The organism is Reinekea sp., from assembly GCF_982785585.1.
Map to the genome: position 1 here is coordinate 109,887 of NZ_CEYAVF010000004.1, position 42,181 is coordinate 152,067.

General features: G+C 51.6%; 36 protein-coding genes and 6 tRNA genes (1 of these 42 running past the window's edge). 27 read left to right on the forward strand and 15 right to left on the reverse strand.

Translation table 11 applies throughout. The annotated features are described in order from the left end of the window. A protein-coding gene (locus tag AC4FIC_RS03115; RefSeq protein ID WP_273285810.1) for a phosphoadenylyl-sulfate reductase crosses the window boundary here: on the reverse strand, positions 1-113 show its start. 601 nt of this gene lie to the left of the window's left edge; 113 of the gene's 714 nt are visible here — the first part of the coding sequence; it begins with the start codon at positions 111-113; the stop codon falls past the left edge of the window. 269 nt (positions 114-382) lie between these two features. Here AC4FIC_RS03115 and thrH point away from each other — a divergent pair, with 269 nt between their 5' ends. Beyond that, positions 383-1,000, forward strand: coding sequence for a bifunctional phosphoserine phosphatase/homoserine phosphotransferase ThrH (gene thrH / locus AC4FIC_RS03120; RefSeq protein WP_100257149.1), 618 nt, complete (start codon positions 383-385; stop codon positions 998-1,000). A 52-nt stretch (positions 1,001-1,052) separates the two neighbouring features. On the opposite strand, the gene AC4FIC_RS03125 is transcribed toward thrH, so the two are convergent. Beyond that, positions 1,053-2,444 carry an anthranilate synthase component I family protein gene (locus AC4FIC_RS03125; RefSeq protein ID WP_158524335.1) on the reverse strand — a complete coding sequence of 464 codons (1,392 nt, stop codon included), beginning with the start codon at positions 2,442-2,444 and terminating at the stop codon, positions 1,053-1,055. A 123-nt stretch (positions 2,445-2,567) separates the two neighbouring features. On the opposite strand from AC4FIC_RS03125, the gene AC4FIC_RS03130 reads away from it, so the two are divergent. From AC4FIC_RS03130 to AC4FIC_RS03170, 9 genes are all read left to right on the forward strand, one after another. Then, a complete protein-coding gene (locus AC4FIC_RS03130) occupies positions 2,568-3,509 on the forward strand; it encodes a DegV family protein (protein WP_100257147.1) in 942 nt (313 codons plus the stop codon). Between the two features lie 201 nt (positions 3,510-3,710). Then, positions 3,711-5,102 (forward strand): PhoH family protein, encoded by a 1,392-nt coding sequence (locus tag AC4FIC_RS03135; RefSeq protein WP_100257146.1) that lies wholly within the window; start codon positions 3,711-3,713, stop codon positions 5,100-5,102. Between the two features lie 76 nt (positions 5,103-5,178). After that, positions 5,179-5,823 carry a UvrY/SirA/GacA family response regulator transcription factor gene (uvrY, locus tag AC4FIC_RS03140; RefSeq protein ID WP_100257145.1) on the forward strand — a complete coding sequence of 215 codons (645 nt, stop codon included), beginning with the start codon at positions 5,179-5,181 and terminating at the stop codon, positions 5,821-5,823. Between the two features lie 36 nt (positions 5,824-5,859). Further along, on the forward strand, positions 5,860-7,695 hold the full coding sequence (gene uvrC / locus AC4FIC_RS03145) for an excinuclease ABC subunit UvrC (RefSeq protein WP_273285809.1): 1,836 nt from the start codon (positions 5,860-5,862) through the stop codon (positions 7,693-7,695). Between the two features lie 82 nt (positions 7,696-7,777). Then, positions 7,778-8,329 carry a CDP-diacylglycerol--glycerol-3-phosphate 3-phosphatidyltransferase gene (pgsA, locus tag AC4FIC_RS03150; protein WP_273285808.1) on the forward strand — a complete coding sequence of 184 codons (552 nt, stop codon included), beginning with the start codon at positions 7,778-7,780 and terminating at the stop codon, positions 8,327-8,329. A 103-nt stretch (positions 8,330-8,432) separates the two neighbouring features. After that, positions 8,433-8,507 (forward strand) — tRNA-Gly (locus AC4FIC_RS03155). 137 nt (positions 8,508-8,644) lie between these two features. Next, positions 8,645-8,718: transfer RNA gene (locus tag AC4FIC_RS03160), tRNA-Cys, on the forward strand. 139 nt (positions 8,719-8,857) lie between these two features. Further along, positions 8,858-8,944 (forward strand) — tRNA-Leu (locus AC4FIC_RS03165). A gap of 260 nt (positions 8,945-9,204) precedes the next feature. After that, entirely contained in the window at positions 9,205-10,440 is a 1,236-nt protein-coding gene (locus AC4FIC_RS03170; protein WP_273285807.1) for an NAD(P)/FAD-dependent oxidoreductase, read from the forward strand. A 31-nt stretch (positions 10,441-10,471) separates the two neighbouring features. Here AC4FIC_RS03170 and AC4FIC_RS03175 read toward each other — a convergent pair whose 3' ends face one another. The 4 genes from AC4FIC_RS03175 to AC4FIC_RS03190 form a co-directional block, all read right to left on the reverse strand. Beyond that, the gene (locus AC4FIC_RS03175) at positions 10,472-10,930 is read right to left on the reverse strand and encodes a hypothetical protein (RefSeq protein ID WP_100257141.1); all 459 of its coding nucleotides are present in this window, start codon (positions 10,928-10,930) and stop codon (positions 10,472-10,474) included. Positions 10,931-11,035: 105 nt separating this feature from the next. After that, entirely contained in the window at positions 11,036-11,524 is a 489-nt protein-coding gene (locus AC4FIC_RS03180; protein ID WP_100257140.1) for a DUF934 domain-containing protein, read from the reverse strand. After that, a complete protein-coding gene (locus AC4FIC_RS03185) occupies positions 11,508-13,169 on the reverse strand; it encodes a nitrite/sulfite reductase (RefSeq protein ID WP_100257139.1) in 1,662 nt (553 codons plus the stop codon). Before AC4FIC_RS03185 ends, AC4FIC_RS03180 begins: the two co-directional genes overlap by 17 nt. 429 nt (positions 13,170-13,598) lie before the next feature. Continuing rightward, complete coding sequence (locus tag AC4FIC_RS03190; protein WP_100257138.1) at positions 13,599-13,793, reverse strand: DUF2970 domain-containing protein; 195 nt, start codon at positions 13,791-13,793, stop codon at positions 13,599-13,601. Positions 13,794-13,997: 204 nt separating this feature from the next. On the opposite strand from AC4FIC_RS03190, the gene AC4FIC_RS03195 reads away from it, so the two are divergent. The 3 genes from AC4FIC_RS03195 (at position 13,998) to AC4FIC_RS03205 (ending at position 20,261) form a co-directional block, all read left to right on the forward strand. After that, positions 13,998-18,815, forward strand: coding sequence for an NAD-glutamate dehydrogenase (locus AC4FIC_RS03195; protein ID WP_100257137.1), 4,818 nt, complete (start codon positions 13,998-14,000; stop codon positions 18,813-18,815). Positions 18,816-18,941: 126 nt separating this feature from the next. Then, complete coding sequence (locus AC4FIC_RS03200) at positions 18,942-19,184, forward strand: DUF2835 domain-containing protein (RefSeq protein ID WP_100257136.1); 243 nt, start codon at positions 18,942-18,944, stop codon at positions 19,182-19,184. Between the two features lie 63 nt (positions 19,185-19,247). Further along, the gene (locus tag AC4FIC_RS03205) at positions 19,248-20,261 is read left to right on the forward strand and encodes a quinone-dependent dihydroorotate dehydrogenase (protein WP_273285803.1); all 1,014 of its coding nucleotides are present in this window, start codon (positions 19,248-19,250) and stop codon (positions 20,259-20,261) included. Between the two features lie 73 nt (positions 20,262-20,334). Here AC4FIC_RS03205 and rmf read toward each other — a convergent pair whose 3' ends face one another. After that, positions 20,335-20,550 (reverse strand): ribosome modulation factor, encoded by a 216-nt coding sequence (gene rmf, locus AC4FIC_RS03210; protein ID WP_100257134.1) that lies wholly within the window; start codon positions 20,548-20,550, stop codon positions 20,335-20,337. Between the two features lie 284 nt (positions 20,551-20,834). Between rmf and rlmKL the strand changes: the two genes are divergently transcribed. Beyond that, entirely contained in the window at positions 20,835-22,985 is a 2,151-nt protein-coding gene (gene rlmKL / locus AC4FIC_RS03215) for a bifunctional 23S rRNA (guanine(2069)-N(7))-methyltransferase RlmK/23S rRNA (guanine(2445)-N(2))-methyltransferase RlmL (protein ID WP_100257133.1), read from the forward strand. A gap of 59 nt (positions 22,986-23,044) precedes the next feature. On the opposite strand, the gene AC4FIC_RS03220 is transcribed toward rlmKL, so the two are convergent. From AC4FIC_RS03220 to trmA, 3 genes are all read right to left on the reverse strand, one after another. Then, on the reverse strand, positions 23,045-23,293 hold the full coding sequence (locus AC4FIC_RS03220) for a cysteine-rich CWC family protein (RefSeq protein WP_100257132.1): 249 nt from the start codon (positions 23,291-23,293) through the stop codon (positions 23,045-23,047). Between the two features lie 36 nt (positions 23,294-23,329). Further along, on the reverse strand, positions 23,330-24,409 hold the full coding sequence (locus AC4FIC_RS03225) for a class I SAM-dependent methyltransferase (RefSeq protein WP_100257131.1): 1,080 nt from the start codon (positions 24,407-24,409) through the stop codon (positions 23,330-23,332). A gap of 123 nt (positions 24,410-24,532) precedes the next feature. Then, positions 24,533-25,621, reverse strand: coding sequence for a tRNA (uridine(54)-C5)-methyltransferase TrmA (gene trmA / locus AC4FIC_RS03230; RefSeq protein WP_100257130.1), 1,089 nt, complete (start codon positions 25,619-25,621; stop codon positions 24,533-24,535). A gap of 196 nt (positions 25,622-25,817) precedes the next feature. Between trmA and AC4FIC_RS03235 the strand changes: the two genes are divergently transcribed. Further along, a complete protein-coding gene (locus tag AC4FIC_RS03235) occupies positions 25,818-26,444 on the forward strand; it encodes a MiaE family protein (RefSeq protein ID WP_193437328.1) in 627 nt (208 codons plus the stop codon). Here the strand turns inward: AC4FIC_RS03235 and AC4FIC_RS03240 are convergent. The 3 genes from AC4FIC_RS03240 to folD are packed head-to-tail and all read right to left on the reverse strand — an operon-like array spanning position 26,441 to position 28,571. After that, on the reverse strand, positions 26,441-27,193 hold the full coding sequence (locus tag AC4FIC_RS03240) for a UDP-2,3-diacylglucosamine diphosphatase (protein WP_273284161.1): 753 nt from the start codon (positions 27,191-27,193) through the stop codon (positions 26,441-26,443). The two genes, AC4FIC_RS03235 and AC4FIC_RS03240, sit on opposite strands and share 4 nt — an antisense overlap. Continuing rightward, complete coding sequence (locus tag AC4FIC_RS03245; protein ID WP_273284163.1) at positions 27,193-27,690, reverse strand: peptidylprolyl isomerase; 498 nt, start codon at positions 27,688-27,690, stop codon at positions 27,193-27,195. Before AC4FIC_RS03245 ends, AC4FIC_RS03240 begins: the two co-directional genes overlap by 1 nt. Before the next feature lie 14 nt (positions 27,691-27,704). Then, a complete protein-coding gene (gene folD / locus AC4FIC_RS03250; RefSeq protein WP_100257127.1) occupies positions 27,705-28,571 on the reverse strand; it encodes a bifunctional methylenetetrahydrofolate dehydrogenase/methenyltetrahydrofolate cyclohydrolase FolD in 867 nt (288 codons plus the stop codon). Positions 28,572-28,783: 212 nt separating this feature from the next. On the opposite strand from folD, the gene AC4FIC_RS03255 reads away from it, so the two are divergent. The 11 genes from AC4FIC_RS03255 (at position 28,784) to AC4FIC_RS03305 (ending at position 38,463) form a co-directional block, all read left to right on the forward strand. After that, positions 28,784-28,860: transfer RNA gene (locus AC4FIC_RS03255), tRNA-Pro, on the forward strand. A 34-nt stretch (positions 28,861-28,894) separates the two neighbouring features. Then, a tRNA-Arg gene (locus AC4FIC_RS03260) sits at positions 28,895-28,971 on the forward strand. Positions 28,972-28,991: 20 nt separating this feature from the next. Next, positions 28,992-29,067: transfer RNA gene (locus AC4FIC_RS03265), tRNA-His, on the forward strand. 152 nt (positions 29,068-29,219) lie between these two features. After that, entirely contained in the window at positions 29,220-30,533 is a 1,314-nt protein-coding gene (tig, locus tag AC4FIC_RS03270) for a trigger factor (RefSeq protein ID WP_100257126.1), read from the forward strand. A 113-nt stretch (positions 30,534-30,646) separates the two neighbouring features. Further along, a complete protein-coding gene (gene clpP / locus AC4FIC_RS03275; RefSeq protein ID WP_100257125.1) occupies positions 30,647-31,279 on the forward strand; it encodes an ATP-dependent Clp endopeptidase proteolytic subunit ClpP in 633 nt (210 codons plus the stop codon). Positions 31,280-31,402: 123 nt separating this feature from the next. Then, positions 31,403-32,686, forward strand: a complete 1,284-nt coding sequence (gene clpX, locus AC4FIC_RS03280) for an ATP-dependent Clp protease ATP-binding subunit ClpX (RefSeq protein WP_100257124.1) — start codon at positions 31,403-31,405, stop codon at positions 32,684-32,686. A 100-nt stretch (positions 32,687-32,786) separates the two neighbouring features. Beyond that, positions 32,787-35,210, forward strand: coding sequence for an endopeptidase La (lon, locus tag AC4FIC_RS03285; protein ID WP_273284051.1), 2,424 nt, complete (start codon positions 32,787-32,789; stop codon positions 35,208-35,210). A gap of 159 nt (positions 35,211-35,369) precedes the next feature. Further along, positions 35,370-35,642 (forward strand): HU family DNA-binding protein, encoded by a 273-nt coding sequence (locus tag AC4FIC_RS03290; protein ID WP_100257122.1) that lies wholly within the window; start codon positions 35,370-35,372, stop codon positions 35,640-35,642. 112 nt (positions 35,643-35,754) lie between these two features. Beyond that, on the forward strand, positions 35,755-37,587 hold the full coding sequence (locus tag AC4FIC_RS03295) for a SurA N-terminal domain-containing protein (protein WP_100257121.1): 1,833 nt from the start codon (positions 35,755-35,757) through the stop codon (positions 37,585-37,587). A 68-nt stretch (positions 37,588-37,655) separates the two neighbouring features. Continuing rightward, positions 37,656-37,889 carry a helix-turn-helix domain-containing protein gene (locus AC4FIC_RS03300; protein WP_100257120.1) on the forward strand — a complete coding sequence of 78 codons (234 nt, stop codon included), beginning with the start codon at positions 37,656-37,658 and terminating at the stop codon, positions 37,887-37,889. After that, the gene (locus tag AC4FIC_RS03305; protein WP_100257119.1) at positions 37,873-38,463 is read left to right on the forward strand and encodes a KdsC family phosphatase; all 591 of its coding nucleotides are present in this window, start codon (positions 37,873-37,875) and stop codon (positions 38,461-38,463) included. The genes AC4FIC_RS03300 and AC4FIC_RS03305 overlap by 17 nt, the downstream gene beginning before the upstream one ends. A 9-nt stretch (positions 38,464-38,472) precedes the next feature. Here AC4FIC_RS03305 and kdsA read toward each other — a convergent pair whose 3' ends face one another. Next, positions 38,473-39,318 carry a 3-deoxy-8-phosphooctulonate synthase gene (kdsA, locus tag AC4FIC_RS03310; RefSeq protein WP_100257118.1) on the reverse strand — a complete coding sequence of 282 codons (846 nt, stop codon included), beginning with the start codon at positions 39,316-39,318 and terminating at the stop codon, positions 38,473-38,475. A gap of 64 nt (positions 39,319-39,382) precedes the next feature. Between kdsA and dinG the strand changes: the two genes are divergently transcribed. Further along, complete coding sequence (gene dinG / locus AC4FIC_RS03315) at positions 39,383-41,494, forward strand: ATP-dependent DNA helicase DinG (protein WP_273284057.1); 2,112 nt, start codon at positions 39,383-39,385, stop codon at positions 41,492-41,494. Between the two features lie 21 nt (positions 41,495-41,515). On the opposite strand, the gene AC4FIC_RS03320 is transcribed toward dinG, so the two are convergent. Next, the coding region (locus tag AC4FIC_RS03320) for an agmatine deiminase family protein (RefSeq protein ID WP_490359376.1) at positions 41,516-42,181 on the reverse strand (666 nt) is incomplete at its 5' end.

Below are 42,181 nucleotides of genomic sequence, written 5' to 3' on the forward strand. Positions count from 1 at the left end.
TCGGCACCGCTGAATGAAACGGCGATATCGGCGTGATCGGCCACGGCCCGTTTGATAATGTCACGCGGGGATAGGGCGCTCAATTCCAGTTGATAGTTAAGCAAGTCGTTCATTAGAGGCGATCCGAAAACATAAAAGTGATCCAAAAGGTACCATGACGCGGCGTAAAAATTAAATACCCGTATAAGATAACCTTATTACATAACCTGATCGAATAACGTGAAACCTGAGATGTTCCACGTGGAATCATTTAATTGAAGCCTGTGTCAGGCTATCTGTAGGCCTGTCGGCAACACTACAATTCACTTTTTACTGTTGCTCTAAGATCTAAGTGGCTCTACATTAGGCCCATTATTAACCTAACCTTCTGGGAGTGTGTGCTGTGGAACTGGCTTGTCTGGATTTAGAAGGGGTCTTGATCCCCGAGATATGGATTGCGTTTGCCGAAAAAACCGGCATCGAAGAGCTCAAGGCGACGACACGGGATATCCCCGACTATGACGTATTGATGCGCCAGCGATTGGCCATCTTGCAGCAACACAAGCTCGGTTTGCCTGAGATTCAAGCCGTTGTAGCCACCCTAAGCCCGTTGCCCGGCGCGCCTGAATTTGTCGATTGGCTGCGTGAACGCTTTCAGGTGGTAATCTTATCGGATACTTTTTACGAGTTTGCCCAGCCATTGATGCGTCAGCTGGGCTTTCCAACCTTGCTGTGCCATAAGTTGGAGGTATCTGCGACCGGCGAAATCGTCGACTATCGAATTCGTCAGGCAGATCCCAAGCGCTGTTCGATTCAGGCGTTTCATAGCCTGAAATATCGCTGTATTGCCGCGGGTGACTCTTACAATGATACCAATATGTTAGCCGAAGCCGAGGCGGGCATTCTGTTCAATGCACCGGCTAATGTGATTGCGGAATTCCCGCAATTCCCAGCAGTGACCGGTTATGAAGCCCTCAAGCAAGAGTTCTTAAAGGCCAGTGTGCGCGACCTGACGCTGTAAAATAGCGCTAAACCCTATAGGCGACCGATACCGTCGGGCGCCTATGTGACTTCTAAGGTCTGAGCGCCGCCATGATGGCGTGGACCTTCACCTCGCTTTCCGCATATTCCGCTGCACATTCACTGTCGTAGACTATTCCGCCGCCGCCGCTGCAGGTCAGGGTGTCGTCTGCCAAGCTGACGCTGCGAATCAGAATATTGCTGTCCAAATAGCCGTCGCCCGCTAAAAAGAAACTGCAGCCGCAGTAGTGTCCGCGTCGGGTGGTTTCCACTTCGTCGATAACGGCCATTGCGCGTTTTTTCGGCGCGCCGGTAATAGACCCGCCTGGGAACGCGTCACGCAACACGTCGAGTGGGTGCGCGCTATCCTTTATTTCTGCAACGACTGTGCTGACCAGATGGTGGACGTTGTTAAAACTCTGAATCTCGAACAGGCCAGTGACCTGCACCGAACCGGGTTTGGCATGGCGGGCCAAATCATTGCGCAACAGATCGACGATCATCAGATTTTCGGCGCGATCCTTCTCACTATTGAGCAGCTCTTGCCGGAATAATTCATCCTGTTCCGCGTCCCGACCCCGTGGTCGCGTGCCCTTAATTGGCTGGGCCTGCATTCGGCCTTGGCGAATCTGAATAAACCGTTCCGGCGATACACTCAACAAGGAGCCGCGCCGGTGTCGATGAAACATGGAAAAGGGCGCGGGCATGGCACAGATCAGTTGCTGATAAATTTCCCAATCGGGCAAGCCGGCAGCGCTTGTCGACCATTGTCGTGTCAGGTTGGCCTGATAGACATCGCCGGAGACAATATAGTCCTGAATGTGTTGGAAGGCCTCGGTATAGCGCCGTTCAGACATGTCACAGCTCCATTTCGACGCGGTATCGGGCATCAGGCTCGGAGCCGTGTTAGCTGACCTTGAGGCAACGACTGCTGGCGTGGCTGGGCGCTGAGCGGTGAGTTGCTTGACCAAGGCCCGCGCCCGCGCAGCGATCGCCGGCGGACAATAATCTTGCACCACCAAAAAGGCCCGCTGCTGAGTATGGTCTATACTAATAGACCAGTCATACTGCCCGACGATGGCCAGTGGGGCCCCGTGAGATGGGAATTGAGAGGGCACCTTGTGCAATTCCAGACCGAAATCATAACTTAGGTGGCCGGCCAAACCACCGCCAAAGAGGATGTCCGTATGGCCCTCTATTTTTGGGCAATGGGTCTTCAAACAGTCAAAAAAATCGCCCGTTAACGCGCGACTGTGGCCGGTGTGATCGGTAACCCGGATCTGTTCTTGGCCAAGGTATTGGTACTCCACCGATGGCCAGGCTGAGAACCACTCGCTGTCGGTCGATTGGGAGCCACTGTGGAACCAGATCAATCCGGGTTGACTGGCAAGAAAATCGATACCGAACCGATCGTCTGGGGCATAGGGGATGGGTAAAAGGTGCAACAGAAAATCCTTGATTGGGCAAAATGGATCGTAAGCCAATTGGCAGGCTGATGATGCGGGCCGCATTAACGGGCAATTCCCATTAAGAGCAAATGATAACCATAAAAAGAGGCAATTACACCGATGAGTATCGTTTTAATAGTTGATGCGGCCTGCGACCTACCCAAAGACTTCCTCGATAAGCGAGGAATTCATTTGCTGCCCATTTCGATTAAGGTGGATGATAAAATCTATACCGATGATAAGGACAGTAATCGCCTGCAAGCCTTTTATCGACAAAATTTGCTCACCTTAAGCCATGAAGCTGAATCGGCCCCCTACAGTAGCGAACAGATCCACCAGATCTTTATGCGCGAGATTGTCCCGCACGTTGATTTTGGTCTGGTACAGACGGTGAGCAAAAAAAGAAGTGCGATCCATGCCCATTGTGTCGAGGCCCAGCGGCTCATTCAACGATCCTGTCGCGGGCCCAAGGCGCGCGGAGAAACCAACCGCATGTTCAGCATGAGGGTGATGAATTCCGGCACCCTCTTTACCGGTCAAGGCGTATTGGCGGCCTTTACGTCGGATCTAATTGCCGCCAATAAAAGCCGGCACGATATTTTGCGCTTGGCCGAAGCCTTTAAACGCAAAATATACGGCTTTGTTATTCCGCCCGATGTCGCCTATATCCGCGATCGCGCCCGCAAGCGAGGCGAGACCAGTTTGAGTGCCTTGGGCGCCTTTGTCGCCAAGTCGTTTTCTATAAAGCCGATCATACAGGCGAAAAACGACGAAACCATGCCGATCGCCAAGGTCCGAGGTTTCGACCAGGCGGTGAATCGGCTTTTTGCCTACGGCATCAACCGCATTAAAATCGGCCTCCTATCGCCCTATGTGGTGGTCAGCATTGCCGGTGACGAGGCCGATTTAAAAAGATTTGACGGTTTCCTGGAATTAAAGGCGGTGGCCAAACTCCATCAGGTTGAGTTGATTACCTGTGTAATGGGCCTCACCAGTGGTTTAAATGTTGGGCCGGGCGCGATCAGCTTGGCCTTGGCGGCCGAAGACCATACTTTTTCATAACCTGCTCGACCTGAATCGGGCTAGAGCGGGTGCTTAGCAGCGGCGGGCCCTGCGGGTAAGCCGGGTTCGACCTAGGCTATTGACGGGCTAAAGATGAATCATCGGGCCTGCTTCGGTAAGAATTTTTTGGCTTGGCGCGATGCTAAGCCGTCCCCAGGACACACCTATGGATGCTGCACTGGGCCTTTAGGGGTATGACATATGACCAAAATGCCGTTATCCGACCTGCGCTGCTACGCCGTTGACACCAATGTTCTGATTCACGATCCCAACGCCCTATTTAAATTTGAAGAGCATCGTGTGGTCATACCGATGGTGGTGCTGGAAGAACTCGATAAGCTCAAGGTGGGCAACACCGGCTTGGCCGCCGATGCGCGCCAAGCCGTGCGTACCCTCGATACGCTACTCGGCGCGGCAAGCCCGGCCGAGATCATGGCCGGGGTGCCGATTATCCGAGCCGGCGGGCAGGCCCTAGGAGCCATTTCGATTCTAATGCCCACGCACCAAGACGGCCTGGGGTTACGGCCGAACAGCAACGATAATCGAATTATCAACGATCTCTTGATGCTGCAGCAGCAGACCGATCTCGGCGAGGTGGTGCTGGTCACCAAAGATATCAATATGCGCCTCAAAGCCCGTGGTGCTGGGCTATCCTCGGAAGACTATCACAATGATCAATTAATCAGCGATCTCGACTCCTTAGCCACCGGATACCATCATGTGGTGGGCAGTTTTTGGGCGCAGATTGAGGCCTTGGAGCCTCAGCAAGTGGCTGGTAGTGGCTACCATCTGATGAACAAAACCACTCTTCAGGCCATTCTTGAGCGTACCGCCTACGTTAATCAATTTATTTACGACGACAAGGAGTTTGTCTGCCGAATCTGCCGAGAAGATGGCGATCAGGTCGCGATCGAATTGCTTAATACTAACCTATTAATGCGTCAAAAAGCCTGGGGGCTCGCTCCAAGAGATCTGTTTCAGGCGATGGCCTTGCAGCTTTTATTTGACCCGGAAATTGATCTGGTGGCCTTAAATGGACCGGCTGGCAGCGGCAAAACGATTTTAGCCCTAGCCTGTGCCTTAGAGCAAACCATGGAAAGCAAGGAATACCGGCGCATCATCGCCACGCGCAGCACCCGCGGTTTGGACGAAGAAATAGGCTTCTTGCCCGGTTCTGAGGCCGAGAAGATGCAGCCCTGGTTAGGCGCCTTTACCGACAACCTGGAAGCCTTACACGCCGAAGACTTCGACCCTGGCAGCAGCGCCGACTATGTCGGCGCTAAGGTACCCCTACAGTTCAAGAGTCTTAACTTCATCCGCGGACGCAGCTTTCAACAGAGCTTTCTAATTGTCGATGAAGCGCAAAATCTGACGCCACATCAGATCAAGACCATCGTTACCCGGGCCGGGCAGGGCACCAAGGTAGTTTGTTTGGGTAACTTGGCGCAGATCGACACCCCCTACCTGAACTCGACCAGTTCAGGCTTGACCTATATGAGCGAGCGTTTTAAGGGTTTTCAACATGGTGGTGCCATTAGCCTGCGCGGGGTCGCGCGCAGTCGCTTGGCCGCCTTTGCTGAGACTCACCTCTAATGTTAGCGACCGAAAAGAGCTTTCCTAACAAACTAGCCCGAAGTATGATGCTTTGGCTTACCAAGAGGGCACCGTCATGGTTGAAATCATAGTAATAGATGATCATGATTTGGTTCGTTTTGGTCTGGTACGCCTCTTAGCCGATGTCGCCGGCATTCGCGTTGTGGCCGACGGCAATAGCGGCCAACGCGCGGTTGACCTGGCCAAGGAGTATGAGCCGGATGTCATTCTGATGGATGTCCGCATGCCCGGCATGGATGGCATCGAGGCGACGAAAAAAATTCAACGCCTGTTTCCGGAAATTAAAATCATTGCCGTCACGGCTTGCGATGATGACCCATTTCCCGCCCGCCTGTTGCAGGCCGGCGCGTCCGGCTACCTAACTAAGGGTGCCTCGACAGACGAAATGATCCAGGCGATTAAAACGGTTATGGCGGGCAAGAAATATTTAACGCCGACCATCGCACAAAAATTGGCCTTACAGAGCCTCGGCGTCTCGGATAATCCCTTTAATGATCTGTCCGATCGTGAAATGCAGATTGCGACCATGATCTGTTCGTGTAAAAAGGTGCAGGCAATATCCGACACCCTCTGTTTGAGTCCCAAGACCGTGAACACTTATCGGTATCGAGTATTTGAAAAATTATCGGTAACCAGCGACGTGGAACTCACGCATCTAGCCATTCGCTATGGATTACTGGAGCCTCAAGAAATGGTCTAATCGGATCATTCTGTTTATCTGACTTAAAGCGATTGCATGCCTGAAACCACAACGACTGTTTTTGATCCTAAATCCTTTCTACGTAATCTAACGACTCGTCCTGGGGTCTATCGGATGTATGCGAGCGATGGCCAGTTGCTCTATGTTGGCAAGGCGAAAAACCTCAAGAGCCGCGTCTCCAGCTATTTTCGCGCCAGCGGCCTAACCAACAAGACGGTCGCCTTGGTCAGCAAGATACAGTCGATTGAAATTGCCATCACTCACAGTGAAACCGAAGCCCTCCTATTAGAACAGACCCTAATCAGCAAGCATCGACCGCCTTACAATATTTTACTGGTCGATGATAAGTCCTATCCCTATCTAAAATTGTCAAAACAGCACAACCGGCCTGGTCTGTATTTGCATCGTGGCGCGCGCAACACCCAGGATGAGTATTTCGGCCCGTTTCCCAGCGCTACGGCAGTGCGCGAAAGCCTAATTTTACTGCAAAAAGCCTTTCGCATCCGCCAATGCGAAGACAGCGTTTACGCCAATCGCCAAAAACCCTGTCTGCAGTACCAGATTAAGCGCTGTAAGGCCCCCTGCGTCGGCCTGGTCTCGGACGCCGAATATCAACAAGATCTCGACAAAACTCGGGCCTTTTTGCAAGGCAAAAGCCAGGAGTTAATCGACACCATTGAGATCGAAATGGATCAGGCGGCCGCGCAATACGATTACGAACATGCCGCGGAGTTTCGCGATCAGCTGATGTTTTTGCGCAAGGTCCAAGAGCAACAATATGTTTCCGGGGCCAAGGGCAATGTCGATGTCTTTGCCGTGGTCAAACAAGCCGCCGGTGTCTGCATCCATTTTTTAATGGTGCGCGATGGACGCATGATCGGTAGCCGGAGTTTCTTTCCCAAGCCAGGTATCGAAGATGATGAAAAGCTGATTATGACCGGTTTTTTGGCGCAATATTATTTGGTTCGTCAGCATGGTGACTGCCCCAGTCAGATCCTTTCCAATGTACCGATCCCCGATGCCCAATCTCTGGCTGCGGCGATTAAGGAGCAATATCACAAGAGCGTGACGATCCAAAGCGCCGTGCGCACCACCAGTGCCAAGTGGTTAGATCTGGCGCAGACCAATGCCGCGGAACAACTGCAACTGCGCATGTCGCATGGCGTTCAGGTAACCCAGCGCTTAGAGGCCTTACAGGAGGTGCTGAGCCTGGAACAGATTCCAGAGCGGATCGAATGTTTCGATATATCCCATTCCAGCGGTGAAGCCACCACTGCGTCTTGCGTGATCTACGATCGCGATGGACCCAATAAGTCGCTTTACCGCAAGTTTAATATTGAAAATGTCGCCGCCGGTGATGACTATGCGGCCATGGCGCAAGCCATTCAACGGCGCTATGCCCGGCTGCAGAAGGAAGAAACCCGATTGCCCGACCTGTTAATCGTCGATGGCGGTAAGGGCCAGATGAGTATGGCCCGTGAGGTTATGAACGAGCTGGGTATTGCAATTCCGCTGTTAGGGATCGCCAAGGGGGAAACCCGGAAGCCGGGCATGGAGACCTTGTTTTTTGAAACACCGGATCAGGTCATTCTGTTACCAAACTTTTCACCGGCCCTGCATTTGATCCAGCATATTCGCGACGAGGCGCATCGTTTTGCCATTACCGGACATCGAGCCAGGCGCGGCAAGGCACGTCTGGGGTCGGTCTTAGATGAGGTACCACAGGTCGGACCGGGGCGCAGAAGGGCACTGATCCGCCATTTTGGCAGCGCCATTGCGGTTAAGTCGGCCAGTGTCGATGAAATCACCAAGGTCAGCGGTATTTCCAAGACATTGGCTCAAGATATCTATAATTTTTTACATTCGGGCTAATCAAGACATTCTTGTGTACGGCGAGGTGTCCAAAGCCCCCTTAGAGTGTTTATAATGCCGCATCTTAATATGCGGTAACGTCATGAATATCCCAAATCTCCTCACCTTGCTCAGACTGCTTCTCATTCCCGTCTGTGTGGGTGTCTATTACTCGCCGTACGCTTGGGCTTATTTGGCCACTGCCATTCTCTTTACCATTGCGGCCATAACAGATTGGTTTGACGGCTATTTAGCACGTAAATGGGGTCAGATGACCGCTTTTGGGGCCTTTTTGGACCCGGTAGCCGATAAGTTAATCGTGGCCTCCGTCTTGGTTGTCTTGGTTGAACGCCATGAAACGGTCTGGTTAACCATTCCGGCGGTCATTATCATCGGCCGTGAAATTGTTATTTCGGCGTTGCGCGAGTGGATGGCCGAAGCCGGCAAACGCGCCAGTGTGGCCGTTAATATGCTCGGCAAGCTGAAAACAACGGTACAGATGGTGTCGATCATTGTCTTGCTGAGCCAGGTGCCGGGTACCATTATTGCCAATTTGGGATTGGCGGCCTTGCAGTTGGCTGCGGTTCTGACCCTCTGGTCGATGATTGTATATTTGCGGGCCGCCTGGCAGGATCTAAAACCAAAGTCGTCCTAAGTGCTTAAAATTTAAAGGAAAAAGTGTTTGACATTCGAGGGCGCTGGTATAAAATGCGCCCCACGTTGTTAGGGCGAAAGCCGCTAAAAACGGGATTTTTAACGCGGGAATAGCTCAGTGGTAGAGCACAACCTTGCCAAGGTTGGGGTCGGGAGTTCGAATCTCCTTTCCCGCTCCAAAAATCCGCTAGATCTTCGGTTCTACCAGTAAGAAGTAACTTGGTTTGTAACACCAGTTAGTAATTGTCGGCTCGATTGGCATTGCTTCATACTCTAAGGGCTGACCAGCGGCACACTGGTTAAAATATGCAAGTTTGGCGCGGTGGCAGAGTGGTCATGTAGCGGACTGCAACTCCGCGTACGCCGGTTCGATTCCGACCCGCGCCTCCACCCTTTCTCAGGGTTTAAATGAGTCTCAGAATTTTTAATCGTCATTTCCTGGTCTGTTGTTATTGCAACCAGTTTGCCGACGCATGACCACTGACTCCGTGGTAAAAGGAGTAGTCAGACGGCGACGTCTAAGTCTCTTGCGGGTGTGGTGGAATCGGTAGACACACAAGACTTAAAATCTTGCGACTTAACAGTCGTGCCGGTTCAAGTCCGGCCACCCGCACCATCTTCATCCTCCTCTAGCGTCATTCTATTGCTTAAGGCCTCCGCCTCTAGGCGACTTTTGTTGTCTGCTTGGAAAATGCGCAGTTATATCGTGCCGACGACGGGCTTCAGCTATTCAAGCAGGATCCTCGTTGCTACTCAAAAGGTGGCTGGACTTGTCGGTGCAGCAGTGACACTCTGCTCATCAGTTGCCCTCTGTGCGCAACAAACAGTCGGCGGTGCGATGACGGCCCGTTTATCAATACTTTTTCGAGGTTGCCCATGGCGCAGCACACTATTGTTGGCGGCGGAATCATCGGTTTGATGTGCGCCTACTATCTGTCTGAGGCCGGTCGCCAAGTGACGGTAATAGATCGCTTGGTACCGGGCGACGACGGCCAGGCCTCATACGGTAACGCGGGGGTCCTGGCGGTGGGCAGTGTTATGCCGCTGGGTGAGCCGGGTTTAATCTGGCAAGGCTTGAAGATGCTGGTCACGGCCGACTCCAGCCTATCTATACCCTGGCGTTATCGCTTGGCAATCATGCCTTGGTTGGTGCGCCTGTTACGCGAGTCGAGCGCGCATCGGCAGGATCAAAATGCCCAGGCGATCAGCCAATTAAATGCCTTGTCGAACCGCAATTGGCGCGCACTGATATCGGACCTCAATCTGCAGGATGAATTTCGCGATAGCGGCTGGTTGAAGTTGTTTGAAAGCGATGCCGCCATGGCTGCCATGGCGACTCAAAAACCTTATCTGGACGCCGTTGGGCTGAGCTATCAACAATTGACCGCCGATGAAGTGCGTCAACTCGAACCCTCATTGGGCCACCAGTTTCGCCACGGCATGTTGCAAAGCCAAGCGCAAACCATACGCCAACCGCATAGGCTCTTGATACGCTTGGCGGATCAGTTGCAGCGCCGGGGGGTGATCTTCCTGCAAGGTGAAGCCCGCGAAATCAAGCCGGAAGCGGACCAGTTTGTCGTCACCGGTCCAGATCTCAAGCATCGCTGCAGCGCCTTAACGGTCTGTGCTGGGGCCTGGTCACAGCGCTTATTGGCCACCCTGGGTGATACTTTCCCCCTGGAAACAGAGCGCGGTTATCACCTGCAGTTTAGCGGCCACAGTGAACTCTCGCGTTCGGTGATGCATATGGAAAAACATCTGGTGCTGTCGCCTATGGATGACGGTTTACGGATGACCGCTGGAGTAGAATTAGCCGGCTTGGACGCCCCGGCGGACTTTGCTTGGGTGCGCCGTAAAGTGGCCATCGCGCGGCAGATCTTGCCCTCTGTCGACTTTACCGAACAATCGACCTGGCTAGGTTTTCGGCCCTCGTTACCAGACTCCGTTCCGGTCATCGGCGCCCATCCGCGTTGGCCGAACCTAACCCTGGCCTTCGGCCATGGCCACCTAGGGATGACTCAGAGTGCCGCCACTGGGCATTTGCTCGCGCAAACGATTCAAGGGCTACCCAGTGATATTCCAATCGGGCCTTATCGAGCGGACCGGTTTTAGCCGGTCTAGCTTCTGATACTTATGTACTAAATTAAAAAGCTATTTCCAGCTGTTGATCCCGGAATTGTGCCTGGTTGCCGGCCGAAAACACCAAGGCTTGGCAGCCTAGGGGCGACTCATTTAATAACACCTCGGGCAGCTCATCAACGCTGTTTGACCACACCGCCACGATCGAGCTTTTGCCATTTTGCACGCAACGTTGGATATATCGAGTTGTGGCCTCACTGTTTTGGGCCAAGCGGATAATCCGAACATAATAGTCCCCGAGCCCAATTTCATTCAGATACTGATCATTGGGAATGAAGGGTGGATTGATTAGGGTAACCCATTGACGCTTATTAGCGTTGGCGCGCATCGATGCAATCAGATGGTGCCATTGATTCAGTAATGGGGAGTCATAGGCATGGAACTCCACAAAGGATCTGGCTTTTTTGCCCATGGAGAGCAAAAAGTGTTGGTTAAGCTGGGCATGTTGCTGAGCGGCTATCATATCGACCTCTATACTGTATGAAATTCCAGTACCTGTATTTATATACAGCTTTCAGTGGGAAGTCAAAAAAAAGAGCCCGTTACGGCTCTCTTTATTGGCCGCCGCTTAGCGACGTCGAAAGAGCGGTTGGCTTTGTTGCACATCGGCCTGATAATTGACGGGCAGGGCGGCTCGTATTAACAAGGCTGTCTGTTGCTCTGCGGCACTTCGGCAAGCAAAGGCATTAAAGCCACAGCGCTCTAAATAGCCGACTTGGTCGGGCATAAAGTCTCCGGTAGCACGTATTTCACCGCTATAACCAAACTGCTCGCGCAGTTGACGGGCGTAACTGAAGGCACGGCCATCGGCGACCTTACCGAACTGAAAAGCGACCACGGCAATCGTTGGCAAATAGTCTATTAGACCGCTTAGGTCTTCATTTTCCCGAATATAAACCCCCAGTTCGGCCGTTGCTTGGCAGAGCTCAGGCCCCCGTTCGGTCCACAATGAAACCGGCAGGAGCGATCCGTTGGGCAGGTTAGCACTGTAATCGCCTGCAAGTATTTGCCAAGGGTCATGAGCGATCCGTACCCCGTCCTTAATGAGATGGTGCATAAACAGCCTCCTTAAAAGGTGTTAGCCCGATGCGCTGAACCACGTCGATAAAGGGTTCTTGCGGCTGACGTTGGGCTAAGAAGACATCTATCACCTGCTGCACGACCTCGGTAATATGGTCGGCCTTAACTGAAGGCCCCAATATCTTGCCTACTCGACCATCGATGCCGCTATCACCGCCCAGTGAGACTTGATAAAATTCCTCGCCCTTTTTGTCGACCCCTAAGATACCGATATGGCCGATATGGTGATGGCCACAAGCGTTCATACAACCGGATATATTCAGATCGATATTGCCCAGGTCGTGGAGATAGTCCAGATCATCAAACTGTAACTGGATCGCCTCGGCTATGGGGATCGACTTGGCATTGGCCAGGGCGCAGAAGTCACCCCCAGGGCAGCAAATTACATCATTTAGGGTGCCAACCGTCGGATCGGCAAAGCCCAGTTGATCGAGTCGTTGCCAGAGAATCAGTAGGTCAGCTTGTTTGACGTCGGCGAGGATAAGGTTTTGTTGGTGACTCACTCGTAGCTCGCCAAAGGAGTACTGATCGGCCAAGTCCGCCACCACGTCTAATTGTTCCGCGGTCGCATCGCCAGGGGCATATCCGGTCTTTTTCAGTGCCAAGGTTACCGCGGCGTAGCCGGGTTGCTTGTGCGCCTCGACATTATAGCTCAACCACTTGTTAAAACCGTCGTGGGCAAAGCGCTGCTGCCCTAGCAGGTCGCTTTGATCGGTTAGGGCAGCATAGTTCGGATCGGTAAAGAATTGCCCGACTCGATCAATTTCAGCATCGGTTAGCGTCGCGGCGCCACCCTTATTGACCTGCCACTGCTCTTCGACCATAGCCTTAAAAGCGTCGATGCCGAGGGCCTTAACTAAAATCTTAATTCGAGCCTTGTATTTATTGTCTCGACGACCGTTCAGGTTGTATACCCGTAGAATTGCTTCCAAGTAGGTCAGCAGGTCTTCCTTGGGCAAAAAGGCGCGTATTTCTTGCCCAGGAAGGGGCGTACGCCCAAGTCCGCCGCCCACGAATACCTGAAAACCCACGACGCCATCGGCATTTTTAACCAACTGCAGGCCTATATCGTGGAAGCGGATCGCGGCCCTGTCGGTCGTGGTGGCTGCATTGACGGCAATTTTAAATTTGCGCGGTAAATAGGCAAATTCTGGGTGTAAGGTCGACCATTGGCGGATAATTTCACACCAGGGACGTGGATCTTCGACCTCATCGGGCATAACCCCAGCAAATTGGTCCGTGGTGGTGTTACGGATACAGTTACCCGACGTTTGTATCGCATGCATTTGCACAGCGGCCAATTCGGCCAAGATATCGGGTACATCTTCCAGCGCCGGCCAATTCAATTGAATGTTCTGCCGGGTGGTGAAATGGACATAACCCTTATCGAATTGCCGACTGACATCAGCAATGGTGCGCAACTGGCGAGCGGACATCAAACCATAGGGTACGGCGATGCGCAGCATCGGCGCATGACGCTGCACATAGAGACCATTTTGCAGGCGCAGCGGCAGAAATTCTTCGGGTTTTAAATCACCAGTCAGGAAGCGCTCCGTCTGTTCTCGGAACTGCGCAACGCGTTGATCAACGATTTGTTGGTCATACGAGTCGTAAACGTACATGTAGCACCCTCATCAGAAACGGAAATCAAGCCGATCGACCACAGCCGACCCTATATCCACGTACTATACAGAAGGTTCTTTATTCTCTGAAGTATTAAAGTTTCATAATTTAAGACGATAACGTTATATAAAGCGGGTTGCGGAACGTATCAAAAGCCTATTAAATGCTCTGCGAGCACCTACCTATAAGTCGGTGAAACGGGTTAGATCAAAAAAACAAGAAAGAGAGAGAATATGTCCATTAGCAAATCAAAAATGAGCGATTCACAAGCCGATGCGATTGCCGCGGTTGTTGTCATCTTTACCGTGGTTGTGACGGCCGTCTATTGGGTTGCTGGGGTCTAGATTCGCCACCTTGCATGCATTACAAAAAAAAGGGCTGAAGCCCTTTTTTTTGTTTCGGCCCGGCAGATTTTGCATGCGCAGCGCTTAGGCGACTATGCTTACCAGCGCAATTAAGCCACCGACAAACAAGACCGTAAAGATCAGGCCGCCCGCCACGAATGGCCAAATGCTCGGGCTTGCAAAGTCCTGTAGTCTATTTCGGTTGCTCTGGACACCAATAACAGCCGACAAAACACTTTTCGTTACTTGCCAAAATCCGGGTTTGTTCAACTTAATCATAAAGCACCTTTCGAATTAGCGACATTGAGCGACATTAACAATAAAAGTTGTGACAACTGTTACCAAAATGGCGCATATTCACAGTATAAGTCTATTGCAGGCATTTTATTGCACCTTGTTAAGATACAAAAGAATTTTTCGATATCCTGATGACGGCGTCACAGCGCCAGACAACTCGACTATAACAATAATACAGAGGCTATTATGTCCACAGTGCTAACGAACAGCCATGACGAATTGATGGAATCCTTGTTTCAACATCTCAGGTCGCACTTTCCTGAAGAGCATCAAAAGGATCTCAATAACCTCATCACAGGTCTGTTCCGCCACGCCGGTATGCGAGATTTGGTTAAGTACGATTTGTCCGATCTAGCCGGTATGGTCGTGACCCTTTGGCGCACACTGCAAGCAAGACCGTCTCACCGTGCCAGTATCCAGGTGATTAACCCCAATGTTGAAGAACATGAATGGCAAAGCCAGCACACTATAGTATCGATTTTGCACAATGACCTGCCATTCGTCATCGATTCCGCTCGCTTAGCGTTAAATAAGCTTGGCCTAAACATCCATGCCGTCTTCTACGGCACCTTTTCGGTTATTCGCACCGAGGCAGGCCAGTTCAGTGGCTTCGGGCCAGAAGGCACCAAGGAATTACTACTCTGTCTGGAAATGGACCGCACCTCTATTTCCGAGCAACGTCAGGCCGTCGAAAGCGCATTGTCTGAGGTGATGGACGACGTTATCTATGTCGTCGATGACTTCCCAAAAATGATGGCTAAAACCCAGGAAGTGGTCGCAGACCTTGAGCGCAAGAAATACCCATTCAGTGCGCAGGCATTGGCAGAAGCCAGCGTGTTTATGCAGTGGATCGCTAACAATCACTTCAGCTTTCTAGCCTATGATGAGTATGTTATCGAGGACGGCATGGTAAAGCAGGTCCCCGGGACTGAATTGGGCCTCTTTAAGAAGAACCACAATCGGCGCAGTGAGTCGATTGATGCCATGTCTCAGGAACGTCGAGATCATGTGTTTAAGCAGGAATTATTGATCTTTACTAAGTCCGGGCGCCGATCCACCGTGCATCGCTCGGCTTATTCAGACTATATATTGGTGAAAGAATTCAATGATCAGGGCGAAGTTGTGGGTGGGCGTCGATTTTTAGGGCTCTATACCTCATCGGTTTACAATGAAACACCGCAAAACATCCCCGTTGTGCGCCGTAAAATACTTAAAGTCTTGGTTAACAGCGGCTTCACCGCCGGCGGTCATGCTTACAAAGAGCTTGCCGCAATCCTCTATAATTTCCCACGTGACGAGTTGATTCAAAGCGATGAAGATACCCTGTTGCGGGTGTCCAGCGACGTGCAATCGATTCAGGAACGGAAACAGATTCGCTTGTTTTTGCGTAAAGATGCTTACGGAAAATTTCTCAATGCGGTCGTTTATATGCCCAGAGATATTTTCAATACCCAAATTCGGATTAAGGTTCATGACATGTTGGCGGAATATTTTTCCGTCGAAGGGTCAGATTACACCACCATTTTCAGTGAGTCGGTGCTGGCTCGATCCCGCTTTGTCTTTAAATTAGCCGCACCACTTGATGTGTTACCGCCGGTAGAGCTGTTGGAGAGCCGGATCGTGCAGATTGCCAAGCGCTGGACCGATGACCTGCAACATGCATTGGTAGAGTCCTTTGGCGAAGAGAAGGGCATCCGTCTCTATCATTCTTACGAGTATGCCTTTCCATCTGGTTATACCGAAGAGTACAGCGCGCGCGTTGCGGTGGCGGATATACAACGGATTGAGAGCTTGCACACTAATCCGGATGAACAGATTACGCTGAGTTTTTTCAGCTCCATCGAACCCAACGGTTCGATACTCAAGATGAAAATATTCAACAAGGGCCAAGCGCTCCTATTGTCGGATTTAATACCTATCTTAGAAAATCTGGGTTTAAAGGTTATCGATGAATTTCCTTTCGATATCAATCACCCGGAAAATGGCTGCACCTGGATCTATGACTTTAATCTGCTCTATGAACCCGATGCCAACCTAGATCCGGCCCAATATCGAGAAGAATTTTCCAAGGCGTTCTTGAACGTTTGGAAGGGTCGCGCCGAAAACGATCAGTTTAACCGACTTATTTTGCGCGCCAAATTAACCTGGCGTGAAGTGGCCATGTTGCGCGGCTACGCCAAATATATGAAACAGATTCGCTTCGGTCTTAGTCTGGAATATATAGCGGAGACCTTGATTCGTTATTCGGAACTGACTGACCACCTGTCGGAATTGTTTTCTGCCCGCTTCAATCCCGACAAGCAAAGCGATGTCGGCATGGTCGAGCGTTGGGTCGAAAAGATTGAACTGTTGCTCGAAGATGTCAACAATATCAACGAAGATCGCATTATTCGGCGTTATATTGAATTGATCTTGGCCACCGTTCGGACCAACTTCTATCAGGAAGATGCGGCCGGGCTGCGCAAGGAATATATCAGTTTTAAACTCAATTCCAGCCAAATCAGCGATATTCCCCTGCCCAAACCCAAGTTTGAAATCTTCGTCTATTCGCCGCGCATCGAAGGGGTGCATTTACGCGGCGGCAGTGTTGCTCGAGGCGGCCTGCGCTGGTCCGATCGAAACGAGGATTTCCGAACCGAAGTGCTCGGACTGGTCAAGGCCCAGCAGGTCAAGAATGCGGTTATCGTGCCGGTTGGTGCCAAAGGTGGCTTTGTTGCTAAGCAATTACCACCACCATCGGATCGGGATGCCTTTTTTAAAGAGGGCATTGCCTGTTATAAAACCTTTATTCGGGGTCTGCTCGATATCACCGATAACTTGGTGGACAATGCGGTCAGCCCGCCAAAACAGGTCGTCCGCTACGATAAGGACGACCCCTATATGGTCGTCGCGGCCGACAAGGGCACGGCGACCTTTTCCGATATTGCCAATAGCGTGGCAAAAGAATACAACTTCTGGCTCGGAGACGCCTTTGCATCGGGTGGTTCGTTTGGCTACGACCACAAGAAAATGGCGATCACGGCCCGAGGCGCTTGGGTTAGCGTACAACGTCATTTCCGCGAAATGGATATCAATGTCCAAGATGACCCCATTACCGTCGTCGGTATCGGCGATATGGCGGGGGATGTCTTTGGCAATGGTCTACTGCGCTCGCAGACGGTTAAGTTGGTCGGTGCCTTTAACCATATGCATATTTTTATAGACCCCAACCCGGATGCGGCCGTCAGTTTCAAGGAACGTCAGCGACTTTTTGACTTGCCCCGTTCCAGCTGGGAGGACTATAACGCTAAGCTGATGTCGAAAGGCGGCGGCATCTTCAGTCGCAGTTCGAAATCGATTCCGGTTAGTAAGGAAATGACGGCCCTCTTTGAACTGACGGTAAGCAAAATATCGCCTACCGACCTGATGATCGCCATGCTTAAAGCGCCGGTTGATCTGCTCTGGAATGGCGGTATTGGCACCTATGTTAAGGCCACATCGGAAAATCACTTGGACATCGGCGATAAGGCCAACGATGCGTTACGCATCAATGGCAATGAATTGCGCTGCAAGGTGATTGGCGAGGGCGGTAACTTAGGCTTTAGCCAGCTCGGACGCATCGAATACAATCTCAATGGCGGGCGCAGTTTTACCGACTTTATCGATAATGCCGGCGGGGTTGATTGCTCGGACCATGAAGTGAATATGAAGATCTTGTTGGACGAAATGGTCGCCAATGGCGACATGACCGTTAAACAACGCAACTCAACCTTGGAAAAGCTGACCGAAGACGTCTCTGAGCTGGTCCTGACGAATAACTACCGCCAGACCCAGGCCTTAGGCATAGCCTTCACTGAGTCCTTTCCGCGTGTTGAAGAATATAGACGCTTGATTCACAACCTTGAAGACGCCGGTAAACTTAACCGCGAACTGGAATTCTTACCCAGCGACGATCTAATTTCCGAACGTAAAGCCAATGGCTTCGGTCTGACTCGTCCCGAATTGGCCGTGTTGATTTCCTACGTCAAAGGCGACCTGAAAGAAGTCTTGGCAAAGAAAGAGCTGGCTAATGACGACTTCATTCGCGGCATCGTAGTAACCGAATTCCCAACGGCGATGCAAAAGAAGTTCGGCAAGATGATGAACGAACATCGCCTGCGTAAGGAGATCATCGCCACCCAGGTGGCGAACGATATGATCAACTATATGGGCATTACCTTTTTCAGTCGTTTGCATGAGAGTACCGGCGCATCGCCGATCGAGGCCGCGAAAGCCTATGTCGCGAGTCGCGAGATCTTCGGTTTGCACGACCTGTGGGCTGAAATTGAAGCCTTGGACCACCAGATCTCGGCCGATTTACAGTCGAAAATGATGCTCATCACTATGCGGATGGTGCGTCGCAGTTCGCGCTGGTTGATTAAAAACTTCCGTTCTGGCATCGACATCGCCAATGTGATTGCGCTTTTCAAACAACCGTTACAGGAAATGGCGGGCAGCTTAGAGCAGGTATTGTCGCCTGAACAAAACGATGTCTGGTTGGCCGATGCTCAGAAAATGATCGACGTCGGCGTACCCGAGAGCCTGGCCAAGCGCATCGCCGCCGCCGATCTGATGTATACCTCTCTGGGTGTGGTCGCTGTCGCGCAAAGCCTGAAGCGCGACTCGTTGGCGGTCGCTAACGGATATTTCCGCGTCGGTGAATCGCTTGGTCTGGAACTCTTTTCCCGACAGGTCAATTCTCTCAAGGTGATGACCCATTGGCAGGCCATGGCCCGCGAATCGTTCCGCGATGACCTAGAATGGCAACAACGTCGCATCACCCAGGGTTTATTTATCCAGATGACCGAGACCGATCAGCTCGAGACCACCGTAGACCGGTGGTTGGAGGACAATAAGATTCTGGTCGATCGCTGGTTGCGGATGATGAACGAGATTCGTGCCGTAAGCGAACCGGAATTCAGCATGTACAGCGTCGCGATTCGAGAACTGCTGGATCTGTCTCAGGCCACCATGCCGGAACTCTAAGTCCGGGCCAAGTTAGGGTACTGGCGCTGACCCTCGGTCGAGCAAAAGTGCCCTTGTTTTTTGCGTAACTTTTATTAGATAATAGAACCATCAAGCCTAATAGCGCTACTCGACAGAACCCTAACCATGCCCGCCATACCAGCCTCTAAAAGTACCCTAATTGTTGATCTGGTGATCAGCGCCGATGAATACCTAAAGCACTATAAGGGCTCAGTTACCCAGGTTTCAGCCTTTTCACAAGATGGCCGTCGGGTACGTTTTCCTACCGCAATTTTGCAACCCTTTGTAACGCGTGAAGGCATTCGGGGCAGCTTTGCCATTCATTTCGATGCCGAACACAAGTTCGTTAACATTGTGAAGGTCGGTTGATCCCGTTCTGTCAACCGCCGTCAAAGTCAGTATAATCCGGCTCACTTAGCCTGGGAGAAACACATGTATTCCGTCTTACGAAAAGCACTATTTTTGTTATCTGGTGAAACGGCACACGAACTCTCCATGGATAGCCTGGGAGCCCTGTCGCGGTTGCGTTTGACGGGCCTCTTACCCAAGCCCGCGCAGCAGAAAGCCGTCACTGTATTTGGCCTGGAATTCCCTAACGCGGTCGGTCTTGCCGCCGGCTTGGACAAGAACGGCGATTATATCGATGCCTTGGGGGCCTTGGGCTTTGGTTTTATTGAGGTCGGCACCGTGACGCCGAAGGCTCAACCGGGCAATGCCTTACCGCGTATTTTTCGCATCCCCGAAAAAGAAGCCATTATCAATCGCATGGGCTTCAACAATAAGGGGGTCGACTACCTGGTTGAGCGCGTCAAACGAACGACCTATAAGGGCGTTGTCGGTATTAATATCGGTAAAAACAAGGACACCCCCGAGGACCAGGCCGTGGATGACTATCTCTATTGCTTGGATCGGGTCTATGAGGTGGCAGACTATATAGTGATCAACCTGTCCTCGCCCAATACCCCGGGGCTGCGGAACCTGCAATTTGGCGATAATTTGAGTCAACTGCTTAGCGCCCTCAAGCAGCGCCAACAGGCGCTGGATCAAACCCTTAGGCACACCCCTATCTTGATCAAGATCGCGCCAGACTTAACCGATGAGGAGGTGCAGACATTGGCCAGCACCTTCAATGAACTTGAGGTTGAGGGGGTTATTGCCACCAATACCACTGTGTCACGCGAGGAGGTCAGCGGTTTTCAATATGCCGATGAGGCCGGGGGCTTGTCCGGTGCGCCGGTGCGAGAGCAAGCGAATCATGTTTTGAAGCTGTTTCGCGAACGACTCGACAGCAAAATACCCCTAATAGGGGTCGGCGGGATTATGTCGCCCCATGAGGCGGAAGAAAAGCTCAGAGTCGGGGCCGATTTGGTGCAGCTCTATACCGGCTTTATTTACCATGGTCCGACCTTGGTCAGACAGGCCATCGAGCGCGTGGCTCGGCTCTAATCTTAAAACAACGATCTTAGCGCCATAAAAAAAGCCAGCATTTGCTGGCTTTTTTTATCGAGCTTCGTTCTCTTTAATGATGAATGACAACTTCATTGACGCGATGGATACCGCTAACGCCGGTGTAGCCGTCCCAATGGTCGCTGCGTCCTTCACGCCAGCCGTTGATCCATTGTTGATGCTCCGGCCCTTCTTCTTTAGGGCATAACTCTTTAGATCTGCCTTCTACTCCGGCCATATATCCCTTTTGAAAAGCTCTTTCCATCATGTCTCTTTTTTGTCGTTTCATAGGTGTGCCTCGTACATTGTTGCTTCTAAAGTCTGGAACGCAAAGGAAACACGTTCCAAGTGAAAGCTAAAGATGTGCTACTGTTGTAACTAATTAAGGACGTACGTGTCGATGAACAATATAATCTAAACATCGATTTTTATATGAATAGTATATATAAGAAGAAATCGAATACTGGCACGCCCATTTAGCGGGCTGCTTAGGACGATTCCCGACCCTTACAAAAGCTTACATATACGAATAAACACTAATTAATATATTTTTTATAGAGAATCTGTCTAAAAATGACTAACACACAAACATTTCGATTCTGGGTCACTTGCCCACAGGGTGTAACCGGGCTACTCAGGCAAGAAATTGAAGGCATTTGCGCGGTTAAAACCGGGGATTGGCACAAGGGTGTAACCTTTGAGGGGCCCTTGATCGATGCCTATCGAGTGTGTTTATGGAGTCGTTTGGCCAACCGCGTCTTTCTCGCGCTGGATGAAACCAGTGATGTCTCCTTTGTGGCCCTAGAGCGCATGGTGACGTCGGTCGATTGGGATCAGCATGTCAGGCCAACGGGTTCTCTCAAGGTCAATTTTTCCGGCTATTTGCCAGAAATTCGCGATACCCGCTTCGGCGCGCAAAAGGTTAAGGACTGGGTGGTCGATCAGTTCCGTGCCCGACACGGCACCCGTCCAGATGTAGCTCAAGATCCAGATTTAACCATCTATGCTCAGGTCGCTAAAAAGAAAATGTTCCTCGGCATCGAGCTAACCGGTGATTCCTTGCATCGCCGTGGTTACCGCCAATCGACCGGGCCGGCCCCGATCAAAGAAAATCTCGCTGCGGCACTGCTGTGTGCCGCCGATTGGCCCGCCATGGCACGCGAGAAACAGTCCTTCTTAGATCTGATGTGCGGTTCCGGTACGCTGGTCATTGAGGCGGCGATGATTGCCGCCGACTACGCACCCGGTTTGGGCCGCGCACGTTTCGGCTTTGAAGGCTGGCTACAACATGCGCATGAGGATTGGCAGACGGTACAGCAGGATGCCCGCGCACGACGCTTGGTCGGTATTGAGCAGATGCCACCGATTCTGGGCTACGACAGCGATGCTGGCGTGATTGCGCAGGCCAATGAGACCCTAGAGAAATTGGGTCTGGCCGAACAGGTGCGTTGTTATTACAAAGACCTAGATGACTGGACTCTGCCAACCCATTGGCCGTTAAAGCCAGGCCTATGGTTGTCGAACCCACCCTATGGTGAGCGCTTGGGTGATAAGCCAACGCTGCTAAAGACCTACCGCCGTATCGGTGAGATCGCGCGCGGTGAGTTAGAGGGTTGGTCGATGGCTATGTTGACCTCAGAAGATATCCTCGCGCGTGAAATCGGCCTCCGGCCGACGCAGAAACGGACCTTTTACAACGGCGCTATTGAAACGACGCTGTATCGTTATCAGGCCACTCCAGCCGATCAACCACGTGAAAGCACGCTCTCCGCGGGAGCCTCAGAACAGGCTTTGGCCTTTAAAAATAGGGTTGAGAAAAACCTCAAGCAGCTTAAAAAATGGCGCGCTAAAGAGGGCATCGAAGCCTATCGTGTCTACGATGCCGATCTGCCCGACTTTGCCATTGCCGTCGACCATTATGGCGATTGGCTGCATGTGCAGGAATACGCCGCGCCCAAATCGGTACCGGAGCATAAGGCCCAGCAGCGCCTGTTAACGGCGGTCGATCTGTTATCTCAGATCTTCACCATTCCCGTCGCGCAAATCGCGGTGAAGCGCCGCGAGAAGCAGAAGGGCACCAAGCAGTACGAAAAGAATGCACCCTCGGGCCAATTCTTTGATGTCACCGAATACGGCGTCAAGTTGCGCGTCAATTTGCTCGACTATTTGGATACCGGCCTGTTTCTCGATCATCGCAATACCCGCCAGTGGGTGCAGAAAAATGCCCAAGGGCAACGCGTTCTGAACCTATTCTGCTATACCGGCAGTTTTTCGTCCCACGCCTTGCTGGGCGGGGCGATCAAGACGGTTAGCGTGGATTTGTCCAAGACCTATCTGAAGTGGGCGCGCGATAATCTTGAGATGAACGGCGGTAAAGAAGGGCCAAACCATCAGTTTGTGCACGCCGATTGTTTAACCTGGCTAAAGGATTGCAAGGATGCCTTTGATCTGATTATTCTCGATCCGCCAACCTTCAGTAACTCTGCGCGCATGACCGACACACTTGATGTTCAGCGCGATCATGAGTCGATGATCAATGATGCCATGCAGTTGCTCACCGCAGAAGGGGTGCTGGTGTTTTCCAACAACGCCAGGAAGTTTGTCCTTGCCGAGGAACTGAAGGCCCGTTTCCAAGTCAAGGATGTCACGCTGCGCTCGGTACCGAACGATTTCAAACGCGGCTTGCCGCACCAGTGCTTCGAAATCCGCCATCGCTTTGCCTAAGGCCAACCGGTGGTCAGCCTTAGGCGGTCGGTAGGAGTCGATGAAGCCCTGTGCTCGGGCTAAGCATCGCCTACCTCCGAGCCTGCATTAGACCAGAAAGCGGCAATACAGGTTGCGCAGATGCACACTCGGTTGCGCTGCGCAGTCGGCACCTGTGCGAGCAGGGTAGGCGGAATCTCTAGCGCCATACACCAGCAGTCGGCAGCCTTATCGGCGCTACTTCTATTAGTAGAAGCGGCGGAAGCGCACCGGTTATCCGCCAGACAGAGTGGGCAGATTAGCGCATTTTGCATCAAGTCGCCCTCCATGCTTATATCTTTATATCGCCGGCCGACACCCGCGCCCTATTTAATACACTGAATAATATTGAACCGGGCGTTATTGGAGCGCAGCTTGACCGCCTGAAAATGGCGTTTGCAGGCGGTGCGATAATCCAAATGGCGGTTGGCAACCAACCACAGCTGTCCACCCTCAGTTAGGTGTTGGCCGGCATCACGGATCATCTTGACGGCGATGTTTTCAGTTAGGGTCGTGCTCTGATGAAAGGGCGGATTGCAGATAATTAGTTCAAATTGCTCATCGTGAGCCAACTGGTTCAGGCCATTACTGTGCCGATAACTGAGTTTCTCGGTCCAACCGTTTGCCGCCAGGCTGAGTTGCGCCGACGCCAAGCCCTGTTGACTGTCATCTACCAAGCACAGTTCGAGCTCCGGCTGCCGCTGCAGCAGGGCAACTGCCAAAAGTCCATTGCCACAGCCCAGATCCAGCGCCTTGTTGACCTGAGGCATTAGGTTAAAAAAGCCAATAAAGGTGCGCGCCCCGGGATCAATGGTATTTTCCGCATAACAGCCGGGCAGGTTGGTGAATTCGGCCGATAGCTCGGGTACCTGATATTGGCTGTTGCCAACCGATTGGGCCGATGTGATCGGTTTCTGCAGACGAATTACCCGAGCTTTTTTCTCCGCTCGACCGGGTTCAACCTCGGCAAAGAGCTGTTCCATGACCTTTATGTGACCCTTGCCAACATGTTTGACCATGCCCAGAACATAAAACTGGGTCTCAGCCGAGCTGGCCGCAATAAGCTGCTCCAATTGCCATTGAAACAATTTAATTGATTTGGGAATGTGGATGATCACCGTTTGATAGGTGGCCACCGTGGCCAGCTGATCGATTATCTGGGGCAATCGAACGGCATTCTTGCTGCAGTTCAGCTGCAGTGCTTCTTGGGCCATGGCCGAGTCGTGCCACCAGTCCAGATCGCTTTCGTGCAGCGCCACGGCAAGGGCGGCAAAGTCGTCGTTGACGACCACTATTTTGCCGGCGGTACTGGTATTAAGGCGCTCCAAGAGCAGTTCATCGGCGGCGTTCCACGCCTGCAATTGACTGTCTTGTGGAATCCGAACCAAGCGAAAGGCTGAAAACATCTGTTACTCCAAATTTGAGGGGCGGCGGCCGGGGGTCAGGCCGCGGTTATAACGGTTAGATTGTACGCTAAAAGGGTGTCATATTCAGATCTATGCCTGAGTGGCGCATGTCCTGGCGCTGGCTTAACAACGCTCTAAGATGACCCCGGCTTCCATATGATGGGTGTAGGGAAATTGATCGAATAGGGCGCAGGCGGTCATCCTATAGTCACCTTGCAAGGCGGCTATATTGGCGACCATTGATTCTGGGTTACACGACACATAGACGATGCGTCGAAAGCGCTGAATAAGGCTGATGGTGTCCTCATCCAAACCCGCTCGAGGCGGGTCAACCAACACGGTATCAAAGTCATAGGAGGCCATGTCAAACTCATTAAAGCGCCGACTGGGTTCATTTTTAACCCAGGCTTTGGACAGGTCTTCACTGGCCATACGCGCGATCTTTAGGTTGTCACGTCGATTCAGGCTGATATTTTCTTGGGCGCTCTTAACCGCGGTGCGTGAAATCTCTGTGCCAAGGGCCAAGCGAAAGTTGTGCGACAGGGGAATGGAGAAATTACCATTGCCGCAATACATCTCCATCAGGTCGCCCTGTTGCGAACCCAGTGTTTGTGCGACGGCCCAGCTGACCATCTGTTCACAGACGCCGGCATTGGGCTGAGTAAAGCTGCTCTCATACTGGTGAAAATCGTAGCTCTGGCCGGCGATACTGAGCTGTTCGGTGACAAAGTCTCGGCTTAACACATGCCGTTGCTTGCGTGCCCGACCGATCACCGGGAAGCCCCACACACTCTGCCAATGGTTGCCACGTTCGAGCCAGTCCTCGGCCAATTGCCGATGATATATCAGAGTTATGAGTGCATCGCCGGACTGGGTCGTGAGAAAGTTCACCTGGAATAGCTTATGGCGCAGTTCCGGATCGCTCATCACACCTGCCATAACCTCATCCATTAACCGGTTCAATAACTTTGAGGCCACCGGAAACTCGGTCACCTCGAGCGGTACGGTCGGGTTTTTGGGGTCGAACATGGCGTAATAAGAGCGTGCACCATCATGCCAAATGCGAAACTCCGCACGCATCCGGTAATGGCTCGGTTGCGAAGCGCAAACGCTTAGCGCTGGTCGCGTCCAGTCGGCTAATAGTTCGGTTAGGATGGCTTCTTTGGCGGCCAATTGGCTTTGGTATTGATCAGGAGCAAACGGAAACGGCATTAAACAACTCAAGTCTAGGTGAAAACGCAAATTGTATGAATATTTGCCGTGATATCCACTTTTAGCGGTAAATAGGTCAAATTAATCAACAAACGTAGCATTTTTTTGACCAGTTCTTATAATTCGCGCCCATTAAGGTCCTTTATTAGCACGGGGTGCCTCACAGCAAGAACCAACAAAATAGAAGGGTGGTGCAATGGAACCGGCGGTTATAGACGATCTGTTAGTTGAGATTCGGAGCTTTTTAACCTGTGAAACACCTCAGGAGTGGCTTGATATGGCGGTGACTCAGCTGCCAACCTTGCTGATTGATCACGCCAACTGTGAAAAAAAGGCGGCCTCAACCGCCATGTCACTGATGTTTAAATATATCGACCGACCCGAGTTGTTGGCGAAGATGAGTAAGTTGGCGCGTGAGGAGTTGGTGCACTTTGATCAGGTGCATAAAATAATGCTGTTGCGTGGCATTGACTACATCGAGGTATCGGCTTCACGCTATGCGGCCGGGCTGTTTAAATTGGCGAATCGGCAAGAGCCTTATTTGCTGGTCGATAAATGTATTATCGGTGCTATCGTCGAAGCTCGCTCCTGTGAGCGTTTCGCCCGATTGATACCCTTTTTAGACGATGATTTGGCCAAGTTCTATTTTTCGCTCTTGCGCAGTGAATGTCGGCACTATGGTGACTATCTGGGTTTGGCCCAGCAATACAGCGTCGAGCCGATTACTCCTCGCGTCGAACTCTTCCTCGCGGCCGAACAAGAACTGATTACCCGTCCCGATAATGAATTTCGTTTTCACAGTGGCCCGCCACTAGCGGCTTAAAATACCGGTTGGGCTATCGCGAACTGGTGTAACGAGTGCCCCGTTGCGTTTAACTGGGCATACCAGCCAAGATGATGCCAATCGCCCAATACCAAGCGGGTATGCATAGCCTTGTCGTGCTCATAAGTGTGGATGTCGGCCCGATGGGTGTGACCGTGAATCATCAGTTGGCAGCCCAGGCGAGCGAAAGCCGCCGCAATGGTTTGCTCGTTAACATCGATATAGACCGGGTTGGTCTGAAAGCGGAATTTGGATCGTGCCCGCAAGCGTTCTGCCAGCCGGACCCGGTATTTTTTCGGTAAGCCGAGTAGGGCGGAGAGCACGAGAGGATGGCGAATCACTGCGCGGAAGCGCTGGTAACTCACATCGTCGCTGCAATATTGATCACCATGAGTCACGACGACCTGCCGATTGGCTATCTTGAAGTGACTTTCATCTGCGAGCACAGTCATCTGACAACGGCTGGCATAGCGCTTGCCAAGTGCAAAATCTCGATTCCCCGCGACAAAAAAGATCTGTATTTGCGCGCTATTGGCAATATGGGCTAGCGCGATGGCGACTTGGTTGGCTAGATCGCTGGTTGCATCATCACCGACCCAATATTCAAAAAAGTCTCCGAGTATAAAGAGTGCCTCGGTTGATTCTGGAATCCAGCGTAAAAAGTCAAAAAAAGCCCGAACGACGTCCGGGCGATCTTCGGTCAAATGGATGTCCGAGATGAACAGCGCATTCTCAAAAGACTGGATCATTAATCGACCATTGTGGCGGATTCGATGATTACATCGTCGGTCGGCACGTCTTGATGGCCGGCCTTAGAGGTTGTGGGCACCGCTTTGATGCGGTCAACCACCTCGGTGCCGTCAATGACTTCACCAAATACGGCATAACCCCAACCATCTGCAGTTTCAGACTTAAAATCGAGAAAGCTGTTATCGGCGACATTGATAAAAAACTGACCGGTTGCTGAGTGCGGATCCATGGTGCGGGCCATAGCCAAGCTATATTTAGTGTTTTTGACACCATTGTTGGCTTCATTTTTAATCGCCGCACCGCTGGCGCGTTGGGTCATGCCCGGCTCAAAGCCGCCACCCTGAACCATAAAGCCATTGATCACCCGGTGAAAGATCAGACCGTTGAAATAACCATCTTCCACGTATTGCTGAAAATTCGCCGCCGATTTAGGGGCTTTGTCAAAATCCAGTTGAATCTTGATATCGCCCATAGAGGTCTTAAGTAAAACGTTCATCGTCTATCCTTTTATTAATTGGTAATGCCAAGATGCAATTGTTTTGCAGCAATTAGGGTGTTTTCCATTAGGGTGGCCACTGTCATTGGGCCGACACCACCGGGAACCGGCGTTATCCAGCCGGCACGATCGTAGGCGGCCTCAAATTCGACATCGCCGACAATCTGGTTGTGTTCATTGCGGTTGATGCCAACATCGATAACGATAGCACCAGGTTTGATCCATTCGCCTTTTACCAGGCCAGGTTTGCCGGCCGCAACAACGACTATATCGGCGTCGCGGACATGTTTTTCCAGATTCTGGGTGAAGCGATGGGTCGTAGTCACCGTCGCACCGGCCAAGAGCAGTTCCAGGGACATGGGCCTTCCAACGTGATTGGATGCGCCGACCACAACCGCCTCCTTGCCGCGCACGGCTTCGCCGGTACTCTGTAACAGCGCCATAATACCTTTCGGAGTGCAGCTCTCGAGCAGAGGTCGGCGCTGCGCCAAGCGACCGATATTGAATGGATGAAAGCCATCAACATCCTTATCGACCTTTATCCGTTCAACGATGGTATCGGCGTTAATGTGCTCGGGTAACGGCATCTGCACCAGGATACCGTCTATAGAGGCGTCCTCATTTAGGGTGTCGATCAGATCAAGGATTTCCTTTTCCCGCGCTGTTGTGGGGAATTCATAGGTTTTTGACTTAAAGCCAACGTCGTTACAGGCCTTCATCTTACTGCCAACGTATTTTTGCGAGGCAAAATCAGACCCCACTAATATAACCGCCAAGCCCGGCGGGCGGTGGCCTTGGCTAGTTAAAGCCTTTACTTCGAGGGATATCTTAGCAACCAGCTCGGCCGCAATGGCCTTGCCATCAATTATTTTCGCAGTCACTCAATCACCTTGTCGGCTAGGGTTAGAAGTCAATCCGCTATTTTCTCACGCGACTGACCAGACGGCAACCCGCTTGTGCGTCATTCCTGAGGCGCGTTTTGTGTACGCAAAATAGGCTACCGCGTTGTTTTTTAAGATTTTTTTTAAATAACGTTTGACGCAAGGTGAGTCCATCATTAATATGCGCCCCACGTTGACGGACACGGATCGATCGGAGCATAGCGCAGCTTGGTAGCGCATCTGGTTTGGGACCAGAGGGTCGGGGGTTCGAATCCCTCTGCTCCGACCAAAATCGATAGGTGAACGGCAGAACGGGCTGGAATGCGCTCGTAGCTCAACCGGATAGAGCACTCCCCTTCTAAGGGAGTGGTTGCAGGTTCGAGTCCTGCCGGGCGCACCAAAACACAACGTACAGATATGGTGGGCGTAGCTCAGTTGGTAGAGCCCCGGATTGTGATTCCGGTGGTCGTGGGTTCGAGCCCCATCGTCCACCCCAATATTTGAAAAGGCCGTTTATACGGCCTTTTTTTTTGCCTAAATCGGTTAAAAACTAAATTAACGGTACTTTAGGCCTTGATTATGGGCTGCTGCCTCCTTAGAGTAACAGCCCAAATTTTTTCCGTATTTTTATAATTAAGAGGAAGCCTCATGCAAGTTTCTGTCGAGACAACCGCTGGTCTTGAACGCCGCATGACTGTCGGCGTACCAGCAAATGAAATTGATAATGCTGTTAGTCAAAAATTAAAGGACACCGCCCGACGAGTTAAGATCGACGGCTTTCGTCCCGGCAAGGTTCCTATGTCTGTCGTCAAGCAACGTTTTGGCGAAGGTATTCGCGCTGAAGTTCTTGAAGATGTTGTGCGTAACCACTACGTCCAAGCGATCTCCGCTGAAAAAATCATTCCAGCCGGCGCACCGCGCATCGAGTTCACCAAAGACATCACGGGCCAGGACGTAGAGTTTACTGCGACCTTTGAAGTCTTTCCGGATGTCACCTTGGCCAGTTTTGACGGCATTGAACTTGAGAAAATGACTGCCACTGTTACCGATGCTGATATCGATACGATGCTCGAAAATCTGCAAAAGCAGCGCGCCAACTTTGTGGCCGTGGATCGGGTCGCTCAGTTGACCGATCGGGTTAAGATTGACTTTGCCGGCAAGATTGACGGCGAACTGTTCGACGGCGGCAGCGCTGAAGGGCAGTCGGTCACCCTAGGTTCTGGCCAGATGATTCCAGGATTCGAATCGGGCATCGAAGGCATGGCTGTTGGCAGCGAGAAGGCTATCGACGTAACCTTTCCAGAAGATTACGGCAACAAAGAATTGGCCGGTAAGCTCGCTGTTTTTGACATTAAGGTGTTGGAAGTTGCTGAAGCTGAATTGCCTGAGTTGAACGCCGAGTTTTTTACCGCCTTTGGCGCAGAAGGCAAGGACGTAGAGACCTTTAAGGTTGAAGTCCGCCAGAACATGGAGCGTGAGGCCCGTACCGCGTTAGATGGACAGCTGAAAAACGCCGTTATCGACCAACTGGTTGCGGCCAATGAATTTGATGTCCCGAAAGCATTGGTGCAAGAAGAGATTCAACGTCTGAAGCAGCAAGCCGTAAAGCAGTTCGGCGAGCAATCCCAGATAGATCCTAGTGCCTTGCCGGACGATTTGTTCAGCGAACAGGCTGCTCGACGGGTCAAAATCGGCCTGATTATGAATGAAGTGGTAACGTCTGCCGAGATTAAGGCTGATGAAGCCGCGGTTAAGAGCTATATCGCAGACCAAGCGTCGGTATATCAGGATCCGCAACAGGTTATTGATTATTATAGTAATAATGCTGAAATGTTAGATCAAGTTAAGGCCGTAGTGGTTGAAAACGCCGCAGTTGACCATATCTTATCAAAATGTAAAATTGTTGACACGGCTGTCAGCTATGAAGAAGCCATTAAATCAAAGACCGCAGCGCAGGGTTAAGCACCACTAACCCGCAGCAAGGCAATTGGTTTAAACGACTACAATAAAAGTTGGCTCTTCATTTTGGAAGCCAGCTTTTTTTTGTTTCATTACTTTTAAGTAGGAGTCTTTATATGTCATCAGATCGCCAACCGGGTTTCGCCAGCGAGATAGTCAATGCAGGTGGCTTGGTTCCAATGGTCATAGAGCAGACCTCCCGAGGCGAGCGCTCATTCGACATATATTCCCGATTATTGAAGGAAAATGTCATCTTTTTGATCGGCCCGATCGAGGATTACACAGCCAATCTGGTCGTAGCTCAATTGCTGTTTCTAGAAAGCGAAAATCCAGATAAGGATATTCACCTCTATATCAATTCACCCGGGGGCTCGGTCACCGCGGGCATGGCCATATACGACACCATGCAGTTTATTAAGCCTGATGTAAGTACCATGTGTATCGGTCAAGCCGCCAGTATGGGCGCGTTGCTGTTAGCGGGCGGCGCTAAAGACAAACGTTATTGTCTGCCCAATTCCCGTATGATGATTCACCAACCACTTGGTGGATATCAGGGCCAAGCGACCGATATTGAGATTCATGCGCGAGAAATACTCTCAATGAAACAGCGTTTGAATGAAATTATGGCCTATCATACCGGTAGACCATTCGATGAAGTCGAAAAGGATACCGATCGAGATAATTTCCTCACCGCGGAACAAGCCGTGGAATATGGATTGATCGATAAGGTCATTGCGACTCGCTCTTAGTTAAGATATGTCGCAGCCTGCCCGTGATTTCCGCACAAAAAACAGGAATTGACGGGTACAGGGCTTGCCTTTTGGGCTAGTCGGTTGCATCTTTGTTAGATAGAAAGGTATTGGAGTATTTACATGGCTGACGATAAAACCAGAAAGGGCGATGACGGCAAACTGCTCTATTGTTCTTTCTGTGGGAAGAGCCAGCATGAAGTCAGAAAGCTGATTGCCGGCCCGTCGGTATTTGTCTGTGACGAATGTGTCGATCTATGTAACGACATAATTCGCGAAGAGTTACAGGAAATTGCCCCTAAGAGTGACAGTGCCAAGTTACCAGTGCCCGCTGAAATACGCGAAACACTGGACGAATATGTTATTGGCCAAGAACGCGCCAAGATGGTGTTGTCGGTCGCGGTATACAATCATTACAAGCGTTTGCAGTATGCTGAAACGAATAGCGATGTTGAGCTGAGCAAGTCCAATATCTTGCTTATCGGCCCGACGGGAAGCGGTAAAACTCTGCTCGCCGAAACGATGGCGCGGCTATTAAACGTCCCCTTCACCATCGCCGACGCAACGACGCTAACCGAGGCCGGTTATGTCGGGGAAGATGTCGAAAACATCATTCAAAAGCTGCTGCAGAAGTGTGATTATGATGTCGAAAAGGCCCAACGTGGCATAGTCTATATTGATGAAATCGACAAAATCTCACGTAAATCAGACAACCCATCGATCACACGTGATGTCTCCGGCGAGGGTGTGCAGCAAGCCCTACTCAAACTGATCGAGGGCACGGTAGCCTCCGTGCCGCCGCAGGGCGGCCGCAAGCATCCGCAGCAGGAGTTTTTACAGGTCGATACCGCCAACATCCTCTTTATTTGTGGCGGCGCTTTTTCGGGTCTGGAGAAGGTTATTCAGCATCGAACTGAAAAGGGCGGTATCGGCTTTAATGCCGAGGTGATCAAAAAAGACGAGCGTCTGATCGGTTCCATCATTTCCGAGGTTGAACCTGAGGACTTGGTTAAATATGGCCTAATACCTGAATTTATTGGCCGCTTGCCGGTCGTTGCAACGTTAAGAGAGCTCGACGAGGAGGCCTTGATGCAAATCTTGACACAACCGAAGAACTCCTTGGTGAAGCAGTATCAAAAGCTGTTTGATATGGAATCGGTTGAGCTCGACATCCGCGAAAGCGCCCTCAAAGCGATCGCTCAAAAGGCGATGCAGCGCAACACCGGGGCACGGGGGTTGCGCTCGATCTTGGAAAATGTGTTGCTCGATACCATGTATCGAGTGCCATCAGAGGCTAATGTCACTAAGGTGGTGATTGATGAGTCGGTGATTAACGGCGAGTCTGAGCCCTTATTAATTTACCAAAGCACCGAGTCTCAACGGGTCGCAAGCGGTAACGCAGACTGAATAAGCGGGCTTCGGCCCGCTTTTTTTTTGCTAAGCTATTGATATCCTTCAATTTGCCGCCATAGTTGATGAAAGTGTTTTTTATTATTCTGAGGTTTACATGGCGCATCCGGACCTAACCGAAAGTCTGTCGTTGGACTTACCCCTGTTACCATTAAGAGATGTTGTGGTCTATCCACACATGGTTATCCCATTATTTGTCGGTCGCCCAAAGTCTATTGCGGCGCTGCAACATGCGATGGATCACGACAAGAAAATCTTGCTTGTGGCGCAGAAGAACGCCAAAGACGATGAACCCAATCACCAAGATCTCTATCAAGTCGGCACCCTGGCAACTGTCCTTCAGCTGCTCAGGTTGCCAGATGGTACGGTCAAGGTATTGGTTGAGGGGATCGACCGTGTCGCTTTGGAGGAAATTGTCGAGCAAGAAGATTTCCTAACCGGCAAAGCCATTGTCCTAAACAGCAATGTTTTGACAGAGCGCGAGCAGGAGTCGTTGGTGCGCATTCTAATGGCGCAATTCGACAAATATGTTCAGCTTAGCAAAAAAGTGCCATCGGAGGTTATTACCTCTTTGAACAGCATCGAAAACCCTGGGCGCTTAGCCGATACCATTGCATCGCACCTCTCACTAAAGGTTGATGAGAAACAAAAGGTTCTTGAAGTAGCGGGGGAGCGAGATCGAATTGAACATCTGCTGACGCTGCTGGAGTCCGAGATAGATCTGTTGGAAGTTGAAAAACGCATCCGTGGACGCGTAAAAAAACAGATGGAGAAATCGCAGCGCGAGTATTATCTCAATGAACAGATCAAGGCCATCCAGAAAGAACTGGGTGATCTCGACGAAAATAATGCCACCGAGGTCGAAGACCTGGCGCGTCGGATCGGCGAAGCCGGCATGCCGAAAGACGCTAAAGACAAAGCATTGGCAGAGTTAAATAAACTCAAGATGATGTCGCCGATGTCAGCGGAAGCCTCGGTGGTGCGTAATTACCTCGATTGGATGCTCGGCGTCCCGTGGGCCAAACGATCGCGTGTTCGCCACGATCTGGCCAAGGCTAAAGCGGTACTGGAAGCCGATCACTACGGTCTCGATGAGGTCAAGGCCCGGATCTTGGAATATCTTGCCGTTCAACAGCGCGTCAAGAAAGTCAAAGGGCCGGTACTGTGCCTGGTTGGGCCGCCAGGGGTGGGTAAGACCTCTCTGGGGCAATCCATTGCCAATGCCACCAATCGCTCGTTTGTGCGCATGGCACTGGGTGGTGTGCGCGATGAGTCGGAAATCCGCGGCCATCGGCGAACCTATATTGGTTCAATGCCGGGTAAGGTGGTGCAAAAGCTCAGCAAAGCTGGGGTTCGTAATCCGCTGTTCTTGCTCGATGAAATTGACAAGATGGGTATGGATCACCGCGGTGATCCAGCCTCGGCCTTACTCGAGGTCTTGGATCCGGAACAAAACCATACCTTCAACGACCATTATCTTGAGGTAGACTTCGACTTATCCGACGTAATGTTTGTTTGCACCTCCAACAGCATGAATATACCGGTACCGTTGCTTGATCGAATGGAAGTCATTCGAATCCCGGGCTATACCGAAGACGAAAAATTAAATATTGCACAGCGCTACCTCACGCCGAAGCAGGTTTCTGCCAATGGCTTGAAAAAAGACGAGGTACTCTTTTCAGATAGCGCTATTATTTCGCTGATTCGGCATTATACTCGAGAGGCCGGCGTACGTGGCTTAGAACGAGAAATAGCCAAAATATGCCGAAAAGTGGTTATGGCTAATGTGTTGGGTGACAGCAAAACATTGACCACCATTGATAATACCAATATTGAACTGTATTCTGGGGCTGAGAAGTTCAAGTACGGCATTGCCGACAAGGAAAATCAGGTCGGCATGGTCACAGGACTCGCTTGGACGTCCGTGGGCGGGGAACTGCTCAATCTGGAAGCCACGTGTGTGGACGGCAAGGGCGTAGTGTTACGCACCGGCTCGCTCGGCGATGTAATGAAAGAGTCGATACAAGCGGCCATGACCGTAGTGCGCAGTAGGGCGCAAAAATTGGGTATAGTACCTAATTTTCACGAGACTAAAGATATCCATATACATGTTCCAGAAGGCGCAACGCCAAAAGATGGACCTTCTGCTGGCGTTGGGATGTGTACCGCATTAGTATCGGTACTTACTAAGATTCCAGTACGGGCAGACGTTGCCATGACTGGCGAGATTGCGCTACGCGGACAGGTTCTGCCAATTGGCGGACTTAAGGAAAAATTACTAGCCGCTCATCGTGGTGGTATAAAAATAGTGATTATTCCGCGCGAAAATATCGGTGATCTAAAAGAGATACCTGATAATATAAAAAATGAAATAGACATTCGTCCGGTCTCTTGGATCGACGAGGTATTAGAAATAGCCTTAGAAACTGTTCCTAAACCCTTGTCCGATGAAGAGGTCGCTGCGGCAATTTCGAAGCAGAAATCAAAAAACAGCACCGAAAGCAGCATTAGTACGCACTAAGCAGCTTGACAGGGGTTTTTTGAGACTGGTATAAGTTGTCTCCGGAATGATAAAAAAGCTACGAAGAATTAATTAACAAGGTGCTGGGTGGTCTGCTGATACTTAATTAGCTTTTCAACAGTAATCTTATATCTATAAAACTAAGTGAAGGGGAATAGTGTGAATAAATCTGAATTGATTGATGCGGTTGCGGCTGCGGCTGACTTATCAAAAGCGGCCGCAGGTCGAGCATTGGATGCAATGGTCGATTCCGTGACGGGCGCTTTGAAAGACGGCGACCAAGTCGTATTAGTGGGTTTTGGTACCTTCTCTGTTAAAGATCGCGCCGCTCGTACAGGCCGCAATCCTCAAACAGGTGCACCCATTGAAATCAAGGCCGCTCGTGTACCGAGTTTCAAAGCCGGTAAAGCTTTGAAAGACGCGGTAAACTGAGTCAGTCAGGCGGATTAACATCCGTCGCTCCAGATGTTTTGGATAGTAGCGTGTCAATTGATGCGCTTTTTTTTTATTTAATAAGAGCTTATAAAGCGGGGTTGAAAATTCAATGCTCCAGGCCTTTCGAAATTCAGCAAAGGGTAAGGTAGGTAAAACCATCGTTGGTTTGATCGTTATTACCTTCGTATTCTTTGGCGCCGAATCCATAATTTCAATTGCCGGCAACTCGGCACCGGCAACGGTTAATGGTGACGACATCTCCGAGAATGATTACCAGCGATTGCTAAACAGCCGTCAACAAGAGTTGACCAGTCAGTATGGCGCGGAAATCGGTTCTCAACTGGCAAACTCACCATTCCTACGCCAAGAAGTTCTGAACATCCTCATTAATCAAAAATTGCAGGCGCAGTTAACTCAGGACCTAAAATTCGAAGTATCGGATGACCAGGTTTTGAAAACCTTAACCGAAGTGCCTGCCTTTCAATTGAATGGCAAATTCGATCAAGACATGTATCTGAACCTGCTGTCGGCCAATGGCTTTAATCACAAGTCCTTTATAGCGTCCCAACGGGCACAGGCCGCGTTAACGCAGATGCAATCGGGTTTGGTGAACAGCGCTTTTGTCAATGAAAAGTCTGTTGCTCGCTATGCCTCCTTGGATGCACAGCAGCGAAAAGTAGCCTATCGAACCCTGTCTGCGGCCGATTATCTGGCCTCAGTAGCGCCCAGTACTGACGACCTGCAAGCCTATTATGACGAAAATCAGGATCAGTTTCTCAGTGAGGAGCGGGTCAAGGTCAAGGTCGTGCGTGTTGCTATGGCAGATATGATCGCCGATGCATTGGTCACTGACGACGAAATCGACAGCGCCTACCAGTCCTACCTGGCAGCATTGGCAAGTAATGAGCAACGCACCGTTTCGCATATCCTGTTTGCCGATGGCGCCGACAATGCTGCCGAAGCTCAAAGTGCATTGGCGCGACTGGCTGCGGGTGAAGCCTTTGCCGATCTTGCCACCGAGTTGTCTGATGATCCGGGCAGTGCCGAATTTGGTGGTTCATTGGGTGAGCTCATTCCAGATGTCTATGTCGCGGAGTTTTATAACGCGGCGATGGAATTGACTCAGGAAGGCGATGTATCTGACTTGGTCACTACTGAATATGGTGTTCACCTGATTCAGCTGGATTCCTTATCCACGGCCCAGGCCGCTTCATTGGCCGATCAGACTGCCGAGTTAACGGCAGTATTGAAAGAGCGTAAAGCACGGGATGAAATGATCCTAGTGGCCGCCGATTTGGCTGACGATGCCTTTGCCTCCGATGATATTGCCGATGTGGCGCTTAACTTTCAGACCGACGTGATCGAAACCGACTGGCTAACACGCAGCTCGGACGATGAGCTGATGGCCGAAGATGGTTTTGCCGCCGCGGTGTTCTCGCCCACAGTGGTCGATGACGGCATGATCAGTTCTGTTGTTAAAACCGCTGCCGGCGACCTGATTGTGGTCCAGAAATTGGATTATCAAGGCGAAGCCGTTAAGCCTTTTGTTGAGGTTGAGACCGATATCCGGACCTTGGTAGCCGATCGTATGGCGACTGAACTGATGTCAGCCGCATTGGCCGATATATTAGCCAGCACAGTTGCTTTAGATGATAATTGGACCGACCCGGAGCTTATCGATCGCAACGCGACCGGCCTGCCTGACAACGTGGTTGAGAAAGCCTTTACCTTGCCAGCACCGGTTAATGGTCTCAGTGTAGCAACATTGGAAGATGGTGATCTGGCCTATGTTATCGCCGTCACCGAGGTGGTCGATACATCTCCAAGCGAGACTCAACAGCTGGCCGCAAAGAAGTTCGCTACAACCTTTGCCGGCAGTGCTCAGTACCAGGTTTTGTTTAACCAGGTGCGTGAAGCCGCCGATATTAGCATCCGTCCTTAGTTTGATCGGAGCTTGATGGGTTTATGATAGGCTGCTTCGGCAGCCTTTTTATTTTGGGTAGGGCAGGCATGACAGTTCAGGTTGAAAAATTGGCCGCTTTGCTGGCTGAAAACGCGCTCAGCGTGGAAGAATTTGCCAACTGTATGGGTATCTCGGTGAAACAGGCCGGATCCCTGTGCAAGGGGACCCGCGTGATCTCGACGAGCTTCGCCAGACAGATAGAACAAACCTTCAGCAAGCCCGATCGCTGGCTTGATAATGATCTTCCGGATGGCGGACCCCACTATGACCTCTTCGGATAACGCTACCGGCGCGCGCGATGCACTCAACCTCCGACTAAAGGCCATCAAGTTGGTGGTCTTCGATGTCGACGGGGTGTTGACCGACGGCCGACTTTATTACTCAGCACAAGGCGAGGCTTTAAAGGTCTTTAATGTTAAAGATGGGGTGGGTATTAAACTCCTGCACGACTGTCAGGTGCAGGTTGCAATCATGACGGCGAAAGACTCGCCCATGGTGGCTCAGCGGATGGCCGATCTGGGCATCAAACACTACTTTGCCGGCGTGAAGGATAAGCGCTTTCAGCTCGATGCCTTGGCGACGCAAGAGGCTTTGGCCCCGGCGCAACTGTGCTTTGTCGGAGACGATATGGTCGATTTGCCAGCCATGTCTCTGGCTGGCGTGGGTATCTGCCCGGCGGATGCCTACAGCCTGGTCCGCCAGGCCGCCGATCTGGTCACGCCGATGGATGGTGGGCAGGGTGTGGCGCGCTTTGTTTGTGACCTGATTCTGATGGCCCAGGGGAAATATGATCACGCCTATGCACAGTCCATGACGCCCCAGTTCGAGAAAAACCGCACCGGAACGCCACAATAGAGCACCCGCTTAGCCAGTGATCAGGTCAGGTTGTGACTTAACCAGCTCGTCGAGCGCCTTCATCTGCTCGAGAAACGGACGCAGTAAGGCGAGGGGCAGGGCAGAGGGTCCGTCACAGCGTGCCTGACTTGGGTCCGGATGGGCTTCAAGGAAGAGCCCGGCGATCTTCTGCGAGATACCGGCGCGCGCTAAATCGGTTACCTGGCCGCGTCGACCGTCGGCTGAGTCACTGCGACCGCCCGGTTTTTGCAACGAGTGGGTCACATCAAAGATCAACGGAAAGCCGGTTTCCTTCATAATGCCAAAGCCAAGCATATCGACAACTAGGTTGTTGTAACCAAAACAGCTACCCCGCTCACAGAGAATCAATCGATCGTTACCCGCTTCCTGAAATTTCGTTAAAATATGGGCCATCTCATGGGGCGCCAAGAATTGAGCCTTCTTGATATTGATCACGGCCTGGGTTTTGGCCATGGCCATTACCAGATCGGTTTGGCGCGATAAGAAAGCTGGCAATTGAATCACGTCGGCAACCTCGGCCACCGGTGCGGCCTGGAAGGGCTCGTGAATATCGGTGATAATCGGTACTCTGAAGGTGTCCTTAATATCCTGTAATATCCGCAAACCCTCTTCCAGACCCGGGCCTCGATAGCTGTTTACCGAGCTACGGTTGGCCTTATCGAAGCTGGCCTTAAAGACATAGGGTATATTCAACGCCTCGGTCACCGTGACATAGGCTTCGGCCGCTTGCATCGCCAGATCGCGACTTTCTAGGACATTGATGCCCCCAAACAGGGTAAAGGGTTGATCGTTGCCACATTGGACCTGACCGATTGATACGACGCGTTGGTGCATTGGTGTTTCCTCAAATATCGAAAGTAGGCTATTGTAGCGATCTTATCCTGTAAACCAAATTCTAATGTTATCCGATTCAGTCAAAACCACCATACAAACAGCCTATTCCCAATACCTCACCAGCAAAGCGCTTACCGCGCGTGTCGGTCAACGCAGTATGTTGGCACAGGTGGCGCGTACCTTGGGAGGTCTGGAATGCGATGCCGAGGGCCATAGGCTGGGCGATGCCGCCATTGCAGTGATTGAGGCCGGCACCGGGACCGGCAAAACCGTTGGTTATGTGCTCAGCGCGATACCGGTGGCGATGGCCAAGGAAAAAAAATTGGTCATCTCGACCGCGACGGTTGCGCTGCAAGAACAGGTCGTGACCAAGGATATCCCCGACATCCTGAAGCATACCAATCTAGAGTTTAAGGCGGTCTTAGCCAAGGGCCGGGGCCGGTATCTCTGTACCCATAAACTGGAACAGCTGATTCAATTTTACAGCGGCACGGTGGTCGCTATGTCTCTGTTTGAGGAGACCATGGCCGCCGATGAAGCCACCTTGCTGCAATACAATGAGCTAATGGGCACCTTTGGGTCCGGACAGTGGAGCGGCGACCGCGACCAGTGGCCCGATAAATTACCCGACTCGACCTGGTTCACCGTGACCTCAACGCATCGGGAATGCCTCAATCGGCGCTGTCCGCACTATCAGAACTGTCCGTTCTTCGAGGCCCGTAAGGCATTGGAAGACGCCGATGTGATTATCGCCAATCACGACTTGGTGATGGCCGATCTGGCCTTGGGCGGCGGGGCGATCTTGCCGGCCCCGGAAGACACCATCTATATCTTCGATGAGGGTCACCATCTGCCGGATAAGGCCCTGATGCATTTTGCCAATCAGCTGACGGTCAAGTTTATGCTCAATCAGCTCGAGAGCTGGCGCAAGCAGGTACCCAAGGTGCGCCTGGAACTGGCCTATGGGGATCACTCCGAGCGTTTAATGGACGATCTATCCGATGGGCTGATTCAATGTCACCAGCATCTGGCCATGGCCTGGACAACGTTGCAACCCTGGTTTGAACGCTTGAATTCCGACGATCGCACCCTGACCTTGATGCAACCGGAACAACGCGAGCCCCTGAATGAAATTCTAATTCCTCTCCAGTCGCCCTTTGTGGCGCTTTACACGACCCTGGCTGCGATTGAAGAGAGTATCCGTAAGCGCTTGTCTGGCACCACCGATGTCGACGAAAAGGACCGCCTACAATTGGCACTGCCGGTTATTGGCCGTTGGTTGTCGCGCATTGAACCGGCACGCGATCTGATCGCCAGTTGGCTGCGCCCCGATCCAGAGCAATATCCACCCACCGCGCGCTGGCTCGATCGCATCGACACACCGGAAAATCAGGATCTGGTGCTCAACACCAGTCCGGTGTCGGCCAACCAGGTGTTGCGCGCTTTCCTCTGGAATCGTTGCGCTGGGGCCATCGTGACATCGGCGACCTTGACCATCGAAGGTAAATTCGATCGCTTTATGAATCAAGCCGGCCTGGGGCCTTCGGCGGACTTGTTACGCCTAGACAGTCCTTTCGATTACCCCAACAGGGTAGTGGTTAAGATCCCAGAATTTGCCGTCGATGGCGGCAAACGCGAAATCCACACCCAATCCATTGTCGAACTGGTAAATACCCTGTTGCCCAAGGAAACCGGGAATCTGGTGCTGTTTTCATCGCGCGCTCAGATGCAGGAGGTCTATTCGCTGTTGGGGCCGGATTGGCGTGAACTGATTACCCTGCAGGACGATTTACCGAAAACGGCGCTCTTGGCCCACCATCGGGAACGCTTGGAGCGCGGCGGCGGCTCGACACTCTTTGGTTTGGCCAGTCTGTCGGAGGGTGTTGATCTGCCGGGTAACTATCTGACCCACTTGGTGATTGCCAAAATCCCTTTTGGCGTACCGGATGATCCCATTAATTCGACCCTGTCCGGTTGGCTCGAACAAAAGGGGCTAAACCCCTTTAGCCTGGTGACCTTGCCATCGGCAACGATCCGACTAGTACAGGCTTGTGGGCGGCTGATTCGGCATGAAACCGACAGTGGCACCATCTGGTTTATGGATCGGCGCATCGTGGAGCGGCGCTATGGCCGCAGCATTATTAAATCACTGCCCAATTTTCGCTGGGAATACTAACGCGGCCGGGCAGGCCGCGGGTCAGCCCATGGTGCCGGGCAGGCTCTCGAAGCGGCCTTTGAAATTGACCGACCCCTCGATGAGCTGCATGGTGATGCAGTGCAGCGAACCGTGCTCCTCGATCAGTGGCAGGGCATTGATCCCCCTAATAAAATGATTCGGAAAGGCCCGTTGCACTAGCTCTATAGCCAATATATCCATCGGGTCATCATAGGTCGGTACCAGAACCAGCTTATTGGTGATCAAAAAGTTAGCGTAGGTGGCCGGCAGTCGGTGCCCATCAGCGGCAAACTTGGCCGACGGCCAAGGCAATTCAATCAGGTCATAGGCCACACCATCGTTGGTGCGAAAAGCCGCCAACTCAGCTTTCATCTGAACCAGGCTGGCATAATGGCTGTCCAACGGATCGGTACAACCCTGATAAATTATCGTTGAGACGGATGCAAAGCGGGCCAGGGTGTCGATATGGGCATCGGTGTCGTCGCCCTCTAACGCACCGGATTCCAGCCAAAGCATTCTGTTTGCGCCTAGGCAGCTTGCCATGCGCTCTTCGACCTGAGCCCTAGATACCTTGCCGTTTCGATTGGTGTTCAATAGACAGGCACTGGTGGTCAACAGGGTGCCTTGGCCGTCGGATTCCAAACTACCGCCTTCAAGCACCCAGTCAATCGATGTGGTGGCCACCAC

Excerpts from the sequence above, each read along its gene's own strand:
- clpP (WP_100257125.1), top strand. The coding sequence starts at position 30,647 with ATGTCATCAGATCGCCAACCGGGTTTCGCCAGCGAGATAGTCAATGCA.
- kdsA (WP_100257118.1), bottom strand. The coding sequence starts at position 39,318 with ATGCACCAACGCGTCGTATCAATCGGTCAGGTCCAATGTGGCAACGAT.
- AC4FIC_RS03300 (WP_100257120.1), top strand. The coding sequence starts at position 37,656 with ATGACAGTTCAGGTTGAAAAATTGGCCGCTTTGCTGGCTGAAAACGCG.
- AC4FIC_RS03235 (WP_193437328.1), top strand. The coding sequence starts at position 25,818 with ATGGAACCGGCGGTTATAGACGATCTGTTAGTTGAGATTCGGAGCTTT.
- AC4FIC_RS03190 (WP_100257138.1), bottom strand. The coding sequence starts at position 13,793 with ATGATTAAGTTGAACAAACCCGGATTTTGGCAAGTAACGAAAAGTGTT.
- AC4FIC_RS03225 (WP_100257131.1), bottom strand. The coding sequence starts at position 24,409 with ATGTTTTCAGCCTTTCGCTTGGTTCGGATTCCACAAGACAGTCAATTG.
- AC4FIC_RS03200 (WP_100257136.1), top strand. The coding sequence starts at position 18,942 with ATGCCCGCCATACCAGCCTCTAAAAGTACCCTAATTGTTGATCTGGTG.
- lon (WP_273284051.1), top strand. The coding sequence starts at position 32,787 with ATGGCGCATCCGGACCTAACCGAAAGTCTGTCGTTGGACTTACCCCTG.
- AC4FIC_RS03195 (WP_100257137.1), top strand. The coding sequence starts at position 13,998 with ATGTCCACAGTGCTAACGAACAGCCATGACGAATTGATGGAATCCTTG.
- AC4FIC_RS03245 (WP_273284163.1), bottom strand. The coding sequence starts at position 27,690 with ATGAACGTTTTACTTAAGACCTCTATGGGCGATATCAAGATTCAACTG.
- trmA (WP_100257130.1), bottom strand. The coding sequence starts at position 25,621 with ATGCCGTTTCCGTTTGCTCCTGATCAATACCAAAGCCAATTGGCCGCC.
- AC4FIC_RS03130 (WP_100257147.1), top strand. The coding sequence starts at position 2,568 with ATGAGTATCGTTTTAATAGTTGATGCGGCCTGCGACCTACCCAAAGAC.
- AC4FIC_RS03180 (WP_100257140.1), bottom strand. The coding sequence starts at position 11,524 with ATGCACCATCTCATTAAGGACGGGGTACGGATCGCTCATGACCCTTGG.
- dinG (WP_273284057.1), top strand. The coding sequence starts at position 39,383 with ATGTTATCCGATTCAGTCAAAACCACCATACAAACAGCCTATTCCCAA.
- tig (WP_100257126.1), top strand. The coding sequence starts at position 29,220 with ATGCAAGTTTCTGTCGAGACAACCGCTGGTCTTGAACGCCGCATGACT.
- AC4FIC_RS03205 (WP_273285803.1), top strand. The coding sequence starts at position 19,248 with ATGTATTCCGTCTTACGAAAAGCACTATTTTTGTTATCTGGTGAAACG.
- rmf (WP_100257134.1), bottom strand. The coding sequence starts at position 20,550 with ATGAAACGACAAAAAAGAGACATGATGGAAAGAGCTTTTCAAAAGGGA.
- AC4FIC_RS03175 (WP_100257141.1), bottom strand. The coding sequence starts at position 10,930 with ATGATAGCCGCTCAGCAACATGCCCAGCTTAACCAACACTTTTTGCTC.
- AC4FIC_RS03135 (WP_100257146.1), top strand. The coding sequence starts at position 3,711 with ATGACCAAAATGCCGTTATCCGACCTGCGCTGCTACGCCGTTGACACC.
- AC4FIC_RS03240 (WP_273284161.1), bottom strand. The coding sequence starts at position 27,193 with ATGATCCAGTCTTTTGAGAATGCGCTGTTCATCTCGGACATCCATTTG.
- pgsA (WP_273285808.1), top strand. The coding sequence starts at position 7,778 with ATGAATATCCCAAATCTCCTCACCTTGCTCAGACTGCTTCTCATTCCC.
- rlmKL (WP_100257133.1), top strand. The coding sequence starts at position 20,835 with ATGACTAACACACAAACATTTCGATTCTGGGTCACTTGCCCACAGGGT.
- AC4FIC_RS03170 (WP_273285807.1), top strand. The coding sequence starts at position 9,205 with ATGGCGCAGCACACTATTGTTGGCGGCGGAATCATCGGTTTGATGTGC.
- AC4FIC_RS03220 (WP_100257132.1), bottom strand. The coding sequence starts at position 23,293 with ATGGAGGGCGACTTGATGCAAAATGCGCTAATCTGCCCACTCTGTCTG.
- uvrC (WP_273285809.1), top strand. The coding sequence starts at position 5,860 with ATGCCTGAAACCACAACGACTGTTTTTGATCCTAAATCCTTTCTACGT.
- clpX (WP_100257124.1), top strand. The coding sequence starts at position 31,403 with ATGGCTGACGATAAAACCAGAAAGGGCGATGACGGCAAACTGCTCTAT.
- uvrY (WP_100257145.1), top strand. The coding sequence starts at position 5,179 with ATGGTTGAAATCATAGTAATAGATGATCATGATTTGGTTCGTTTTGGT.
- AC4FIC_RS03185 (WP_100257139.1), bottom strand. The coding sequence starts at position 13,169 with ATGTACGTTTACGACTCGTATGACCAACAAATCGTTGATCAACGCGTT.
- AC4FIC_RS03295 (WP_100257121.1), top strand. The coding sequence starts at position 35,755 with ATGCTCCAGGCCTTTCGAAATTCAGCAAAGGGTAAGGTAGGTAAAACC.
- AC4FIC_RS03305 (WP_100257119.1), top strand. The coding sequence starts at position 37,873 with ATGACCTCTTCGGATAACGCTACCGGCGCGCGCGATGCACTCAACCTC.